The following is a 57,671-nucleotide window of genomic DNA, read 5'->3' on the forward strand; positions in this document are numbered from 1 at the left end:
ACAGGCGGAACTAACCCGTGCGCTTCATAATTGCGCAAGGCGCTTGTGCTCAGCTTCAGCTTACGTGCAAGATCAATGGGACGCATGGCAGCCAGCCTCCTTTCTGATTTTCTTCCAAAAAGATTAAACCTGAGTTGTAAAGTTACTTCAACCCGGACCTTCTTTATTCCTTTTATTTTAGAGAAACCTTAGAATTCGCACCAATGTTGTAAGATAAAATGTGACAAGTGGAAGGAGGCGCATTAACTCATGCACAAAGCTGAATTCGAAAGGCAACTGACAACGCTCATTCAAAAGGGCTATCCTGAAATGGCTGGCATGACAGCTGATGAATTTACGAAAAATCTGGCCCCGCTGCAATCACTAGCAGAAGCTCTCCCCATTCAAGAAGACGACCAGCAAGAGGGTTTCGTACCCTTTGTTCTCGTTGTGAAAGGCGATTGGTTCGATGGAGAAAAAGCAATGCAAGCAATCCAGCGGCAAAAGAAAGCTGGCTTCAGTGTCATGGATACGGAAGAAATCAGGCGGTTTACACCCATCGAGGGCATCGAGATTCCTACTGGAATGGCTTACCTGATGACCGAAATTGATACGGGAAAAGAGACGCTAAACGTCACTCCGAATGATGCGATGCCCATCCTCTTGGAGCAACAGCGTTCTCCGCTCACGCTGGAGGAAGGGATTGCCCTGATCACCCACTTCCCTGATCTGTTAAAGAAAAACAATGGCTTTTCTCTGCTCGGCTCTCGTTGTGGCGACCGACGCGTAACGGCCATGTGGATCAGCGAAAATAAACCGAAGCTCGGCTGGTGCTGGGCTGGCAATCCACATACGTGGCTCGGTTCGGCTTCCTGCCAAGCTCGTTTGGACGAAAAAAAACCTTGATTTCACATTCAATATACATAAGCAGGATTAGACAATAAAATTAAAAGCCTGTATCTACTTTTACCAAGTAATTGTAGATACAGGCTCTTTTCTAGGCATTTATCACGTGAGAAGTGATTTAAGGGATTCAAATTTGCATTTCATCCAAAAGCTATCTATATAAAGTCTATAGGTTGTATCATGTTTATGATAGAACTTTAAAATAAAGGTAATGGAACGAGGGTACATCATTTATGTATAGAGTGGCTATTTGCGATGATGAGGAGAAACATAGAGAGTTTGTTAAAAGCATTCTAATTACATTGTCGATAAAGACAAATATTGAATTTGCAATCGAATTATTCGACTCGGGAGAGCAGTTGGCATCTTATTATGAGCGCCATGAAATTCCATTCCATATTTTAATTTTGGACATTGAAATGGGTGGAATGAACGGAATTCAAACAGCCCGAACAATAAGAGGGTTAAATAACCTGGATGAACAAATTATTTTTCTGACAAGTTACCCCCAATATATGGTGGAAAGTTTTGACGTCATGACATTCCAGTACTTGATAAAGCCTATTGCACCTTCGATCTTGGAGGAGAAAATCATCAAGCTACACCAATACTTTCAAGCACTTGATAAAAAGTATATGGTCATCAAGTCAGGCTATGAAGAAGTCGTATTAAAATATGATGAACTTATTAGTATTGAAGCTGCCAAAAGCTTAACCATAAAAAGCAAGCTTCATTTTACGACCACGAATCAAACCTATGAAAGCAAAGGCATCATTTCTGATTATGCTCTGGCCTTAAAGGATTGTAACTTCATACAAATCCATCGTTCCATTATTATTAATCTGCTACATGTGAAGAAATTTGCTAGCGGAGTGGTTCTCATGTCCAATGGGAAGGAATTGCCTATAGGCCGTTCTAAAATGAAAGAGGTAAAAGATACTTACACCAAATTTATGATTATGAAGGTCGATTGATATGATTCAAAATAATTTTCCGATTGTCTTTTGCATTATACTTCTGATGGGTTTGCAAGTTAATTTTTTCTTCAATTCGGTTTTTGACAAATCAGCTAAAAAACAAAACCGATTCATTTACTTCATTATCTTTGGGCTGCTCGATTACCTATATTTGGTTATACCAGCCTCTCTTATTTTATCTTCGATTCTTTCTTTTCTTGTGATATTTAGTTTTGCGCAATCTTATACAGTAGAATTTAAAACGAAGTTTACTTTTTCTATACTTTACTGTGTTTTAGTATCTCTCTCTTATTTTATATCGCTCTATTTATTTTATTCCCTAGATTCAGTTGACTTTAGCTTTAACCCTATAAATGAACAAGATCAAATAGCCAATACGAAAGCTATTTTACTCGGTTCCATGATCATGTTTGCGATCATTCAGATCATACGACTACTTGCAAAACGTAGAAGTTTCTCTTTGGATAATCGTTACTACGTATTATTCTTGGTTATTCCTGTCGTAAGTATATACCAGCTGAGTATTCTAACTTATAAGGACGTTTATTCTTTCATTTCCGTCATTGGATTTCTTCTCTTAAATATTATCATTTTCTATATTTTTGATAATATCGTTGATAAATTTCAATTTATGCATGAGAATTCGCAATTGCAAAATCAAATGGACTATCAAGATGCGAATTACGAAAAAACAGTTCACAGCTTCAAATCGATTAAACGAATCATTCATGATACGAACCAACAGCTTTTGTATATCGAAGAATGTATTAAGCGAAATGAGTTAGAAGCGGCAATGGAACATATCAAGACTACTTTAAATAAAGTCGAAGGAGCCTATCATCGTGTTAATACGGGGAATCTGGCTATAGATGCCCTTGTCACAAATACACTTAATATCGGACAAGCCAATGGTATAAGAATAGATACGAAGATTAACCTATATTCCCAGGAAGTAAATATTGACCGTTATGACTTATGTGTAGCCCTAGGAAATATGCTAGATAACGCAATTGAAGCATCTAAACGAGTAAAAATTGCAGAAGATAGGTACATTCTAATCAAAATATATTCTACCGAGTCTACCCTTCTCATTCACATCTTGAATCATATGGAGAATGAAGTTGCCTATTTGCACAGTCAAAAATCAAACGCGGAATTTCATGGTATTGGATTAACAAACATAGCTAGAATCTGTGACAAGTACGGTGGTCATATGACCATAGAAACGAAACATAAAGAATTTAACAATATGGTCCTGCTTCCATATTAAAGCAACAATCCTTAGACAACATGTTGTTTAGGGATTGTTTTTTTCGTTTCAGGGTCATTTTTATTCTAGCAGACCTTTTCCTCGTATGATCATTTCAGCAAGTACAATACAGCAAGAATTACGAGGAGGAATGAATAATGAAGAAGGTGGTTTCTGTATTCATGAGCGCTATTCTTATGGCAATACCGGTCACCCCTGCTTTTGCTCTAACGAATCCTGATACTGTAGAAGAAAAGGCACAGGAGCAGGCTTCAAAGATCGTATCCGAATATGGTGCAAGTGGATTGCAATATGCAATTAGGGATCATGGATCCATTGTCTTATCAGGCAGTGCTGGTGTATACGATAAAGCGACCAAAAGTCCGATCACCGAAGACACGATGTTTGGAATCGGCTCGGTAAGTAAAATGTACGTGACTGCTGCAACGATGATGCTGGCTGATTCTAAAAAAATTGATATTGATAAGCCGCTAACCACGTATATCAAGGACTTTAAAATGGCAGATAAACGATATGAACAGATTACGCCACGTATGTTGATGAATCATTCTTCAGGAATTTACGGTAGTCAATATGGGAATAGTTTTTTATTTGATGATAATGATACGAAAAATCATGATGAATTATTGGTAAGATTACAATCCGAAAGCTTAAAGTCAACCCCCGGCGAGTTTTCGGTATATTGCAATGATGGTTTTCAGCTGCTTGAAATATTGATTGAACGAGTGAGCGGTTTAAGTTATAGCGAATTTCTTGAAACCTATATTTCTGATCCTCTTCAATTGACCTCTACCAAAACACCACTTGATTCTTTTGATAGAGACAGGCTCATAAAAACTTATTTTCCTGGGTTGGATCAAGCTTTACCCGTTGAGAATATCAATATCATAGGGACAGGTGGTCTTTACTCCACGGCTGAAGAAGTAACTGAATTCGGTGAAGTATTAATCGGGAATCGAACGGATATTTTATCTGAGAAGTCAGCAAAGGCTATGCAAAGTCATGAGTATAGAAAAGGTGTGTGGGTTCCTGAAGAGACGAACTCGATTAACTATGGTCTTGGCTGGGATGCTGTCCGTTTAGCACCGTTTAGTGATTACGGAATAACAGCATTATTTAAAGGTGGAGATACGATTATGTATCACGCTGCTTTGGTTACCTTACCCGAACATGATATTACGATTGCTGTGCTTTCATCGGGAGGCAGTGGTACCTATAATAGTTCATTTGCATCGAATATTTTATTGGAATATCTAAGAGCCAAAGGCATCATTAAAAAAATTCTACCTGAAAAAACATTTGAACCTCCAGTGAAAGTGGACATGCCATCCGATATGCTTGCATACTCTGGGTTATACGGTAGTGTAGGTAAAACGGTAAAACTAGAGATAAAGAACGGAGAGATTCATTTACCTGATCTAGCATATGGAGGGGTACCGCCTCAAAAATATGTATATACCGGCAATGGACAGTTCAAAAACAACGATGGGAATGCAACGATAAGCTTTGACCGAGCGAAGAATGGAAAAACCTATTTAAAACTTAACGCATATATAAATACTCCAGGATTAGGTCAATCGTTTTCGGTAACCTATGAATTTCAAAAGTTAGCTTCCAATCCACTAAAAAATTCAATAAAAACGGTATGGGAACATAGAAATGGAAAAAAATACTACGCTTTAGATGAAAAGATCACTTCAGTGTTGTATCTAAACAATGCGCTTGTGACCAAAGATATATCAGTTGATATCAGCCATGGATACGCTTCAGGCACTAAAATTGTTGACAAGAATAAAGCAGTAAATGTAATTCAAATCCCTGTTGCAAACGGAAGAGACGCTTTTGATTTGAATTTCTATCACAAGAACCAAAAAGAGTATGTAAAGATCAATGGATTATCCTATATCAGTGAAGATGCTATTCCAACCTTTAATGATGGGAAAGATTCATTATGCGTCATACCATCAGATGGTAAGGCTAGATGGTATAAAATCGATGCAAAATCAGCCAACCGAGTTATGAACGTTGAGACTCCGGTAAGCGGCGGATTCGCCGTTTATGACAAGAATGGAATGACTGTGAACTTTTCAAAGGCAAGTAACAATCATTCGGTAGTACTGCCTGAAAGTGGGATGATCGTTTTTGGTGGGAATGCGGGTGATGTATTTAAAATTAAATTTGATTAATAGATAGATGTAAGCATAAAGTCCGCATTACCAGTGAGCTTTTTGATTTTGTCCAATGTTCGATTCCCTAGATAAAAAAAGATAGTAGGGATATTCAATCCTTACTATCTTTTTTATGAGTTGTAAAGCTCCTTCAAGGTTTTTTCTTTCTTATTCTTTATCATTCAACGTAACGCCGTTTATTTTCAAATGAGCGCGAAACATTTCCAGCATCGAAGGCATCGCCTCTTTTTCTGGCCATGAATCCGTTTTCCACAAGCCTGCTTGTTTAAATGCGCGCGGGCAATGGAGGAAGCATTCCTCTACCTTCACAATCACGCCCATGCCGCTTGTTTTGCCCTTCCATTCTTGTGCAGCGAGCAGCTCTGCATCTTTCGTAATGCGGGCTGATCCGTTAATACGCAACACTTCTTCCAGACCAGGAATCAGGAAAATCATCCCCACCTGTGGATTGGCAATGATATTCAGCAAAGAGTCGACTCGTCTGTTCCCCATTCGCTCTGGAAAAATAATATGGTGATCATCCAGTACTTTAACGAAGCCCGGCTCGTCGCCTCTCGGGGAAACGTCACATCTGCCTGAAGCATCTGCTGTAGACAAGAAAAACAAGGGTGACATGGACACGTAATGGATCACATGCGACTCAACCTGCGCGATGCTTTTTTTCACAACCGCCTCGTGCGGTTCTCCTACCAGGCTTTTTAGTTCTTCTGCACTGGTGATGAGATCTTTCACTTCTAACGGATTCCACATAGGTTCTACTCTCCTCTCTCTATGTATATCCTTGCCTTCCATCATAAGTCCCTTGTGATCGCAAAATCAATACGAGAAAAAAGAGGATGCCTGAATCGCATCCCCTTGTTTTGCCTTACACCATAACTTTGCAAATGTCGTTCGTAAACTCTACCGGGTCTTGAATCGGCAAGCCTTCGATCAAGAGAGCCTGATTGTACAGGAGGGCCGTATACAGATTGACCTTTTCCTTGTCCGTGTCAAATGCACCCTTCAACGACTGGAACACCGCGTGGTTCACATTGATCTCCAGTACCTTGTCTGCCTTCACATTCGGATTGTTCGGCATCGCATTCAAGATTTTTTCCATTTCGATCGTGACTTCACCCTCTGTCGACAAGCAGACAGGGTGTGACTTCAAGCGCTTGGAGGCTTTGACAGCTTTGACTTTTCCTTCGAGCAGCGATGCCATATAGTCGAACAGTTCTTTGTTGTTTTCGTTTTCTGCTTCGGCTGCTTTTTCTTCTTCACCCGGTTCGATTCCCAAATCACCGCTCGATACAGATTTGAATTCCTTTTCCTTGTAATTCATCATCATTTTGATCGCGAACTCATCGACGTCATCTGTGAAGTACAGGATTTCGTAACCTTTCTCGGATACGAGCTCTGTTTGCGGCAGCTTTTCAATTCGCTCGATCGACTCCCCGGATGCGTAGTAGATGTACTTCTGATCTTCTGGCATTCTCTCTACGTACTCTTCTAGCGTCACCAGCTTTTTCTCTTTGGAAGAGTAGAACATCAACAGGTCTTGCAGTGTTTCTTTATGTGTTCCGTAGTCGCTGTACATGCCGTATTTCAGCTGTCTGCCAAATGACTTGTAGAACAGCTCGTATTTCTCACGCTCTGTTTTCAGCAAGCTTTGCAGCTGGCTTTTGATTTTGCTCGTGATGTTTTTCGCAATCAGCTTCAATTGACGGTCATGCTGCAGCATCTCACGGGAAATGTTGAGCGACAGGCTCTCGGAGTCAACCATCCCTTTCACAAAGCTGAAGTAGTCTGGAAGCAGGTCCGCGCATTTGTTCATGATCAGTACACCGTTCGCATACAGCTCCAGACCTTTTTCGTACTCCTTCGAGTAGTAATCAAACGGCATGCTCTCCGGGATGTACAAAATCGCCTGATAAACAACGGCTCCATCTGCACTGATGTGGATGTGCTTAAGCGGCTTGTCGAAGCCGTAATGCTTGCTCGCATAAAACTGTTCGTAATCCTCAGTCGTCAGCTCGCTTTTATTTTTTCGCCAAATCGGAACCATGCTGTTCACGATTTGTTCTTCCGTCACTTGTTCGTACTCGTTTTCGCTGCCCTCTTTTGGCTTATGCTGCGTAACGTCCATTTTGATTGGGTAACGAATGAAGTCAGAGTACTTTTTGATGATCGCTTTTAAACGGTACTCCTCCAAAAACTCGTCGTAGTTCTCTTCTTCTGTATTCTCCTTGATTTCGAGAATAATCTCGGTCCCGACGAAATCTTTTGGATAAGGCTCAATCGTGTAGCCATCCGCACCGCTGGATTCCCATTTGTACCCAGTGTCGCTGCCCAGTGCTTTACTGATGACTGTAACCTTGTCGGCAACCATGAAAGCCGAGTAGAAACCTACCCCGAATTGACCGATGATGTTATAGCCATCCTTTGCGTCGTTTTCTTTCTTGAACGCCAAAGACCCGCTTTTCGCGATGACACCCAGATTATTTTCCAACTCATCCTGCGTCATGCCGATCCCGGTATCTGTCAGGGTCAGTGTTCTGGTGTCTTTGTTAACGGCTACTTTGATGTAATAGTTCTCTTTATCAAACACCAATTGATCATCGACGAGCGATTTGTAGTAAATTTTGTCAATCGCGTCACTCGAGTTGGAAATCAGCTCGCGCAAAAAGATTTCCTTTTGTGTGTAAATAGAATGGATCATCATTTCCAAGAGGCGTGTAGATTCTGCTTGAAACTGCTTTTTTTCCATGAAATACCCACCTTTCCGGACTTCTTATGTATTCCTTTTTCGATGTTAGCACTCTCACCTCGCGAGTGCTATTCACTATTTTTATAACAGTCCTAGATTTTTCTGTCAATATAAACCAGCCATAAAGAATAATCCGCTAAAAAAAGTGAACAAGCCAGTCTGTGTGTCCATCTGTGACAAGGCAATGCCGCTCCCTCCTACCGTTACGAACCACAAGAGCGAAGAAGAAACCCTCGGGGCCATCGCCCAAGGGTCTCCATTTGCTTGCTTCTTATTATTTCACCGGAATATAGCCCGTTTTTTCTACCAATTCTTGTCCCTGCGGAGACAAAATCCATTCGATCAGTTTCTCTGCATTCGGATTGTCCGTTCCAGCCGTCACTGCGTAAAACTCGGCCGCAAACGGATACGCTCTGTTTTTTATCGTTTCCTTATTAGGCGATACCCCATCAATCGCGAGCAAACGAATGTTACCGTTTCGCACCATCTCAGTGGCATAAAACAAGAACGAGTAACCGATGGCATTCGAATAATTTTTGTAGTTGGCTGTTTGCTCGATGATTCCACCCATCCCCGTTACCACGTCCTCTTGTGGCGCGGTCATGAGCTCTTTATCTCCCATGATCTTCTGCAGCATCGTCTGACTCCCGCTATTTTCTGGACGCTGAAAGGCACGGATGAGCTCATAGCCGCCCCCGACTTCATCCCAGGAAATGACGTCTCCCGCATAGATGTCGCGAATCTGCTGGGTAGTGAGTCCTTGAACAGGATTCTCTGTATTGACAAAAAAGACAAAGGCTTCCCTACCGATTGGTGTCAGCTTAAGCTCCACGCCTTTTTCTTTTGCTGCTAGGAGCTGTTCCTCGGAAGGACCTGCTGCAAAGATGACATCGACTTTGCCATCCAGTAAGTTTTCGTACGCTTTTGGCGTCTTGCTTACCATGACTTCGCTGTCGTAAAGGTCGTAATCTTTCTCGGGATAAACAGCCTGCACAAAGGAAGCGTAAAGAGGATACAAAGCGGTCGCCCCATCTATTTTGGGCAAATCAGACTGCAACGACATTGTCGCAGGTTGATCAAGTTTATGAACCTTGGAGTTTGTGCCGAACGGTTTATATTGTTCCAGATCGACCTCTGCCTCACTGACCACAGGAATGCTGTTATGGTAATAGCTGCTGATCTCATATCCCGCAACTGGCAGCGTACAAAAGAGAAAATAGACAAAGAGGGCTCGGTTCCATAACCGACTCTTTTGCGGGGCGAACATTTGGCCGATGATGTAGATGATAAAAACGAACGTCGTGACAGCAACGAGAAGGCAATAAACTCTTCCCTGGGCGTTCAGAGCAGTCATCACCATCGCCACGACTCCGATCACCGTGATGATCGCACCCAAAACAATACAGCCGAAGATTTTTCCTACCAATTCTTTGTTCATTCTTTCTCCTCCCAATTCTCCTACCGCTATTATAAATGATTGGAAGAGATTAGGAAGGAGAAGCATACCAAACGAGCCAATTTACTCGACACCTAACCATTCCTTGTATTCTTTTGCCCATTTTTGCAAGTCATTGAAAAACAGGCTGGCGTGATATCCATCACAAACCGCATGATGGACTTGCAAAGAAACAGGCAATAACGTTTTGCCTTCTTGCTCGAAATACTTTCCACTTGTAATGATTGGCAGCAAATACCGCCCATCTCCCGAAATATTCAGATTAAATCCACTGAAGCTAACCCAGGGAATACACGAGACAGGGAAAGTATAAGGCGGTTCCGGTTCTTTCGCCACAAGACCTTTATTGTCCCCGTACTTTTTCATATCCGCTACGTAATTTTGATAAAACACAGGGAACTCGTCAGCGAATTCCGTCCACATCGTAGAAAAAGTTTGATCGTCCTGGTGAAAAAAAGTATAGCTGGGTATCATGCTCTCCCAATAGCCCAACTCGCCGTCTGCATGAAAGGAAGTCCGAAATTCGCGATGCGCATTGACAACGTTTGTCACCATATACAGAAAAGCCGGGTACAGCTTCATCCCCTTTTGCCGTAGGGCAGGGAGCAATTCCGTTATATCAATGTTGGCCGTCATACTGAAGGTGCAATTTACTCGGTTCAGATAATGCTCGAAATAAGACTTTCTGCTCCAATTATCTAGATCAATTCGCTGAAATTTCATTGGATATCCCTCCTAAAATCTAAAGCTACTGATTTTAGGAGGTGATTTTGCGTGTCCTTTTCATAACACCATCCCCTTCTCCAATCCTGCCTTACCCCTCCAGCATACCACTTGCTTCTCTTTCTGACATCAGCCTGTGTATAGCTGCCATGTTTAAACAGAAATAGGGAAGGGAACGACCGTCGTGACAGCCATAAGAAGAGTACCGCTTATTCAAGAGGCAAAGTTATTTTAAATAGAGTCGTATACCGTTGATTCCTTTCCAAATGAATGGTCCCCTGATGTAACGTTATAATTTTTCTACAAATGGCTAGACCGAGTCCGGTGCTATCTTTCACAGGATTACTCCCTTTTATGAACTCTTCAAAAATGTGTTCCCTAACATTCTCTTGAACACCTGTACCGTTGTCACCTAACCACAGAACAACGCCAGCTTCTATTTTCTCGCATGAAACGAATAGCTGCGTTCCCGGCGGATTATGTTTTAGTGAGTTACCGATCAAATTCGTAATAACGCGGTTCATATGCATTTTGTCGAACACGACAAACAGCGGCTCCTCTGGAATTTTCACTTCCAACTGAAATCCCCTATCTTCTATTTCCGGATAAAATTCCGCAACAAGCTGCATAAACCACTTACTAATATTCACCTTTTCTTTATCCAGTCTCACATGCTGGTCTTCCAGCTTTGCCAGTTCGAACAAATTTTGAATCAAATGGGCCATATAAGACGATTTGTCGTTAATATATTGAACATACTGACGCCTTTGCTCTTCTTCTAGCTCCGGCCTATCCAGCAACAACTGAGAATACCCGAATACAGAGGTGATCGGTGTTTTCAGATCATGAGACAAATGCAGCAGCATGTTTCTTTTGTTGTTCGCTACCGCTTCTTTCTCTGCAGAGGTCTGCTGTAGTCGTTCTGCCATTCCGTTAAACGCTTCCCGGATTTCTGCAAATTCCATCTCAGCCGAAAATCTAAGTCTCTTTTGATAATTGAAGCCTTCCATTTCTTTAATGCCCTCTACAATTTGCCGGAGAGGCTTCTTCATCTGCAAGACGGAGTACCGGGTGTAGAAATAAAGGGCGATGAACAACAGAACGGCAAACAACGCTATAAAGATTCCAAGCGCCACTGATATATTTTCCAACCGCTGAGGAATTTTCCATAACAGAACATAGTTCTCACCCTCTGGCCCTTGCGCTTGATAGGCATGGTAGAAAGTTGAATCATCATTTCGCAGTATGTCCACTTTAGCGTACAGCGTTCCATCGCTATATGTCATGATATTGTCTTCCTTGTTGCCTTTTACATAGATGACTTTCCCAGATTCATTCACGATCTCGAACCAGCCGCCGTACTCGTCTAACAACCGACCATCAATCTTTTCAAATGGGTACTGGTATATTTTACTGCCATCCACTTGGGTCAAATCGGGCGTTTTATCAAAATAGTTGTCCATCAACAGGTCTGTCCCCAAAAGAGCAATCATAATCGTACATAACAACAAACCGCTTATCACAACATAATGCCGAAAAAACAGTTGTTTTAACGGCCGCTTGTCGGGGATGCTCTCATTTTTTTTCAAAACGGTAGCCTAACCCCCTGATCGTAATAAGATGAACTGGCTTTCTTGGGTTATCCTCAATCTTCTCCCTGAGTTTGCTGATATAGACCATGATCAGGTTTTCATCCCCTATGTATTCCTGCCCCCAAACATGCTCGTAAATAGACGCTTTTGTAAAAACTCTCCCCGCATGCTTCATCAGTAAAGACAAAATCTTGAACTCGTACGATGTCACTTCTTTCTGCTGTCCATTTTTGTACAGCTTACAGCTCTTCAAATCGAGCATGACATCGCCAAATTGTATGATTTCATGGTTCTGCTTTTCACCTTTGGAAAATACATCCATTCTTCTGAATAACGCTTGAACTCTGCTGACGACTTCTATGGGGTTAAAAGGCTTCCCCACATAGTCGTCAGCGCCAAGCTGCAGTCCAATAATTTTATCCATATCGTCCGATTTCGCGGACAGAAACAAAAACGGAACCTCGGAAATATGTCGCATCTTTTTTAATAACTCGTATCCATCCATCATCGGCATCATAATATCAGCAATAACCAGATCAATTTGCACGTTTGAGAATACAGTCAGCGCATCCACTCCATTACCTGCTTCATAAGTAGCAAACCCGTAATTTTTCAAATAAATACTGAGTAGTTCACGAATTTGTGCTTCATCGTCGATGATCAGTATCGTTTTGATTGTATTTCCCTCCATCGCCTCATGTCGCAACGAAGCACAAACAAGAAGTCACGGCTTGTTGTACACTAAAATAATTGGTCTGCGAACCGAGATAGTAACGCAGCCGCTTCTTTCCTTACCATCAGTTGCTCTGATTTATAGTCGAAACTGCCATCTCTGCCTTTCACCACTTCTGGTCCGTATAATCCTTTTGCCACTACGAAATGGACTCCCTCTAAAGCCCAAGCATCTGTCCTACCACTCAACTTGGCTTTTTTCGGCTCTGCATGAAGATAGCCAAATGCCATGCGCCATACGATGGTTGCTGCTTCTTGACGCGTCAATGGCTCGTTCGGATAAAATTTGCCATCAGCAGATGCTTTTAGTAAACCTAACTCGTAAGCTGCTTGAATTTCCCGCGCATACTTGTTGCCTGAAAGATCCGTGTAAATCGGTTTATGCTTTGAAGGGGCAATGCCACTCCACTTGATGAACCAGCCAACAAACTCTCCTTTTGTTATCTGTTGTTCGGGCGAAAAGCGATTGTCTCCTTCCCTATCAGCAAAGACACCGATCTGGCTCAGGTGATAGATATAGGACGCATATGGATGGTCATTCTCCACATCCTGATAACGTTGCGGCTCAGGCATTTTTTCTGCCCAACTATCTGATTTTAAATCGTAATAGAAAGCCTGCACATCTCCGTGATCGTTCAGCTTAAAAGCAGCTTTAATACCTTGTTCATCCTGGAATAAGAGTGGCTCCACCTCATATAGGACATGTTCTCCCAGCGGGTCTTTTACAATGAGTTTGCCGCCTTCAGCACGTATACGAGTCGTCCACATCCGGTTTCGCAAATCGCTGTATGTCCCTTCAAACTTCGTGAGTTCTTGTTTCGCTAACGCAAACGCTCCCCTTTTCTGCTCATTTTTCGGGTAGTAATGATCCATAAACGCTTCAATCAAAGGCTTACGAATTTCGAAGTCCTTATTGACTGTAACAAATACTCCCACTTTTTCTTCCGGGATCAACCACATCCCGGTATGGTATCCTTGTAAATCCCCTGCTTTTTCAATAACATAATGTCCATTGTAATTTTGCTGGTTGGCATATTCGAAACCAAGCGCCATGTTATTCAGCTTTGGATGCACGGAAAGATGAGGTCTCTGCATTTCTGCCGCCGTTTCTTCTTCCATAATCGTCGCATTCCCAAGTTTTCCTTTATTGAGATGAGCAATCATGAATGCAGCCATATCAGAACCAGTTGAGAGCATTCCACCATCAGGAAGCTCAGTTGGTACCGTTGCATAAGTCGGGATCGGCTGTCCGATAAGATTATAAGGTACAGCCAACTCTTTGACTATTGATGGTGTAAGTCGAAAATCACTATTTTCCATGCCAAGCGGCTTAAAGATGCGTTCCTGCACGTATTCTCCAAATGGTTTTCCTGCTACTTGTTCTACAACATAACCTTGAATGGTGAAGCCGAGGTTGTCATATCTGTAAAACTCTCCTGGCTTGCGAATGACATTTGGGAGATTGTCCATAACGTATTTCTTTAAAGAAACCTCCCGTTTCAAGTCGGTTGTTGAAGAGTCAGAAGTGTCTCCATAGTCAAATCCAGTGGCGTTCATTAACAGATGTTCCATTGTTAGAGGAGTGCCTGTCTTATTCGGAATCCGGGCACCCCCCATATATGCGGATACATCTTTGTTCAAATCTATTTTCCCTTGCTCCGCCAACTGCATAACGGCTGTAGCTGTAATAACCTTGGATACTGACGCTACACGGAATACGGTGCGATCAGGATCGACCGGAATCTTCTTCTCTACATCCGCATATCCATACCCTTTTTTAAAAAGGACCTTGTCTCCTTTTACAACGACAAACGCAGCTCCTGCCATGGTGTTCTTAATTTCAGACCGGTTAAAAAATTCATCTGCAAATTGCTCTACCTCTCTCGGATCATCCGGCCCAGATACAGAAGATGCGAACACTTTGGTTGGAGAAACAACTCCGCTTACAAGGCTGACGCTCATAGTAGTTACAAGTACAGTCGCCATTAATGTCTGTAACTTCGAAAACATTTTCATAAGATTGCTCCTCTCCATTCCCCTTATTTCCTTCTCTAGAAGAGTAAACGACCAATCTTAATCGCATTTCTATACAACCTTAATAGAACATGAATTTTTTGCTTGTTCATGCAAAAACCCCTGATTTCTCAGGGGCACGATTCTCTATTCTGTCGATATCTGTCTCCTATCCATATACAGCACATTCCACCGATGACCATCCAAATCAGCGAAGCCCGCCCCGTACATCCCCGGACCATGCTCCCGAGGCTCACTGAAAACAGTGCCCCCAGCGTCTACCACCTTACCCACCAATTCATCCACTTCTTCTCTGCTCTCGGCATCGATCGAAAACAATACTTCCGTTCCGCGCTTCGTATCTGCCAGCTCATTTTGCGTAAACGATTGGAAGGCTGCCTCCGGGAAAAGCAGCACCAGGAGGTTTTTCTCACCAATCAACAGGCCCGCTACATCCTTGCTGTTCTCATGGCGAGGATGAAAAGAGAATCCAAGTGCGGCAAAAAACGATTTGGACTTTTCGAGGTCTTTGACGGGCAAATTGATCCAAAGCTCTTTTGTCACGGGAAGTTCTCCTTTGCGTTTTGGGTGGATGATACTCTTGCTATTTTTCCTTAAACTATCCATTCATATTATTGCGATATTGACACTCGGAATTAGAACCGATAAAGTATTGGATAAACTTGGTTGTACAAGCGCGAAAATTCAAAAAATAGTAACGAGGTGGGCACATGGCAAATGACTTGATTCAAGCAATTACCCTGTTAAAACAAAAAGAATGGGTAGATCTCACGCACACATTCGGTCCGGAGTCTCCACACTTCCACGCCTTTGACGCCGCCGAATTCCAGACGCTGTTCACACATGACGACGGCTTCTTTGCCCAGCGCTTCTCTTTTCCTGGACAGTACGGTACGCACTTGGATGCACCGATTCACTTTGTGCGCAACAAGCGTTATCTGGACGAGATCGAACTGAAAGAACTCGTATTGCCGCTTGTCGTCATCGACAAATCAAAAGAGGCTGAAGCCAACAACGACTATTCGCTAACCGTGGAAGACATCTTGCATTTTGAAACCGAGCATGGTCAAATCGAGAGCGGCTCCTTCGTCGCCTTGCGCACAGATTGGAGCAAGCGCTGGCCAGATGTGGAAGCCTTCAACAACAAGGATGCAGATGGCAACAACCACGCTCCTGGCTGGTCATTGGAGGCTTTGAAATTTTTGTTCGAGGAAAGACAAATCAAAGCAGTCGGTCACGAAACCTTCGATACGGATGCGACGATCGATTACCGAAAAAATGGAGCGCTTTTGGGTGAATATTACGTACTCGATCAAGACACCTATCAAGTAGAGCTGCTCAAAAATCTCGATAAGCTCCCGGCAAAAGGTGCTGTCATTGTAAACATTACGCCAAAGCCTGAAAAAGCCTCCGGGTTTCCTGTTCGTTCGTTTGCCATATTGCCTTAAAGCCAAAGCCGAGTAAACGCCAGGCATCATCACCGATCACCTGGCTTTCACTCGGCTTTTCATCTGAAAATGCTCTACGTATCCAATGAGGATTTACGGATAACCGCCACACTGGACTCCCTTACAATCAGCCGCGGCTCGAACTGTACGCGCTCGTACGCTCCTGCCCCCTGCTCTCGAATCCGTTTCAGCAAAAGCTCAGTCGCCAGCCGCGCCACCTCTTCCCCCATGATCGAAACAGAACTGATCTGCGGAGTCGTAATCGTCGTCCACACATTGTTGTCAATTCCTACGACCGCGACATCTTCTGGCACGCGAACGCCGAGCTCCTTGAACCGATTCACGATCCCGATTGCCACCATGTCATTGACCGCATAGATGGCGTCCGGCATGTTTTTTAGGCTAAAAAAGTAATCCGCAGCACGAAGGCCCGTCTCAAACGAGAAGTCCTCGCCAAAATACACCAGCGAAGGATCGACGTGCTGAAGCGACGCCTCATAGGCAAAATACCGCTCCTCGATCTTGTCCTTCGGCGCACCTGCATAAGCGATTCGCGTGCGGCCAATTTTGATCAGATGCTCCATGACGAGCCGGCCTTCCTGACGGGCCATGCTGACTACATCTGCTTTCACATTGTCTTCGAGCTTTTTCCCATAGTTAATAATCGAAACTGGAACACTCGCTTTGTTAATCATCTGGACCAACGTCTTCGGATAGGCGAGCGGCATGATAATCAGCCCGTCTACATGCAGCTTTTTGACCTCACGCACAGTCTCAAGCTCCATTCGGGCATTTCCTGCTGTATTAATTTGTACGACGCGGTAGCCATGCTGCTTGGCCGCTTGCTCGACCGACCAGGCGATATCCGGAATGATCGCATTGCGAATGTCAGGGACAGCCAGTGCGATTTGATAGGTTTGGCGCACCTTTAGACTTTGCGCAGAAGTGTTCGGAATAAAGCCCAACTCGTCGATCACCTGTAAAATCAACGCTTTTGTCTTCGGACTGATTCCCCCGCTGTCATTGATGGCCCTCGATACCGTTGCGATTCCTACGCCCGCCTTCTTCGCTACGTCTTCTATTGTCACTTTATTTTTTGTATCCAACGCCTTGCTTTCCTTTCCATATCGGAATCGTTTTCTATGTTTCCGAGCTAAAATATGTTTTCCTACCGCTATTATAGCATACACAAAACCAATGGTAACGAGGCGTGAGCAAAACATGGCAGGCAACTTCGCACCTGTTGCACAACACGGATACATCTTCTCAACGTAGCTAGAATCAACATCCTCTCCTCAACCGATTGCACACCACCCCCAACTCTTGCCTAGGAAATCAAATTGACAAGATGCCAAACTTATGAAATATTATTTTTCGGAAACGTTTCCTATTTTACTTGCTGAATTTCATATAGAAACCAAATCGAACGAGGAGATGGCAGATATGAAAGCGTTACGTTGGCACGGTTTGAAAGACCTCCGATTGGAAACCATTTCGGAACCGATTGCGTCCAAAGGTAAAGTGAAAATCAGAGTCGAGTGGTGCGGGATTTGCGGAAGCGACTTGCACGAATACGTTGCTGGCCCGATCTTCATCCCACAGGGAGCTGAACATCCGCTTACAGGCGAAAAAGCCCCGATCGTAATGGGGCATGAATTTTCCGGACAAGTGGTGGAAATCGGGGAAGGCGTAACCACTATCAAGGTTGGCGATCGCGTCGTCGTCGAGCCGGTTTTCGCTTGCGGAACCTGCGCTGCGTGCAGACAAGGCAAATACAATCTTTGTGAAAAAATGGGCTTCCTCGGTCTGGCCGGCGGTGGCGGCGGCTTCTCGGAATACGTGGCTTGCGATGAACACATGGTCCACAAAATCCCAGACAGTCTCTCTTATGAGCAAGGGGCTCTTGTGGAGCCATCTGCCGTAGCCCTTTATGCAGTCCGTTCAAGTCAGTTGAAAGCTGGCGACAAAGCTGTCGTATTCGGTGCCGGTCCTATCGGCTTGCTTGTCATTGAAGCACTGAAAGCAGCAGGTGCTGCTGAGATTTATGCTGTGGAGCTGTCCCCCGAACGCAAAAACAAGGCAGCTGAGCTGGGCGCCATCGTCATCGATCCGAAAGAATACGACGTCGTCCAGGAAATTCACAAACGGACAAATGGCGGCGCAGATATCGCCTTTGAAGTCACAGGCGTGCCTCCTGTCCTCACGCAAGCCATCGAATCTACCAAAATCGCTGGACAAATCATGATCGTCAGCATCTTCGAAAGAGAAGCACCAATCAAGCCAAATCACATCGTCATGAAAGAGCGCAACATGACAGGCATCATCGGCTACCGCGACGTATTCCCTGCCGTCATCAGCCTGATGGAAAAGGGCTTCTTCCCGGCAGACAAGCTGGTCACCCAACGCATCAAGCTCGACGAGATCGTGGAGCATGGTTTTGAAGCACTGCTGAAAGAGAAAAACCAAGTGAAAATTCTCGTTAGCCCGAGAGCATAACCGAAAACGATTCCATATTGATTGTGGCTGTTTCCCCACAAAAGGAACTACGCCATTCCCGCTACAAAAAACGGAGGGAAAGCAGGAGTGATTCCTGTTTTCCGCTCCGTCTTTTTTCTACTAATTAACCTTGCTGCCTGGGTGGAGCCAACGCGATCTCGCGAATGTTAAGGCCACTCGCTCATCCGCTTGCTCTGCGAAGAGAAGGAAGTGTAATTACGCTTCCTTTTCTTGTGTATGCTTCAAAATCGCTTCGATGACGACCTCCCAATCCCCATGAGAAAGCTCATGCCCTGTCCCTTCCAACGTGAGCAAGACTGCTCCCGGAATGGTGTTCGCAAGATGTAATGCATGCGCGAAAGGGATAAGCAAGTCTTCTGTACCGTGAATCACGAGAGCTGGCACAGCGATTTCCGCTGTCCGCAACAAGTACGGTTCACTGGCCGTCACAAAGGCGTGGTTGAACTTACTTGCATAATGGTTACTTCTGGCGATATCGATTTGGGCCAATTCACGGACGCGCTGCTCGTCAAAAGGATGCTTGGAACCACTGAGAACTTTCCAACTCGCAACCGCCGCCCCTAACGCCTCCTGCTCATCCTCCCAGTTGATCTCCCCCATCTTGCTGAAAAACTCCATCAGCTTCTCATCGATTGGCGGTAGGCCGGGAGCAAAATTCGAGGATGCGTGCAATGTGATCGTTCGAACTCTTTCGGGATGTCGCAAGGCGATGATTTGCGTCAACATTCCGCCCATTGACATCCCGGCGATATGCGCCTGCTGTACGCCGTATGCATCCAGGACATGAATGGCATCATCCGCCATATCTTCAAACGTGTATCCCGGACGGCCAACCTCATAAGTCGTGGAGCGTCCAACATCCCGATTATCAAAACGAATGACAAAGCGTCCAGCGTCGGCTATTCGCTGACAAAATTCTTCCTCCCACCAAAGCATGGACGTTTGAGCTCCCATAATCAGCAAAATCGCCGGATCTGTAGGCTTCCCAAAGCTTTCCGCACATATTTCCACACCGTTCACTTTTAAGATCTGTTCTGCCATTGTATGTTTTCCTCCTCAACGAACTGAAATAAAAAAACACAGGCTAGGCTGCCTGTGCTTACGTCATCGAAAAAGGAAGAAGAAACGAAAACCAAGAACATCAGATACCAGTATCTGATCGTACAGGATTGGTTCCATTCTCTTCGCAGATCATGCAAATAGAGGAGGTCGTCACGCTTGCCTTCCTCACTCTCATTTGCCCATGATTCAATTGGGTTACCGTAGCGGCAATCCATTTTTCGATTCGTATGCACACAACATAGCCTTTTCTCACTATTTCATCGATTGTGTTGTGCGAATAAAGTATCGAAAAATTAATTTGCCACACGTAACCCTCCGTCCCTGATAAGTTGTGACCATCCTACCACATGCTTTTTCATCTGTCAACGATTGGCAGTTTCAATCGTTGTTCGTATCCCTGGCTCCGCAAAAATCGTCTCCACATCTCGGGTATGCCTCAGCTCAACCACTTGATCACATGCCAGCTTGGAAAGAATCTGGTCATGCGTAATAATGACGACCGTTTTGCCTGCCTCGGCCAGCTTTTTCACCCATGCGGCTACCTTTAGCACTCCATCGCCGTCAAGTCCGCTTGTCGGTTCATCCAGCACGATCAGTTCTGCCTCGGAGCAATAAGCGGCTGCCATCGTGACCCGCTGCTTCTCTCCACCGGATAATGACGCAGGATGCCGATCGCGAAGCTCACGCAAACCGAAAGCATCCATCGCTTCATACGCCTTTTCGCGGAGCTCTTCATTCAAAATTTTTCCCAACACGATTTCGTTCCCGACACTGTCTGTGTAGAGCTGGTAGTCCGCATCCTGCATCACCAAATAGCTCACAGCTCGTCTTTTGCTGGCGGACAATTTACGACCTTGGCGGACAATCGTTCCTTTTCGCTCACGAAGAAGACCGCATAAAATTTTGCATAGTGTCGTCTTGCCCGTACCGTTCTCTCCAGTCAACGCTGTTACGCTCCCCTGTGGAAGCGAGATGTTGATATCGGTGATTCCGTCGTTTTTCTTTTTATAAAAATAGCTAAGCCCTCTTCCTTCTACCATGGATTCGGACATCTCTGGCTGCTCACGTTTCTTCGCTGTCTCGGGAAGCGTCATGTCAGGATGACGCAGACCGTACACACGCACGTCATCATGAGACAGCTGGCAAAACTCGTCCTTCGTCCACGTCCGTGCGATTTTGCCATTTTCCATGCAGACAAACAAATCGACAACGGGTAGAAAGGGAGCTAGCCGATGCTCGCTGATGAGCAGAGTGGTACCATTTTGCTTGAGCTTGCTTAAGATTTCAATCAGGTTTTGTGTAGAGGAAGCGTCCAGATTCGCAGTAGGCTCATCCAGCAAGAGAAGTGGCGGTGTCAAAACGGATGCGGCCGCTATAGCCACTCGTTGCTTTTGCCCGCTGGACAGCTTATGTAAAGAGGTATCGAGCAAGTGGGAAATCCCGAGCTGGCTGGCCTGCCTATCCATCCGGTTTCGAATCTCGTCTGGTGCCATGCCGATGTTTTCTGCGGAAAACGCCAGCTCATCCCGGACGGTTTCCATAAAAAATTGGCTGCGGGGGTCTTGAAATACGACACCCATAAGCCGGGTACGTTCCTCGGGCAGCATGCTCGCAGGACTTTTTCCGCCCACGCTTACTTCACCCGTGAGACGTCCGGCATAAAAATTGGGTGCGAGACCATTGACCAGCCTCATAATCGTACTCTTGCCGCAGCCGGACCGCCCACATAGCACGACACACTGTCCAGCTTTTACAGATAAGCTGATATTTTTCACGCCTGTCTCCGTGTCATGTCCTCCCTCTTCCTGACCATAATGAAACGTGACATCGTTCAGCTCAATCACGAAATCATCCCTCCCGTCCAGTAAATTGCCGAGCCGATCAGCGCATACACCCCGACGACGATGCCATCCATGGTCTTGAAGCCAACTGGATAGATAGAGGTCCGCGCGTTTGTGCACTCAATACCGCGGAGCTCAGCAGACGACGCCAGTTCTGACGACAGCTTCAGGCAGCGGACGACCAACGGCATAAAAAAACATTCGTAGGCCATGGCCGGATGCTTATATACACTGTACCAATGCGGAAAAATCCCTCTGCCGCGGATACCGTCACGAATCGCTTTCATTTCCAAAATGACTACAGGGAAAAAACGGATCAAAATACAAATCATCACCAAAATCGGTTTGGGGACATACATCTTCTCAAAGGCACTCATGATACTGCCAGGAGGCGTATAGATCAGAACCGTGCCGATCATGATGACAGGCATCATTCTCACCATCGTGTAGACAATGAGCTTCATCGTTCCTAATGCCAACGCATTCGGCATGAAAAACACAAAAGCCATGCACACGCAATAGAACACGACCAGTTGAAACGCCTTTCTGGACAGGTGATTCCATACCAAGTACACTACACTTAGTGCCACCAGTAAATGCACCTGCATATCATCACGAACGGTCATGGCCAAGATACTCGCTATTACCAGCACCAACAGATGCGTTCTAGGACCGAGACGTCTCGTACGAGCTGTTTCTTTTTTATATGCTTCTTCCTTCATTCGATAGACACCCCTACAACCAAGATCACACACAACCTTATTAAGAGGACAAAGAGCACATAGCATTCCCCCTTACAAATCGTAATGATAATGATGATCATAATCTCTAGCAATACGACAGGTAGACATACGTCTTTTCGTGGTATGTTTTCGTCCGATCACGGCATGGGTGGTGACTATAATGAAAGATATTTTGACGGAACTACATACGCCGTGTTTAATGCAATGCGGCTTTTATCCTGACGACGACCACGGTCCATACAATCGCGAGGGGGTTTGCTTTTCTGTTTTGCCAGAGAAAGGGCAGGGGAGCTACTGGACTTATACGCGCGACAACCTGTTTTCGATTTCGATCCAAGATTTCGTCTTTTACGAGGATTTGTTTCTGGAGTTCCAGCAACCCAAGTACCTGAGCTTCAATTATTACGATTCCGTCTCTGGAGAAGAATTCAACCCGTATAAACGCTTGGCAAGCGGCTGCATCCGCGTCCATATCGGCTATAACAATATGTATCGGGCCAGGTATCGCAAAAACATTCCCATTCGCTCGACGGCTATTGAAATCATGCCGGAGTATTACGAGGATTATTTGAAAAGCAAATATCCAGTAGAGTATAAGGACCTGCGCTCGTCCTTTATTGCAGTAGATGGGATGACGAATTTCGCGGAGCTTGTTTTCTTGCTCAGACAGATACGGAATTTTCGGGGAACGGGAATTGCCGCAAAGCTGTACTACGAGGGGAAAGTCGCAGAAGCAGTATCACTGATCGTGGAAAAGGCCAAAGCACACAAAAAAACGCATCCAACCAAAAGCATATCTCGGCAGGATTTGGACGGCCTGACAGCTGTGACCGCCTACATTGACGATCACTTCGCCTCCGAAATACACTTGGAGCACCTCGCCCGGATTGCCTGCATGGGACTCACCAAGCTGAAATACACCTTTAAGCAAGTGAACCAATGCACCATTACCGAATATATTCAAAACAAGCGAATGAATCACGCCGAGCAACTGCTTACGAACACCGATTTACACATCAATCAGATTGCGTATATCGTGGGCTACCACAACTCCAGTCGCTTCTCCCAGCTGTTTCGCAAGAGCACCGGGCTGTTGCCCAACGAATACCGGAGATTCACGGTTACAACCAAATAGGATCATGGAAAAAGCTGTAGCCGGAAAGTGGCTACAGCTTCTTTTTGAGTAGTTGTTGATCACGGGGTTCCATCAATAATGAAGTCCGCTCTCTTATGCGGTTCGTGTTGCTCTCGGTACAAATCTTCTGCCACCATCCATTGATTTTCCCATAGATCACGGGCTGCTTCCCCGTCTCGCTCAAGCCCTCTCAACAGCCTCGTGCTTCTTGGTGTCTCGATCCAAATCGTCAGATCGTAATGCGTGGCCAGTTCCCGTCGAATCGCGTATACTCCTTCCACGATTACAATTCCTCCGACCGGAACGGCGTGCCACTCGGCTAATGTGTCCGTCTCCCAATCATACCGTTGATAGCGTCCCGTTTTTTCCTGGAGGAGCGGTTCCAGCACTTGCCTAGCCAGACGCTCCCAATCAAAATCCGCCCCTATCGGTTTGTTAGCGGGCTTTGTGTCGATTCGTTGCGAAGACGGCAAGTAGAAATCATCCATGTGAACAATCGTCACGTCATCGCAAGCCACTTTTATTTTTTCAGCCAAGGTACTTTTCCCAGCGCCTCCACCACCATCGATCCCAATGAGCAGTGTAGCGCTCTTCTTCGAGCTTTGTGCGATTGCGTCTAACAGTTGCTCGAACATCATTTTTCCTCTTTTGCTACAAACAACAGTTTTCGCACACGCTCATCCCGCAGCCACAATCCGCCCCACATCAAAATCGCGAGGTAGACAGCAAACAGCGTATGGGAAAAGAGTGGCGCATCTACACGGATCTGGGTAGCAATGACTCCACCGAAAAATCCAGTCAACAGAAGTGCACCTAAAACTGCTGTCCGTGGTATTGCATACAACACCGTTGATACAAGGGCGAGAATGCCAATCACGCCAATGTGATGCTCCGCATAGCCAAGTACGAGGGTTCCCTCTACAACAGGAGCAGGCTGGATGAGTTTGAATACACCGTCAAAAAGCATAAAAAGAATGACAAGTCCGCTCATAATCCGTGCAATCCACAGACGTGTTTTGGAAATTTGACTCCGCATGGGGGTCCCACCTTTCATTTTTTTCCTAAACAGATCGTAGCACAATCAAAGCGGAGACATTTCTTCTGTATTGCTCATTTGAGGGTCTGTCTTTTTCTAAAAACGAAAAAAACCTTCTCAAATGAGAAGGTTCTGAATTCGTATCAAAGATTAAACAGGAAGTGTAACTCTGTAACCTGGTTGGTTCTTTGGATGGTTTTGATTCACGAACACACCACGGTCATTTTTCAACACGATTACTTCAAAGAATGGACGGAAACGATCTTCCGAAATACCAAACGCAGTCAAGAACTTGCCAAACAGCTCTTGCTCTTCACGCTCAGGTTGGCCATCTGCCAGGGAGGAATCGATCAGGTTAACCAGGATGCACATTTTTTGAGCATCTGTGAGCAATGGCGTTACTTCGCTCAGGAATTTCTCGATAGAGTTATTGCGTGTATATTTCATTGCGTTATCGAGCAACTGTCTGTTATTCGCACCTACACCAATCACGCCATTGCTTTCTTCACCGCCCAATACAGCGAGCAATTGACCGATTTCCTCGTGGTCCATTTCTCCATCCGATTTCATCATATAGAGCAAGGAACATGCGAATCCAAAATGAGGGGTCATTTCTTCCCCTTTGTCCGTCTTAAACATATCAAACAAGCCCACGCAAAATACCTCCTATGTATGCCAAGATAGTATAATTTTACTATCAACTGGAGAATGTTAGCAACAGTTGCCCGGGTAAGCATTTTTTCGGTTAACAAAAAAGAAGTGCCAGCCCGCGCCGACACTTCCTATTCTAGCTCTTATTGCAATTGTTGGACGTTATAGCCCTTGGCTTTCAAATGATCGATAACCATGCCCTTCATTGAAAAGTGGGCTGCACCTACTACGACAAAAGAAGTAGTTTCCCCTTCTTTCTCCAACACCTCTGCCAGTTTAATAGCCATGTTTTTGTCCCGCTCACCGAGCAGACGCTGATTCACTTCGCCTTCACCGAAATCGCCATGCGTCGTCATGATCTTAGTAAAGCCATTCAGATCGCCTTCTACCCACTCTGTCTGCATGTCTTTTAATAGCTTTGTGCTTTCCTCCAGCCCTTTTTCGGCCATAGCGCTATCTAAAATGATGTTCAATTCTTTCTCCTGCTGTTCTGCCGGAACACCTGACAGCAAGTCCGCTTGCAGCTTAATGCCTTCCAGCTCGTTGATCGGCTTCTCATCCAGCATCGCCTTTGTCAGGAAGTACCTGTCGATGCCGGATAGCATCGCGAACTGAACATCCGTATCGCTGTCGACGTAGCCAAGCGTTGGCACAGACAACGAAACAGCAAATGGCTTGTAGGCGTCAAAAGAATTGGCTGGCAGTTGCAGCTTGGCAAGCAATTTTTGCACCTTTTGGTACGTCTCAGCAGATACATGATCCTTCAGTGTCGTGCCATCCGTGTAAACCATCTTTTGTGTTAAATAGTCACTGTCACCGTTGATAATATCGGCTTCCACCCACAGTTCATCCGACTCTTCATACGCTTCCCGGATGTCTTTTTGCATCGGGTACATATCTGCGATCCCCATGTGAATCGAGCCAAGCAAGTACATGGTATTTTTGCCGTTGGTCACTTTCCACATGAGACCTTCGGCACCGCCGCCCACTGTATCGAATGCGAACTCGACCAGTCGGCTCGCCAGCACCGTCGCTTGTTCAACCGTACTTGGCTGATTCAGCTCGAGACCTGCGCTTGTCCCTTTGACCAAGCCTTTTTTCTTCATGTAGTCAATCGGGTTGTCCCCGGTCATTTCGAATGCTGCTGGCAGTTCGTAGTTCGCCAGGAGTTTGTACAAAGAAGTAATGACTGCTTCTCTCGTAATGACCTTATCAGTTTGAAAGGACAAGGAAGCGTTCTTTTTCTTCAGTCCCAGAAGATCCAGCTTTTTCGCTGTTCCTTCCATCAAGGTGATAAACTTGTCAGCAGGAATCGATTGCTGAAAAGAACTCTCTTGATACCACTCCAACGGAAAAATTCCGTATTTCTCCCCTTCATTCAACGTTGTTACCGACCAAGGGCTGATTGCGGGAGCTACGGGAGTCTGCCCATGAACAGGGAACACATACCCTAGCAAAAGCGCCAAACTGAGTGCACCCGTACCCGCCCAGCGAGTCAGTTTGCTCCAACATTTGTTTAGTTTCATGAAACTTTCCCCTCTCGATTCTAAGCTGAATGATTTTTACTATTCTATCTTAGTGGTAGATTATACCACAACTTTCTGGAAGAGATAACCGAATGATAGAAAAGAATAGAAAATACGACCATTTTCACTATAAATAAAAAGCATCGACATTGATCGTCGATGCTTTCCCTATGAATCCTTGAAGTTATCGATTTGGTTTGGTCAAATACAGACGCATCGTCAACGGAGCAAATATGACAATCAGCAGCAGACATAATCCGATCCCGACCATCACATCAGAAACATTTGCTGTTCCCCCCATCAATCCTCGAACCGTCCCTACCGCAATACTGATCGGGTTAAGATTGACGATCGTCCCCATCCATTTGGGCATGGTGGAAGAATCTACGAAGATCGTGCTGGCAAAAAGCAACGGGTACACAAAAAACATACTTGAACCCGATACTGTCTCCGGTCGCTTTGCCAAAATACCGATCATGGAAAAAATCCAGCTCACACTAAAGGCGAAGAAAATGATAAACAAAATAGCAAGTGTCGCACCGACTATGCCGCCTTCTGGGCGAAACCCAAGCAGCATTCCTGTCCCAAAGGCGACGAGTATGGCAATCGTATAACGCAAGCCATCTGTCAGCAATGGGCCGATGACAGACGCTGGCTGCCAAAAGGGCATGGTACGAAAACGGTTATACACACCCTTCGCTATATCCTGGCAGATCGTCGTCCCGCTATAGACCGTCATCGGAATGATCGTCAACACAAGAACACCTGGCAGAAAAAACTGGAGATACGCTGCGGTAGAACCAGCGATGGCTCCACCGAACAAATAAGTAAAAATAAGCAACGTAATCACAGGTGAAAGGATAGCGTCCATACAAAATGTGAAAAGGTTGTTCTGTGTGTTCTGCCATGTGCGCCACATAAAGATGCGGATCGCCGCAAAGGTACTGAGCGTATGAGTTGCGTTCATGAGATGGCCTCCTTCTTTTCGCCATGCGTCAGGGCCAAAAACACCTCTTCCAGACTCGGGTCACTCAGGGAAAAATGCTCGATGAAAACATCATTAGCCAGAAGCATCCCGATTGCTTGATTTGCCAGACTCGCTTCTTTTACCGGGACTCTAAAACAATGCGGGTCATCTTGATCTGGATAAATCGGCAACCGAAGATCTTCTTCCAAAAGACGGCTTATCTGTTCCTTGTTCAGATGTTCGGTCAATCGAATCGTCAACGTCTTTCCTCCCACCGAGGCTTTTAACTGCTCAGGTGTCCCTTCTGCAATCATCGTTCCTTTATCGATCACCGCAATCCGGATAATCCTTCATCCAGGGCAGCAAACTGTCCTGTCAGGCTTATTTTCTTGCGCACAGCCTGCGCGTTTTTCACGATATCGCATCCGGCTACCAACGCCGTTCCTCCGTCTGGCGCAAGGAGCGTGGAAAGCATATGGATGGTGGTCGTTTTTCCAGCGCCATTCGGGCCGAGCAAAGCGAACAGCTCCCCTTTTTTTACATGTAGGTCAATTCCTTTGACTACCGCATGATCCCCGAACGATTTCCTGAGATTCGTCACTTCAATGGCATATGACATGACAGCCACTCCTTATCCAAAATAGCTTTTATGTTCGGATGCCCATTCGGCAAACGTTCTTGCAGGCTTTCCGGTCACTTGCTCCACCGTGGACAAGACCGTGTAGCCCACTTCAGGTGGATTTTTGCCCATGGCTACGAAAAATTCGATATCTCCCTCTCCGTAACCCTGATCTCTCCAATTCTGTCGCGCCTGTTCCTCCGTAAGCTCTTCAAATCGTATTTCTCTCTCCAAAATTTTCGAAATGATCTGAACTGATTCAATACGTGTAATCGCCTCTGGGCCGGTTAGATAATAGCTTTGCCCATGGTGGCCCGATTCCAGCAATGCCACCACAGAAACACTCGCGATATCTGCTTCGTGTACTTTAGCGCTTAAGGCATTGCCAAAAGGCTCTCGCACGACTCCCTCCAAACGAATCGATTCCTGCCAATCGACAATCGCATTGGACATGAATTCCACAGGCTTCAGGAGCGTCCATTCCATCCCGCTGTTTGCCAGTGCTTCTTCCACAGGCCCTTCGGTGTCGCTCACCAATACGGACACGCGCTTCACGTCTGCTCTTTCCGCCATTTCGACTACCTTCGGATCGGTTTGAAAAGTGTAGCTCGAAGCAATTAAGTGCATAGCCGTTACACCTTGCAGTGCCGCTTCCAAGCTTTCCGGGATAGCAAGGTCCCCTGCCACAACCTCTACTCCTGCCGGCAGGTCGGCTTTTTCCGGATTTCGCGAAATGGCACGCACCTTGACTCCTTTTTTCAAAAGCTGATCCACCACATGTCTCCCTACCGTACCTGTTGCACCCGTTACTAAAATCGTCATTTTGTGCATCCTCCTCGAATTATTGGTAGCGTTGCTGAATCTCTTTAATCTCTTTTAAGACGTCTTCCTTTAAGTCGTCAGGGGAAATAATCTCCACCTTTGATCCATAACTTAATACGACTGAAACCGCGTAGTCTCGTTTATAAAAAACTTTGTGCAAATCGATATGCGTACCGTGATGCGTGCATTCTCCCGGGAACTGCTCCAGCACACGCAGCCCTACGGACGGATCAAAACGCAGATGTGCAAGTGTCCCTTCAAAGTCTTTCGTTTCTTCTTCGTCCTGGCTTGTCTGGTCTTTTCTTGGTTGAAAACTGACTTCTGTCACCTCAAGCGCGGTAATCCTGGAAAGGCGAAAAATTCGATTGGCCTTACGCAACAAGCAATACGCCTGAAGATACCACGCTCCACGCTCCCAAAATAGGCGGAGCGGCTCTACTCGTCTTTCTGAGACCGTACCTGATGCACTCCTATATGAGAAAGTCGTGACTTGATTTTGGTGGATTGCCTCTGAAAGCGGGTGAATGGTGGCCTTCTCATCTTCTACCGTACTCAGGTTAAAAATGATCGATTCGTTATTTCCCTCATTCAGTAAAGCAGGTTGCAGACTCCCCAGCTTCTGAACCAGTGTCGTATATTTTCCTCCGATAGCTCCTTCCGTACTTTTTAAGAGATTGTATATGACCGAAAAGTCTTTCACAGAGAAGTGCTGCTTCGTTAGGAAGAAACCTTCCATGAGCTCGAATCCACCATCTGCTCCCGTAAATGAAACGACGGGAATGCCAGCTTGATTTATTAACTCAACATCACGATAAATCGTTCGAACAGAGACCTCAAATCTGGCTGCAAGCTCTGTTGCTGTCACCCGTTTTTTCGTCATCAACTCTATCGTGATGGCAAGTAATCGATCCAGCTTCATCTGTTTACACTCCTCATGTTCAGCACCTATTCGGTAACTGTCATCATCATAATGCACGAATCCTGACATCATGTGTGTCAGGATTAAAAAAACTCACCCTCTTATTTTACAGGAGGGTGAGTCCTTTTTCGAAATCGTTACTTCATGGATGCTTCTTCAATTTCTTTATACGCCCAATGACCAGGTACGACATCCGGCCATCTTTGCGGGCCAGCCTGGTTCTGCGGGACGCGATTCAGCACGCGATTGAGAATCGTTACGGCTTCGGCACGAGTCAGTGCTTTCTCTGGCTGGAAGGTGCCGTCCGGATAACCTGTCATGTAGCCTTTTGCAACAACCGCTGCAATGATTGGAGATGACCAGTGGTCTCCCCTCACATCAAAAAAGGCAGTGCCCCCTCCCGCACCTTGCAAGGCCTTGTACTTATAGATGACCGCGGCTATTTCCGCTCGGGTAATGTTGGCCGATGGACGGAATGTGCCATCTGGGTAGCCGCTCATCATACCCGCTGCACTTGCTTGATGAATCGGATTTACTGCCCAGTAGTTGTCGGCTACATCGAAGAACCTACCCTTATTCGCAGAAGACTGGCTCACCATTTCAGCGTTCAGTAAAATGGCAGCCATCTCCGCACGTGTCACCGTGCGATCCGGTTGAAACGTTCCGTCTGGATAGCCATTGATATAGCCACGTTGACTCTTACTTTTTATATTGGTTGCAGGGAGAACCACTTTCTTATCTGTAGGGCTACCGCCAGTGAAAAAGATGGTTGTCGGCGTGTTATAGGAACCCTTTCTACTGTCTTTATCCCGATCCCGGCCTCTGTCTCGATCATCATCCTCTAGATTTCTCCATGCTTTTCTCAAATCGTACAGAGCGTCATCTACTTCAGACTGCGTAGCATGTGGATCGTCAATGACATCCCACGCATGTTCAAGCGCGTCTTCCAATTTGCGCCAGCTCGATCTGGTGTAGTCGTCTTCATCCAAGTCTTTGTCCTCAATCTCTCTGGCTTTGGCCCTCAGCTCTCTTTTATAGACCGCGTCATCTTGGCTCTTCAAATCTTGTCTCGCTTTGATCAGTTTCTCAAGGGCAACATCTACGACAAGCTGACTCGCATGCGGGTCATCCAGCACAAAGTAAGCCTGCTCTAGTCTATTCTGCAGCTCTTTCCAGCTGGCCCTCGTGTAATCTTTTTCTTGCAGTTTTTCTACTGCAATTTCCTCTACTTTCGTTTGCAGTTTACTCTTGTCGACTGTACCTTCCTGCTTCTTCAGCCCTTCTCTTGCTATGACTAACACGGACAAGGCACTATCGATTTCTGCTTGGGTGACGTTTGGCTTCGTCAGTACGGCTTTTGCAGCATCCAACGCATATACAAGCTTGCTCCAGCTGTCGGGCGTATATTTTTCCTGGATTAAATTCTCGGCGTTAATTTCATTGACTTTTCCTTGTAAGTGACGAAAATCTACAGTGGATTCTACCGCGGCAGGTGTTTCCTCTGTACTTGCTGCTTGGCTCACAGGCACGAATATGGATGCTTGGAAGATCAAGCAAAAGAGGCTAAAGAAAACAAGACTCGTTACTGCTCTTCGAAAACGTCCCAATTCCCATCCTCCGTTCTTTACGATGACCCATCCGATCATCTTTTTTCCAATCATTGACATTATATGATGGAGACCGCTAAGAGGATTCATATTTTTAGAGGCCACGAACCAAACAAAAAACCAAGTAGCCGATTGAAACAGCTGCTTGGTTTTCGTTGTCTGATGCTATGCGGAAATAGGTTTTTCTGAAGGTTGCTTTGTCTTGCCGGAGAATGAAAGATTCGTCCATATACGCAATAGTCGTTCCACTGGGCCATAACGGAACCGTTTTAGATACAGCGGGCTTAAGAAAAGCTGTCCCGCATAAATCAATTTGCTAATCCGCAGCCAGCCAATACCCCGATCTGTCCGAACCAACCGAGTCCATAGCCATAGAAGATCGTCGTACAAATGACGGTTTGTAAAAGGTAATTTGTTAAGGAGAGTTTACCCACGGCCTGAAACCTTGGCAGCCATTTTGATTCCGTGCTTCTCGAAAAGAACCAAACAAAGGCGAAAATGTAACCGATGGCAAGGATGGTTCCCCCCGATATCTCACCGATGCCACTCCACCAGCTTTCTGGCAGATACACATGTAGTGCTTTTAACAAAAGCCCAGCTGGCAGGAAAATCAACATGTTTCGGAGATACGAGGTTCGTTCTTCCTCTGTCTTCTCGAACCACCTGCACTTCGCAGCATACATCCCAAAAAGGAACATGGGTGCACTCATAAGCGGCGTAATCAATAATAAGGTAAATATCATGTATTCTGGCAAACCAAGCGGATCTTCACTGCTTCTGTGATGCACAATCTCCTCGTATGTGCCCGTGCCATAGACAGTCATGGTTTTGACCACATAAGCTTCCATACGGACAGGATCGGTAATACTCGCAGGATCATTCGGATCATCTGGGACAAGCCCCATTAAGCTGATGAGGCAGAGTAAGATGATCCCCCAAATGAGCAGTGTTTTCGGTTTACGGTTCATGAACAGTAACAGAAAGAAGCCCATCATGCCATAAAACGCTAAGATATCCCCTTCCCAAAGGAAGTACGAATGAAGCAAACCAAGTCCGATCAGCATCAAAAACCTGCGGGCAAGGTAACGTTTTTGCCTCAAACCTTTGGCAGCCAAGCTTTGCTGCATCTTGATCATGCCAAAACCAAACATGAAGGTAAAAATCGGCATAAAGCTGCCTTCCACAAATATTTTCACAAGCTTATAAACAGTCATTTCATAATCGGGGAGGGCGTATAAATCCATTTCTTGGCTTCCCCAAATCCCATACTGGAAAATCAGCATATTCGCCAACAAAATTCCTACTAAACTAAATCCCCGCAAGCCATTGATGATGCGTACGCGATTCTGCTTTAGCTCCATGACTATCACCTCAAGCCTGATTGTAACGAGCTAAGCTTAATGGCTTCTAAATTGCACCTTATCGTTACCTTAATTTTACATCTACCTTTGCTTGGCTTGCGTATGGTGGACGATCAAGAGATTGTCTGCACCCAATATTGAACTCGTCTGCACCCGATATTGATTTCTCCATTCTATGATAGGGGTATCTTGCAAGAAGGAGTTATTGCGTATGAAAATGGTACAACGATGGGTACGTATTTTTCTGTCAGCGGCGATACTATCGACCCTCGTCGCCTGTGGTACGACCTACGACAAGGGGCAAACTCAGCTCGCTACGACACAGGCGCCTGCAGGCAGCGTCCAGGAATTGTTCGATAGCAGCTTGTTCGTAGGCGACTCCATTATCGGAGGACTGACGAACGATGACCTGCTGCCTGAAGCGAACGTTATGGGGGGATTGGGCGCAACGGTCCAATCTACGCTGGACAACGTCGAAGAGATCGCGAGCCGCAAGCCGTCGCATGTGTTCCTGTCAATGGGGCAGAACGATCTCGGGGAACCGTCTGAGGAAGGGAAGAATACGTTCGTACAGCAATACACTCGGCTGGTCGATCGTATAAGGGAACTGCTGCCGGCGGCCCGCGTTTACGTGCTGTCGATTACGGCTGTAGATGCCGCATCGCCGTTCGGTGCGTCCATGAACCCACAGATTGAAACATTCAACGCAGCCCTGCAAAAGATGGCGAAGGAGAAGGGAGTAGACTACATTGACCTTGCCCCCATTTTCCAGCAGAACAAGATTCAATACGATGAAGACGGCTCCCATTTCACGAACGCATTCTACCCAATCCTGCTGGGCTATTTGAAGGAGTGGACGGATATGGCCCATCAGCCGCGCGGTCCGGCGGTCACCGATACGAACGAAGCCTACAAAGCAGCGTTCAAGCACAGTGTTTTCCTCGGAGATTCCATCCTGGGGGCGTTGTCCTATCTGAACAAAGTGGATACGGCGAATGTCATCGCCCCGAGCGGCGCGACGCTCTCTCTCGCCCTCATGAATGTCGAGAAACTCGCCAGCCGGGCGCCGGAGCATGTATTCATTCTGCTGGGCAGCAATGACATTCGGTTGTCAGACAAGCAGGAATTCATCGAGAGCTATCGCCAGCTGATCGGCAGCATCCGGAACAAACTGCCGAATGCCAAGCTCCACATCCTGTCGATTCCGCCAGTCGCCAAGGACGCCCTGAAGCAAGTGCCACAGTATGCGAACATTACGGACTTCAACCAAGCGCTTGAACAGTTGGCCGATGAAGTCAAAGTCGATTACGTGGACTTGTCCCCCCTCTTCGCCGCCAACAAAATCCAATACGCAGACAACGGCGTTCACTTCAAACCGCATTTCTATCCGCTGCTCCTGGACTACTTGCAGGGGCTTGTAAAGTAGGGAAATGGCCGGTTAGTTGGCAAGCGTCAAACAGCCCCCACCTTTTAACTAGGGTAGGGGCTGTGTATTTTAACATTTGACAAAGTGGTTCCTGTATCCTTCCGTATTGATTTCCAACGCATTTAGTTGTCCACCAGAATAGCCACACCCGCCATCTATCCCTATTTTATCACCTTCTGTTGAATACCAAATTTGATTAGGTTCTGGATTCGATTTTATTCTAGAAGTCGGGGTATGTCCAAATATCACAACTTTGTCAATGCCTGTTGGACTTTCTATAAAATCCTCACCTATCCAGACAAAATCAGAAGGTGTTGTTTCTCGCCAATTCCTTGGACGAACTCCTGCGTGTACATAAATATGGCCTTCATCTTCAAAGTAATAAGGTAAATGGTTTATAAAATCAATCTCTTCTTTGCGCTCTACTTTGAGTGTTCTTTTAACAAGCTCTATGTCGTTAAAAACTGAATCATCAACACCTTGAAGAAAACTTTCTATTGCGTTCATACCACCCATTTGATGGAGAAAAAACAAATCAAAGGAAGGGTTCCGAGAGTCTAAAAATTCAATCAAAGAATATTCATGATTCCCCATTAAAGCAATTGCATCTTCCTCCTCCACCATTCTTTTTATCACTGAAACAACTTTTAGAGATTCAGGTCCTCTACTTATATAATCACCAATAAAAATAACTTGGTCCTGCATAGGCTTATAATTTACTTTTTCCAGCAGCTGCTTAAGTACATGAAAATATCCATGGATATCCCCAATAATAAGTTTCCGTTTCATAGCTACCTCCTTCCTGCTTACTCTTATTATCTCATATTCAGATTCTTTTTCCGAAAACTAGCAACAATTCTGTCGATCAAACGTACAACTCTTATAAGATACATAATTTAACAATGTAATCGAGGTGTTAACAAGCATGGAAGCATCAATCTCAATTGTCACCTACCGCCCTGAGCTGGCCGCAGCGGTTGCAGATATGTGGAATGCCAGCCGAGATAGCTGGGGAGGCGGAAATTCGATTACGACAGCCGAACAAATACGACAAGAAGAAGCAGCCTCTGACGCTATCACTGTCTATCTCGCAATGGAAGGTGAAACAGTCGTTGGTTATTGCAGCCTGGCGGAATATCGGGAAGATACCGGTGCCCTCTACATCCCGTTGCTCAATGTACGTCCCGACTATCACGGGAAAAAAGTCGGTCGGATGCTGCTTTCATGCGCACTGGAGAAGACGATTGAGCTCGACTGGCCGCGACTTGATCTGTACACGTGGGCAGGAAACACGAAGGCTGTTCCATTGTATAAGAAGTTCGGCTTTTTCTGGGAAGACCGGGACGACGCCACCCATCTGATGAACATGATTCCTTCTGTGCTCCGTACCGAAGCGATCGCCCACTATTTTGAGGAGCTTGACTGGTATCAGGACTCCACGCGGGAGATCGTTGTAGAGCCAGATGGACGCAAGGAAAACGGCTTTGATTACTTCACCTACTCCTGGGCAAAAGGAGAAAAGAGTTTGCGTGTGGAGTTTGAACGGCGCGGTCGAGGCATGCGCCTCATCGAGACGGAAGATTATCTCGTGTCTGCCGAAGTGGAGAACCTGGAGCTGGTCTTTGGACGGGAGTATCAGATTCACTACCGGATCGTCAACAAATCAGGGAAGCCGTTACAGATTTCGTTAAACGGGCAACCGAGCGACACGATCCGCTTTGATTATCAGCACGAGCTGGCTGTGACAGGGGAAGCCACGCTGTCAGCAAGCTTTTTTGTCGATCCAATCACAGAAGAGCAAAGCATCTGGCGCACGCATCCGCGTGTCTGCACCCACCTGCTGATCAACGGCAAGGCAGCGCTGTTTGAGGTAGGAATCCTCCCCAAGTTTCCTGCTACTCTTTCCTTGCATGTACCTGGTCTCTCCTATCCGGGACAGACAAAGCTGTTTTATTTGGATGTGGAAAACAACTTTGCGGAAGCAGCGGAATTTTCATTCGAGCTGCCTGCTTGTTCATTTTTTGGCTTACAAGAGCAACGCCACACTTTGAAACTGTCTGGCAAAGAGCGCATTTCGCTTCCGCTTCACGCTGACCTGTATGAACACGGCTTTTACGAAGCCAACGTACAGGTGGAGGCGAAGCTCGCAGATGGCAGATCGGTTTCTTTTGCCAAAAAAATCGGAGCTGCCTTTACAGGGCTTGGTGCGATGGTGTCTGGGGAAACGGAACAGGCTTGGCAAGTTCATCATGGCCGCCATACGCTCTATTTGAACAAAGAAGATAATGAGATGACCGTTGCCAGTAGGACAGGTGGAGAGCCAACCAACCTCCTCTATCCCAAGCTCGGCAAACCGTTTTCCAGCGAGTTCTCGAAGAAACGTGCCGAGAAAGTTGAGTTTATCGCAGAAAAGGGAGCAATCGGCATCCGTGCGACGTATCGCTCCGGGGCATACCCGCAAATTGCGCTGGTTAGCAAAACGCTCCTGTTCGGAGATGGTACCGTAGAACACCAACTAGAGATAGAAAACAGCTCTGCTGACAAGCTGGCTACTGAGCTCTGGCTAAACCAAGGCTTTCATCACAGTTTTTATCGCCCCATTGTGCCGTATCAAGGCCGTTATGTTGAAACACCATCCTCCTACGGCAGCGATATGGATTATTGGGATGCTGAGTTAGTCAGTGAAAACTGGCTGTTTACACAGGATGAAACGGCCCCATGGGGAATGTGCTGGCCTCCTGAATACCGTTTTGACATTCAAGGCTGGTATGTCACACTTGAAACCAATCTCGGCATGCTTGCTCCACATGAAACAAAGTCGTTCGGCCCGATCCATTTCTCGCATGGAGGCTATGCCGACTGGAAAGAATTCCGCGCCTTTGCCCGTAAAGAACCACTGCCAGCAGACCTGAGCTTGACCTCTCACCTGGAGTTGAGTGCCAATGGGCAAAATCCGTTTGTGACAAGCAAGCAACTGGATGTACAGGTGAAAGAGTACAAGCAGCAGTATTTAGATGGAGAGTTGCTGGCTTCCCTTTTGAGCGAGTCAGCTTCCGAACAAACGCAGAGCTTTACGGAAGATGAGGAAGAGACGGAATCTGACTTCTCCTTCAAGACGCCGGAAAAACCATATGACCTTGTGCAAGTAGAGGGACGTTTTGCCACGCATGTGTCTCATTTGCAGAGCGCGATTTTCCCAATCGGTCAAGGCAAGGTCATCCAGGAACAAACAGTGGAAGAGGGACAGCAGGTCTATATCGCCGACAATGGACGATTGCGGATTAAAGCCGCTCCAGATTTTGCTCCGACTCTCTACTCGCTCACAAGCAATGGACAGGAGTGGCTGGACAGCTCCTTCCCTCTGCGGAAACCGAAATCTTGGTGGAATCCATGGACAGGTGGAATCGGCAACTATATCGAAGAGTTAAGCTCATTTTCACTGGTGAAAGAAGAGCGTACTGCTTCCTTTGTCGAGCTAATCGACAACAAGCAAAATGCGTGGCAGGGAATCAAGGTGAGCTACCAAGTGAAAAAGCAAGAGAAGTATCGCGGGTTGACTTGCCACCAGTATTACTTGCTGCTGCCAGGAGTACCTGTCCTCTGTCATACAGTAGAGATCGAGCAGAATACCGGAACGTACTTTGCTGCCAAGGAATTGACCACTGACATCTTTTTGCAGCCAGGAACCGAGGACGAGGCGGTATGGCTGAAAACCGTCGGTACGAATGGCGAGGAGCTCAACTACAAGCTCGCGCAAGGTGAATTGGATGTCCTTGAAGTTTCCGATTATGTCCTCGGGCGAGCTTCCAGCAAGGATCAGATGCATATCGTTACTGACCTCGATACAGCGGACCTCCAAGTATACGCAAACAAGGAAGTGGCCGTAGCTTCTGTCATTCGCGAACTGAATCTGCCAAACAACAGCACTGCCTTTACTCCCCCTGTCTTTTTCCTGTTTGCCGACAGCACGCTTCCATCCAATGCCTTATCTGACTTACGGGCGATACGCTTTGCCAAATAAGGGAGGGCTTCACAATGAAAATCATTGATGCGCACATGCATTTGTCCCATATCGAGGAATTCAAGCGGACAGCGGCAGAAAAGTCGTTTGTCGATTACTCCGTCGCTGGTCTCTTGCAAGAATATGCCGAGAATGGCGTGGTCCTTGGGATAGGCATGGGCTTGACAGAGACTGAGCCAGACGGCTTTCCCGATGTGGAAGCTGTCACTCCCATGGGACTAGACCTGACAGACGAGTTGCCGCCACAGTTCGTCTATTGTCTGGGAATCAACCCGTTCAAGCTGGATGAAGCGGCAGTGGCACGCTTGGAAGCTGACCTGCAAAAGCCCAACGTGGTCGGGTTGAAAATCTATTTGGGCTACTATCCCTTCTACGCCTACGATAGCGTCTACGATCCCGTCTATGCGCTCGCAGCCAAATACCAGGTGCCTGTCGTCTTTCACACCGGCGATACGTACTCGGAGCGTGGGCTCTTAAAATACTCCCATCCTCTCACACTGGACGAGGTGGCGGTGAAGCATCGAGACGTCCATTTCATGATGGCCCATTTTGGCGATCCGTGGGTACTCGATGGGGCAGAAGTCGTTTATAAAAACCGCAACATGTTTGCAGACCTCTCCGGCTTAATGGTCGGTGACGCAGCCAATTGCAAGCGACTCGCAGACTCCCCTCTCTTCTTCTCCCATCTGCGCCACGCGATCACCTATTGTGATCATTACGACAAGTTTTTGTTCGGAACAGACTGGCCGTTGGCACCAGTGAAGCCATATATCCAGTTTGTACAGGAGCTAATCCCAGCGGAGCATCACGAGGATGTGTTTTACAAGACAGCATTGAAGGTGTTTCCCAAAATCAAGCCGTTGGTTGAGTAGACGATACGAATCCCATGTCTCTTCCTCTCGAAGAAACATGGGATTTTTCATTTGTTCAATAAAACTTCTTCTATTTACGACAAAAAACGACAGTTTCCGTATTATGATAGTATATGCGAGTTTGCTTATACATCGTCAGCATCGGACAACCATGACCCACAGCTTTCGCTAGTAAAGAGATAGCAAGGTTTCTACTAAATTGGGGGAGGACATGTTTCCTTGAAGAAAAAAATTGCCTGGGTTACAGACAGTACCGCACTCATACCTGATCACGTCATGGAAGAGCATGACATCTACGTCGTTCCACTGGAGATTATCTTTGAAGATGGCACTTATGAAGACGGCATTGATTTAGCGCCTGAACAGCTGTATCAAAAAATTGTGCAGGCCAATTATGCTCCCAAAACGTCACAGCCTTCTATCGGAAAATTTGTAACGCTCTACGAACGATTAAAGGAAGAGTATGAATGCGCGATTGCTGTCCACCTCTCCTCTGATCTGAGTGGGACCTACAATACAAGTGCAACAGCAGCCAAACTGGTAGACTTCCCTGTCGAGTCGGTAGATTCCAAGCTGATGTCGTACCCGATTACCTCGATTATCCTAAACGGAATCGAGCAAGCCAGAGAAGGAAAAGGCTATCAAGAGATCGCGGCTTCCTTGCGCGAAGAATACAAATCTTTCGAGAACTACATCCTAGTCGGCAGTCTCGACCAGTTTTACAAGGGCGGCCGAATGACCGGTTTGCAATATTTCATCGGCAATCTGCTTCAGATCAAGCCGATTTTCCAAATTAAAGATGGGTTGTTTGAAGTTTATGAAAAGGTTCGTACCGAAGGGAAAGCGGTCAAGCGCATGCTGGAACAGCTAGAGAAAGCCAAGCAGAATTACTCCGTGAAGCACGTACAGATTTTGCATGGCAACGTCTTGGACAAAGCGCTGGAGCTGAAAGAGAAAATTCAGAGCAAGTACTCCGATGTCGAGGTGTTGGTTGGACCGATCAGTTCCACGATTGGGGCGCATGCCGGGATGGGGACGCTGGCGTTGGCTTGGCGGAATGAGTAAGAGTTAAATGGGGCAGTCTCACATGCCGATTTTTTTCGGCAAAGAGCTGCCCCCTTTGTCTTTCATTTTGGCACAATTTCATCATGTTCCAACCTTGATCACAACATTCCCCTTCTTCCGCTCTGTCTCCACATACTTATGAGCCTCCGGAACTTGTTCCAACGAATAACGTCTATCAATAACCGCTTTTATCTGCCCCGCCTCCACCAACTCTTTAAGAAAATCCAAATCCTCCGTCCGCACCTTTGCAATCCCTTGCCCATCGACTGTCAGGAATATCCCGTTCGGCGCCAGTGCTTTTACGCAATGGGACTTTGTTGCTTTCCCAACCGCATCAAATACAATGTCATACCGCTCTTCTTTTTTCATAAAATCTTCTCTCGTGTAATCGATGACGTTATCGGCTCCCAACGATTTCACCAAATCAACATTGGCAGAGCTACATACCGCTGTCACCTCAGCCCCAAAATACTTGGCAAGCTGTACCGCTGAGGTCCCTACCGATCCAGAAGCTCCGTAGATCAGCACTTTCTGTCCCTTTTGCAGCTTTCCTTTTCGAAAAAAATGCAAGGCGGTCGTTCCCCCAAAAGGAATCGCGGCGGCTTCTTCGTGTGTAACATTGGTCGGTTTTAACCCCACGATTGCATTTTCACGCAGACAGATATATTCCGCATGCGCACCGCATCGCATTCCACTTAATGCATAGACTTGGTCCCCTTTTTTAAATCGCTTTACATGCTTTCCGATCGCTTCGACTTCCCCAGATAGCTCTACACCGAGAATCGGATTTCTCGGTTTTGTGAGACCAAGCACGAGGCGCATGGGAATCCAGAACAAGAAGGGGCTTTTGAAGGCGCGTATTCTACAGTCTCCAGAAGTAACAGTGGTTGCATGAACTTTTATCAGGATTTCATTATCGTTAGGCATAGGCTTCTCTACTTCTCTTAGCTCCAAAACGTCTGGCGATCCGTATTTCGTGCATACCACGGCTCTCATTGACATCCTCCTATTCTGCACTTTGGCATGAGTATAACGGGAGCACGGTATTGGCATACATGTACCTGCAACTTGTCAAAGATATTCCGGTTATGCCCTTTCACCGTACTGAGTGCTAGGAACAACTGCTGGGCTTTTTCGATGAGCTGCATGAATAGTTTTCTGGTTATCATTGGCATCATCATACAGGAATTATAATAATCGCAATCTTACAGCGTCAATAAAGAGTCGGCGGACTCCCGCGTATCATCATACGTGGTTTTGTTGTTTTTTATTGAATTGTCAATCTGGCAAATTTCCAGATTTCGTCCCTACTGCATACGAAGGACGTACGTGGTCGTACATCAAATGCAAAACCATTCCTGTAGCAGCATGGTCCAAGTTATGGCAGTGGTCCATCCACATGCCTGGATTGTCTGCGACAAAAGCGACCTCGTAGGTTTCTCCTGGCAGCACGTTTACTGTATCAGTCAGCCATGGCGTCATAACTTGCTCGCCATTTTTCCTCAACACCGTCATATGGTGCCCATGGAGATGCATGGGGTGCTCGGCCAGACTTTTATTCACAAAGGTGGTTTTCACCCTTTCCCCTTGTTTGACCACGAACGTTGGGGTATGAGGGTAGACCTCTCCATTTATCGTCCAAAGAAAATGAAATTGGCCGTTGTAAAACCCCATCCTGTTGCCAAGTATCATCTTGAATTCACGATCAAATTCAGTTGCGGAGGTCACCTCATTTTGTGCTGGCTTCCCGTATTGTGACGGATCGAACATGTCTGATTCTGCTTGAAAGCTCGGGTTCGCAGGCGGAGCATCCGGATAAAAAATCATACTTGGCTTTTTATCATCCTGATAGTCGCCAATTTTAAACAAAACAGGTCTGTCCGGCATCGTAAAGGTGACATCGTATCTTCCACCTGATCCCAAACGGAATGCCGTTCGGTCCGATAATCGATCCGGGTCTTGAATCGGTACACCGTCAATGCTCGTGATTTGATAGTCAGTTCCTTGCAGCAGGTATTTTTGCGATTGATTATGCGTATTGATGATTCTCAGCCTTACTATTTTACCTGATTGAATTTGCTTCCACTGTGCTTGATCCTCGTACCCAAAAGCTGTCTTTTTGCCTTGGTCTGTCTCCCATCTATGATTCATGACCGTAAACTCTTCCTCATCAATCTCTGTTTTATTATGAGAGTCTACAATGAGTGAGCCAAAAAGGCCTTTTTCTACTTGCTCTGCAGCTAGCTGGTGAGAGTGGAACCAATACGTACCTGCTTGTTTGGCCTGGAATTTATACGTGAAGCTTTGCCCGGGTTTGACGACATTTTGGGTCATGCCCGGTACACCGTCCATTGCATTTGGGACATTGTAGCCATGCCAATGAATCGTGACTCCTTTGTCGATATCCTTATTCATCAATTTGACTTCCACAATATCTCCTTGCCTCACTCGCAGTTCAGGAGCGATTTCTCCATTGTAGGTCCAGGCATCGATTTTGGCCCCGGAAGCAAGGGTTACCTCTTTCTGCTGTGCAACCAGTTCAAACTTGCTATCTGCCGGAGCAGAAAGGTCTCCTGTGAGTGCTGCCACCTCTACCATATCGGAATGGTTCCCATGGTTTTGGTGATCGGAGAGCATGGTAGGGACTCCGCCGCCTTCGTCTATCCAATGATGGTTCATCATATCGGAGGCTTCCGGTAATTTGGACGACTGGATTCCTGCGAGGACATGTACGACCATGACCGTACTGACAACACTGGTGGTTGCGACACTCATCAGCCCAAATCGAAGCAGCTCCCTTCCTCTTTTTTGCTGGGCGAATTCAACTCGACGAACAGCCCTATATTTTCTTTTTAGGAAAAGGAACGGAACGAACAAAATCAACAAGAGCAGGAGAGGGAGTTGGACGAGTTCATACATGCTGGGCATAACCGGTTGGGCGAAGATGTGACTGGAGACATTCATGACAGATGTTATTGCTGCTGCATAGAACGGGATGACTATGGCAGGATGCGAGACCTTGGCGAGCGTGTCTACGGATATGCTCTCTTGCTGTGTTGGCGGGATGCTTCGCAGTTTAGGCAGAGCGTACATGGCGACAGGGAGATGACCGATCAGCATGACTGGGACGATCACTTTGATGATGCCTTCGACGAAAAGCCAGCCATACCGTACAAACTGACTCATGACCAAGAGGCACCAGATCAGATCGACTACAAAGGCAATACAGCTCACCCATACGAGCAAGGTTTTCCTGCTTTTCAGTCTTTGATTGTTTTTCGAAGTGGGGAGCATCGTCACGGTCAAGCTAGCCCATCCCCATAGCACCGTCATCACGAGAGTTACGATGATACTTGCAATCGTTTCAAACATAGCATCTATTGCTTTTCATTCCTTTCCCCTCGTTTTTTGATTTTACCGAACGGTTTGAGATAGGAGATGGCGGTCATAAAGACAAGTGCCGCGATATTTGCAATTGCACCCCCGAGCAAGGAATAGCTCGTCATGAGAAACCCTGTATTTTTGAGAGCGACGATTCTCATTTGATCCGCCCCTTGAATGAGCTCGGATAACCAGTTGCCCATGAACTTGATCCCAAACAAAATCAAGAAAACGGTCAAAATGAGCTTGATGACGATCCAGTAATGTTTGAAGAGCCCCCATTGTGTCCATACGGATAAGGCAATACCGGATACCAAAGCGACCAACGCCGTGTACCGAATCAAGACCACATCGATCAAATGCATATTGTCCAGTGTGTAATATAGCTGCTCTCCATTGCCAGACTTCAACATGTAAGAGCCGAGTACAAACATGCAAATGGCCCCGCCTAGCCAACATACAACCGACAGAACATGAATCGTAATGAGCCATTGCTTTTGTTTGATCGAGAATTTGTATTTCATTTTCCCATCCTCCCCTTTTGCTGTTGATGCTACCAGCAAAATGCTGCGAACTTATGGTGATGATCTGGAGAGGTTATGATCGCTCTATGTACGCTCCTTACCTGTTGTATAATAGGGAAAAATTGAAAAAGATAGGGGATTGAGAATGGGGATCAAGGTTTTGATCGTGGAAGATGAGGAGAAGATCTTGTCGCTGATGGAAACCTTCCTTCAATCGGAAGGTTACGATATCTTTACCGCACAGGACGGGAAAACTGCTGTACAGCTTTTCACCCAAATCAAGCCGGATATCGTCATCCTGGATTGGATGCTCCCCCATATGAATGGTCTGGATGTATGCCGCCACTTCAGACAGCTCGGTGAGCCGGGAATTATCATGGTCACAGCCAAAACGGAGGAAACAGATAAGATCGTCGGCTTGGAAATGGGAGCGGATGATTACTTAACGAAGCCTTTCAGCTTGCGGGAACTATCCGCTCGAATCCGCTCTTTGTTACGAAGAATGAACAAGGGTGGAAACAATCACGAACGGCCTTCCGTCCTCCGAAGAGGCGAACTAACCATTCACGAGGAAAGCTTGCAAGTATTTAAAGGCAATCAAGAACTGCGGTTAACCCCAACCGAATTCAAACTCCTTCATCTGCTGGCATCAAAGCCTGGTCGGGTATACAGTCGAATGCAATTGCTTCAGCATGCCTTCGAGGAAGAATTCGTCATCGACGAACGAACGGTTGATTCTCATATAAGCAAGCTGCGCAAGAAAATAGAGGACGATGCCGACCATAACGTGTACATCCAAACGGTTTACGGGTTTGGATACCGGTTCGGAGCAAACCATGAAAATTAGAACGAAGCTGATGCTGTCGATGAGCATTTTAATTGTCTTCATCATGCTCAGCCTACTCGCTATCACACACATTCAGTTTTACATTGATCGCGATCTTGTTTATTTGGAGGAAAAAGCACTTTTTGATTCGTTGCGAGATGAGTTCGAGCAATACTATGTGAATCACGGTGAATCCTGGGATGGGATTGGGGTTCAGGCCGGAGCATTCGAGCATAGCCGTGATTTTGTCGAAATTGGATTAGTGATAGAAGATAAGATGCTTTATCAGCAAGGGAGCTTGCATCTTCGTGACCTCCGCGACCAAGGCTATAAATTAACTCTATACGGCCACAACGAGCAAAAAATCGGTCGGCTATATGTCATGAATGACGCCCAATATAAAACATACGAATTCAAAGCGATGTGGTACAGCATTCTACCTGCCATCGCTCGAGTATCGATCCTCTTCACTTGCCTTGCCGCTTTGGTCACCATTTTCATTTTGTCGTGGAGGCTGACCAGGCCAATACGTGAGATTATCAAAGGAATCGATTTGATCAAAGGCGGGAAACAAGAGGTTTCCTTTCCCATCCATAGAAAGGATGAATTCGGGGCGATTTCGAGAGCTTTACAGGAGATGAACGATAGCCTTACAACCCTGGAACGATCCCGAAAACAGTTGCTATCGGATGTCACCCATGAATTGAAAACGCCGCTCATGATTATTCAGGGGGAGTTGGAGCTCGCCCAAGATACGGGGATTGCTCTTTCCATAGAAAAGCAATCGTCGCTTCTCGATGAAGTGTTACGGTTAACACGCATGGTGAATGAGGTCTTGGATCTATCCAAGCTGGAGGCTGGAGGCACGAAGCTGTATCCAAAAACCGAGAATATCGTCATGATTTTGAATCAATTGGTGGAGAAGACCCAATTCTTGGCGGAAGATAAGCACATCCGTCTCACCACCCATATCTCAGAGGAAGTCATTGAGGTGTCCGTAGAGAAGCAACGTATTCTTCAGGCTCTTTACAATCTCTTGATCAATGCCCTCCATTACACCAACCAAGAGGGCTATGTAAAGCTGCATGTTGACCGGGTGTACAGGCAAGACCGCCAGAATGAGTATGTCCGAATCGTGATAGAAGATAACGGAACGGGCATACCCGAAGAGGACCTGCCCCTTATCTTTAACCGCTTTTACAGAGCTGACCATTCCAGGGCTCGTCCAAGTGGCGGAACCGGCCTTGGGCTCGCGATCGCACAACAAAACATCTTCGTGCATCAGGGGTGGATTGAAGTACAAAGCACGGTGGGGAAAGGTACTGCGTTTTCAGTGTTTTTGCCATCACTTCCTGTTGTCAGTAAGTGAACCTGTTTCGACAAGCAAAAAACACGCCTTGAAGGCGTGTTTTTTACCTGGTAACGGAATGGAGGCGTTTGGCAATAGCTTCCACCAATTCTCTCGTCGTCTTGGGAAGATTGGATTTCAGAATGGAATTGATCATGGGGCCCTTCACACCATGGGCGGTGATATCGAGACAACCTGTCATTTTTGTCCGCGCCTCCCCCAATGCTTTTGCTTTGAAGTAGCCATGCCCGGTGAAATTCCCACTGATCCCCGTCAAGGTAAACCTCACCTCGGTCGGAGGCGTCCATTCGGTAATATCCACTTGCAGGCTGATCGTTTTCTTCATGATGCCGATATCGCCTGTAAACGTCCAAGCGACACGACGTTCATTGAGTACCTCGTGGCTGATGTAGCCAGGTACCAGTGGAACCCAATTCTCCACTATACTCACAAACTGCCATACCGCCCCGATGGGCAGGTTCAGCTCCACATCATGTATTCCTTGAGGCATGATTTGCTCATTCCTTCCCCCAGTGTTCTTTGATATCTTGTTATGTTTATTGTCGGAACACGGGAGATATTTCAGGAATATGGCGAGTTAATCCCACCAAAAATACCATACATCCTGTTTCATTAGGTAATCAGCGTAATGCCCTAATGAAGGAAACTCATCCAAGACATACTGACAAAAGATGAAATGCTCTTGTGCCAGCTTTAGGGCCTCTTGGTAGGTCTGCGGTCTTGAACCGGCTTGAAAAATCCAAGTATCCTCTGTAACAGCGAGAATCTTGATCCCATACGCCTCCTGCCAGTGCTTTACGATAACGGCCTGGTAAACGGGTAATGGGCATTCATTGTAGCCGCCCATTGGGACCCACAACGGTGCTTCATAACCAGATGCGAGCGGCAATTCCATGACAATCAAGGAATCATCCTGTAATCGATCCTGCACCCATTTTTCACTTATTTGAAAGGAGTTCGTCTCTGTTTCACTGAGTTGTTCATTGAGTAGCTCATCTCCTTCCCATATAAGGGAATATGCCTTATAGATGCCTTCAAAGTTCTTTCCTTCCAAACTTTTCAACTCGGATGCAATGTCTGTATACAAAAGGCGAGATTCCACAATTCGCCGAAAGGCATCCTCCACAGATAAGCGGTGAACTTCCTCTAGCTGGTTTTGTACATAGCCAGAGAGTGATCCCTCTTCGTCCACCGCTTCTTCTATCATCTCTAGTATATTATAGCTAGGCAGGACCAAGATGCTGTGCTTATCTACCTTTGTAGCAGGTGCCGAGAAGTCTTCCGCAGCAACCACTTCTATGTCACATTCCTTTAGGTAATTCGACAACTCTTCTACCATCGTCACACCTCTTTTTTCTGTTGTTTTGTTCAAAGCATAGGATTACTCATCTAGTTTACTTCAATTTCCAGATACAGTGAAAATGAACAAAAAGCAAAAAGAAAAATGCTTGGATTCCCAAGCATTTAAGATTTGGCAAGAAACTGTTCCGTAAAGATTTTCAGTAGATATTCGAGTGTGGTCGGATCACTGTAAGTGGAAGCTTCTTTGTCAATCTCAATGATACGATCTTGTTTGACAGCCGGAATGTTTTTCCATGTCGCAGATTGCAAGAAATCATTGGTACTACCATTTCTTCTGCTGAGGACGAGATAATCACCAGCGTATTCCGGAATTGCTTCCGTCGACAACTTATAGTAACCAGGACCGAGAACGTCCTTTTTTACTTTCTCCGGCATGGTTAAGCCCATCGCTTGATAGAGGATTTCCGTACCACGCGCCCAGTTATTTCCGAAAACATAAAAATCTTTCGTGTCATACTCGATGACAGATACTGTTGCGTTTTCACCGATTTTCGCTTTAATTTGTTCACCGGCTGTTTTTGCACGGTTCTTGAAATCATCAATCCACGTCTGGGCTTCCTTTTCCTTGTTCAACAACTTGCCGATCTCCAACTGCTGCGATAAGTAATCCAGTTTGCCCCACGTAAACACGACAGTCGGCGCAATTTTGCTAAGCTGATCAAGATTTTTCATTTCCGATCCCGCAACAATCAGATCAGGTTTCAGGGCAAGAATTTTTTCCAAATCTGCATCCGATACGACTTCCACGTCTTTTAATTTTTCTGTAAAAAGCGGATTTTGCTTCGTCCATTGATCTACCCCGACAAGTGTACCCTCCATCGATACAATGTTCGGGGCATTTGTAAGACCAATGATTCGTTTCGGTTGTGCCGGAACCTCGACAGGTCCTTTTTCAGATTGGTAAATTACGGTTCCCTCTCTCGTTTCGTTGCCTGCCGCTGGTGTCTCGGGCTGTGCAGGTTGAGCCTGTTGCGTCCCACAAGCGCCAAGCAAGAGCATGAACATGAGAATGACAGAGATGAATGCTTTTTTCATGGTAAGCGATCTCCTTACTCCTGATACTAATTTTATGATAGTGATTATCAATCCCAATTACTCACCTACTATAAGTAATTTCTCTTCTACTTGTCAATATTGGAAACTTCACGAGGTTTTGCCTTCGCTATTTTGCGCAGCACATGAAAAAAGAGATAGTTCATCCCTTTTGCTTGATACGTAGTCTGATTGAAGCTCCCGATCAGATATACCTCCAAGTTGGGAAAATAAAGCATGTAGCTGCCACTCGCCCCTAAGTGTCCCCACCCCGTATACTTTTGCGTAAACGGAAGAAAACGCATCCGCATGAGTCCATAGCCATAATCCATGCCGATCTGCATGTTGTTCCACTGCCGCATGATCTCGAGCGTTTCTTTTTTGATCATCTGATTGTGGACGAGTGCTTTCATGAAAAGCAGCTGATCTTCCATTGTACTTACGGTTTGCCCTCCCGCGTAAAAACTGCTGAAGCTGCGGTAGTTTTCTACGTTTATTTTTATCCCATCCAAATAGAGATGGGCCACCGGATGCTCGCTTTTGATGACGGGCTTGGAATACTGAGATAAATAAGAGTGATTCATTTGTAGGGGCTTAAAGATGTAGTCATGGAGAACTTCGTGGTAGGGCTTGGCAGTCACCTTTTCAATCACGAGCCCTAACAGATTGTACCCTGTGTCTGTATAATGAACGCGTTTCCCAGGCTCAAAGCGCGGCTGTAAGTGCTTTTTCGACCATTGTATGGTTTCTTGCGGCGTCCAATATCGTGAGGAATCCTCCAGAATCTCTTCTAGGAATCCTTTCCCCCGCTTCGGCTTTTCTTCAAAGAAATCTGGTAATCCAGAAGTATTGTTGAGTAGATGCTTGATCTGAATTTCGTTTGCGTAATCTTTTCCTTTCCAGATGTGGAGATCTTTTCGAATCTCTGTCGGTAAATAGTTGGCAATGGGGTCGTCAAACGTAACGAGCCCTTTTTCTGCTAGGATCGATACGATAACAGCTGTAAAAGCCTTGCCCACACTAGCCGTGTGATAGGGTTGATTCGGGTTGGCTGTCGCTCCATCTGTACTGCCAGCCGCTATTGGCCAGTGGATATCCAGCTTATCGGAATGGATTAACAGATAGACATTGTGCAGTTGTGGATCAGAAGCTACTTTTGCCTTCAGGTTGCTCTCTATTCCGCTCCTTATCATTTCAATGCTCATTCGTCTCCCCCCACTTCATTCACCTGCAAGGACTTATGCGCCCGCTACTGATAAGCTATGTGCAATCTCTTGCCCATTATGAACAGAGGAAGCTTTTAGAAGCAGGCGTGCGGAAAAACGGTAATGAAAAAGCTCGGTATCGAGTAAACAATACCGAGCTTTCAACTGCCACTTCTGTCAGGCTTATACATTTGTAGAGTTCTTTCAATAGGCTCTTTCCTTACTCTTGTTTTGTGCTATCCGCATAGGATTTCAGTTCCATCAATAATCGAGCTACATCTGCCTTTGTCATAATCTTAGTAGGCTGCCCGGTAGAGAATACTGACAGAGCTCCTTTCTTATCTCCACTCCCTTTTAGCAACCTGGAAATCATCTCGTTTGCTTCCACGTTTGTGAGATTGCGATCTGGACCGAATTGCTTATTGCTGGTTGTTGCTTGTATCAAGCCTCTTTCTATAGCATCTTGCACGGTTTCATAGAGTGGATGAGCTTTATCGATATCGGTAAAAAATTGCTTCTCTCCCGCCACTTCATATTCGTCTGGAAAGAAGTCGTACGACTGCTGGGCTTTGAGCAGAATGCGTAGAAACTCTCCACGGGTGACAGGCTGATCAGGATCTAGCTGGCTGTTTATGACAGGGAAATAACCGTCTTTCACAGCGTACAAAAGCTCCAAATAGTGAGGGTGAGCAGCAATATCCTCTGGAATTTTTGACTGCTTGTAAGCCGTATAGCTCACCCATTTTCCAGAATCCGCATCAACCACACCATCGTCTCCTACCATTCTGTAAACCAGCTTTGGCTCACGACTGACCAGATAGGTTCCGTTTCGCCATTCTGGATATGGCATGAAATAGGTGAGTCGAAGCTTCTTGTTTCCCTTTTCTACCTGCTTTGCTTTTTGTTCATCGATTCCAGCTTTTTGTCCCTGGATCATCTCGAGTGATTGATAGGCTGGAAAGGTGTACATCCCCTTTACCTCTCCATTGACAGGGTCTACGGTTACCCCCGTTTCGAGGTTTTGGACAGGTATTCCTTGCTTCAACCAGCCAAAAGTAATGTAGTAACCGCCATTTCGCTGAAACAGCCATTTCTTGCTTTCTTCTGTAGGAGGCAGATGGATCGCATACAGCTCTCCTTGTCGATCGGGATAGAACTTCTTTATAAAATCGGCCGCAATCGCTTGTGCTTTTTCGTAAGGAATCGGATTGGGATAGATTCGATTCTCTGTTTCTGAATGTTCTTCCTCCACTGAAAAACTCGTAACTTCCCCATAATCATCCATTCCTAAATGGAACCTCATTGCCTTTTCTTTTCCTTGGGCGGGACGAACATAATGGAAAGCCGTTGCACGACTGGAACTCCCCTCCCCAAATCCATCCCATGATACCGCAGCAATGCTCCCACTCGTTTGATGATCACGCTCGGCTTGGAACATCGTGCGTGCAATCTCGTCGGCCTTCTCGCTCTTTTCATAATCCGTCAGCTTTTTATGTTCCTTGCCCATCGTCCTGGTTGACGTTCCTATCGGGATCATTGGGGACTGCTGACTGATACTCTCTCCTAAAAACGTCATGGGTTGATTCGTCATCGCATCAATGAAAACCGGAGCTTTCTCATCGTAAGCATAAGCCAGGATCATTTTTTTCTGGGGCAACCCATATTTTCCGATCTGTTCCCCTGTATAAACATAATGAAGCGCTGGCTTCAACGACTCATCCCACCGTCTTCCTGCCTCCTCCGCTGATATGGCTGGAACAGGAGATGGCAGCTCTCCATCGTACCATTTGCGGCTGTAAGAACCGATTTCACCTTGTGAATCGACAATCACCTGAAGATAGTTCTCCAGAAATGGAATTTCATTTTCTACGCGAACAAAATGAAAAACGTGATTCATTACCTGTGGAGGAAGGGAATCGTCAACCTGATATTCATTTGCCTTGGAAATATGCCCTTGCACTTCAGGGGCAACTGCATTTATGAATGCTTCCGCCTTTTTCAAAGCCTCTTTCTCTGAAATGATACCAACAGCCGTTTCTTTGGGATTATCATCCATAAATCTTGTAAACTGGACCAATTTTCCTGTTGTTGCGTCCACATCTATGTATATTCTTTCATTCCCGCCTTTTTCTTTGACCCAATAGCTCGTCCAAACCGCTCCGTTTTGACCCAAAGCGATGGTCTCATCGAGATAGATATCTTCCACAGCGTAACCAGTCGTATCAATGAGTATCTTTTTCATGAGTGGGATAACCTGTTCCTCTGTAAGATAAGAAGACGGTCCCGCTGCAAGTGCAGTTGTAACTATACCTGTTTTTTCATTCATCATTGGTACGCTGGAAAAATAACACCCCATGATTGCTAGCATTGTTGCTGATTTTATGAAAAGAGACCGCTTCATGACCTCACCCTTATATTTTTTTCTTGATTATACCAATATATTGAAAAAATGTTTGTATTTTCATTGTGCGATCACAAAAAAAACTGCACCCCCTTGTGAAACGTAGAAACGGGAGGCGCAGTCTATTGGCGACGAGAACTCGTTCAATCGTTCATGGAGACATATTGCCTGATTTCATTCAGAACTTCTTCCCAATGAAGCTTCATTTGCTCCCTTGTGTTCATGTGATCCAAATTCTCTTGATGAAAACTAATTGTCGTTCGGTCAGGCTTATCGGATAGCAGCCGGATTTGCAAGGTGGACGGCTTTTCCCATTCCTTCATCGACCACTTTAAACGAAACTGCCGAAACGGCTTTACAACACGAAATTGACCCGATATTCCTTCGCTGGAAGTAAACGTCTCCCCCTCGCTAAAGGTAAGGTTCGATACATGTCCAAGCCATAATTTCATCCCTTCGGACGAGGTTAAAAACGCCCATGCCTGTTCCGGGGTAATGGGCATCGTCCTGCGAACGCCTACTTGGAAGCCTGTCGCTGCCGTTTGTCCAACGATTTTGCTTGATTCGGTTTTTTGATCCTTCATCGGAACACCTCACCAATCTAGTTTGATTTTACTCCGTACTTGGAACCAAACTTTTATTCTCGAATGTCTTCGAGAGCACAATTAAAGGTGTTGAAAATCCGTAAGCATGGCACGTATCCAGAAAGGCAGCCAGTGACTCGGTCGTCTCAGTCAGCACCTTCATCAAATAATTGTACTCCCCGCTGATTCTGTAGAGATCGACAATCTCAGGTGCTCGTTCGCAAAATGCGATGAAATCCTTACACACACTCGTTTTAAACAGGACAAATGCAGTGGTGTGCTTGCCTAGCTTCTGGGGAGAAAGCTCCGTCCGATAAGCAGTTATGACGCCTTGCTCCTCCAGCTTTCTCACTCTTTCCGTTACAGCTGGCTGCGACATCGCGATCATACGGCTCAACTCGGAAATGGGAATCCGGGCATGATCGTGAAGCACCGACAAAATTTTATGATCGATTTGGTCCATCCACACAGCACCTCATTTTTCGAAAGTGGAATACCTAAAACAAATAAAATTCTAAGGCATACGACTTGAAACCCCTTCAAAAACTTATGTAAATTGTATGCGATCTCCCATAAAATGTCACTCATAAACAGAAGAGGAGAATGAGAACATGACATTTACCGTAAACGCCCCCATAAACATTGGCAGCTTGCGCTTAAAAAACCGTCTTATCATGTCGCCCATGCAGCAGTATAGGGGGACTCCTGAAGGGTTTGCCACGGACCATCATATCGAATTTTACAGCCGAAGAGCCAAGCATGTATCCCTAGTGATTGTGGAATCGACCGCCGTATCAGCCAACGGCAGACTGTTTCACAACGACATCGGCATTTTTACCGACCAACATGTAGAGCCTTTACGCAAAATAACAGAAGCTGTTCACTCAGAGCACACCCCAATCTTCATCCAGTTGTCGCACGGCGGAAGGAAGGCTTCGCCTGAGGTTACAAAGCAATTGGTCGCTCCAAGTGCGATTGCGTACGATGATTCCTACGGAACGCCTAAGTCGCTGACTCTTGCCGAAATGAAAAGCATCGTCGAAGAATACCGTTTGGCGGCAAAGCGAAGCGTTGAAGCAGGCTTTGATGGCATTGAACTTCACGCGGCTCACGGCTTTTTGCTTCATCAATTTTTATCGCCTTTGTCCAATACGCGAACGGATGCCTATGGTGGTACTCCTGAGAACAGGGCACGATTTCTGAAAGACGTACTTCTGGCGATTCGAGCCGAAGTGGGACGGAATTATCCGGTTATCATCCGTGTTTCTGCCACAGATTTTGTCCAAGGCGGTCTAACCCCAGAAGACTGGGTGCAAATGCTAAAGCCGCTTGAGTCCGAATTGGATGCAATCGATGTCTCAACAGGGGGACTGCTCCCAATCCAGCCTAGTGACGTCTATCCGGCTTATCAGTTGCCTCACGCAGCTGCGATCAAACAACATTTCAGCATTCCGGTCATTGCCGTAGGAAAAATCTATAGCCGCAGTCTCGCCAATCGAATTCTCGAAGACCAACTCGTCGATAGTGTCGCGATTGGTCGCCCACTCTTGGAAGACCCTGATTATGCAGAACGTCTTTTATTTGCCTAACGGAGCAAAGGCTGGAATGGCATTCATCTAAAGGGAGACCATGCAGTAGCCGGCATTTTTCCATAAAAATCAATGATATCGACACAGGAATGACCCGAATTTGTTCACTTTCTTCATCAAAAAAAATGTTAGGATAGAGGCATCACTTCATAAAAAATGAGGAGAGTCACAAGTGCGGGTACATCCTATTTACTTTTTACGTCTTACAGGCCTATTCGATGGCCTTTCCTTATTAGTATTGATGGGCATCGCGATGCCCTTGAAATACGTGTGGGGCTTAGACAAAGCCGTAACCATCATCGGAAGTATTCACGGCGGGATATTTTGCTTGTACGCTCTGGCGATACTCTATGCGGCCACTCGCGTCAGATGGAGCCTACTCTGGTCTCTTGCTGCGTTACTCGCCGCTTTTGTACCGTTTGGGAACTTCTTTCTGGATCGCAGATTGAAAACGGCACAGGATTTGTATCCTCTGAAGCCGTTTAATAATGCCCTGCTCGTATATGGCATCATTTTTTTCTCGTTCTTTGATTTGTTCTCGCAGTTGCCGGTCATGAGTACATTTGCTGCTTCCGTAGGTGCCAGCTCATTTGTTATAGGCTTTGTCATCGGTCTGTATTCGTTATCCAATACCTTTGGCAATATTATCTCTGGCATGCTGACAGATAAGGTTGGTCCATCCAAACCACTGTTTATCGGATTGATTTTATCAAGCTGTGCCTTGCTGCTGTATCACATCGTCGACCAGCCGTTTCTGTTGATTATCGTGCGAATCATTCACGGATTTGTTGCCGGGTTGATCGTTCCTGCTGCCTTTACTTTCTCTGCGAATAACACGGCACATGAGCAGCAAGGACGAAAGGTTGCTTTCACCGGTACCTTTGTGGGACTCGCAGCGATTATCGGACCTGCATTCAGCGGCATTATGGCAAGCAAAACCTCCGTGCCTTTTGTCTTTACATGTGTAGCTGTTATGGGTTTTTTCCTAGCCATCCTGTCCGTCATTTTTCTGCAATCCACTCAGGCCTGCAAGAAAGAGAAGCTTAAGAAGGACGTTCCAACCTCAGCCTTGATCTTCAATGCTGGGATAATCAAGGCTTACGGCGGTGCCTTTTTGCTCATGTTTTCACAAGGTGTGATCGCTTACCTTTTGCCCTTGCATGTGCAATCGCTTGGATACGATTCGAAATTAAGCGGTACATTAATGAGCACTTTTGGGATGATTGCCGTCTTGCTTTTTGTGCTTCCGACCAACCAGATTTTTGATCGTGTGGCCTCTTCCAAAACGATGTCCATCGGAATTGGTTTCATGGGCGTGAGTCAGCTGCTTATTGGTCAATCCAACACAACATTGGCACTCTACTGCATGTTAGGACTATATGGGATAGGCTTTGCTCTCTTGTTTCCCTCTGTCAATACGATGCTCATTCAATCGACGTCGCAAGAATTGCGGGGGAAAGCACACGGTTACTTATACGCCTTCTTCTCTCTCGGTGTGGTTGTCGGCTCAGGCCTTTTAGGTTGGCTGCCCTTCTCCATTGAGGAAGGTTTTCTGTTCACAGGAAGCCTGCTGCTCGTGTTTGCCGCTTTCATTGCCATGCATAAGCAACGAGAGCGCTTGCTGAATCAATAAAATAATCGATAGCAGCCGTCGTTTGGAACAACAAAACCTCCTCAACCACTAAGCTAGTGGTGAAGGAGGTTTTGCTTCCCGTTGTTCAGAAGTGCTAATGCTTTCAACCGCGGAATCACTACGAATCAGGCATGCAGCCAACAGCCCAATGCCAAGTACGATTGCAAGCAGTACAAAAGTAAGTTCATAGCTGCCAACATTCATCAAACGGATGGACAATATCGGCCCAAGACTTGTTCCCGAAAACAGGATAAACGTATACACCGAAACCGCAATTCCCCGCGATTTGCCCCCTAGCTGTCCAATAAGCGTGATCAGGGAAGGAACGGATAACGCAATTCCAGCAACGAAAAGCACACTCGTACCGATCAAAAGAGACAAATTAGCTATCATACCGAGGGAAACCATACTGACCACTGCCAGACCTAACCCGCAGCGTAGCATGGTACGTAAGCCAAACCGTTTTGCCAGTCCGCCCGCCAGTGGAGAAATGAGCATGCCCACTACACCAATCGTTCGAACAAGTAGAATATCCTGGTTGCTAAGCCCAAAATCAGGTCCCGCCAAATAACTGCCCAATACCGTATACATATTAACGAATGACATAAGCAGTACAAGAGCGATTATGTAACTCAAGATGATATTTTTTTGTTTGAACAGGGAGGGAATTCGCTTAATCGGCTCCCAAATATTCACGGTTACAAGGGGACTCTCTTCTTTTGGCAGCCATCTCATCACCACGAGCAGCGTCACGAAATAGATAGCAGCAAGCAGATAGAATACGGCGTGCCAATTGTATTGTTGACTCATTACGCTACTGATCACTTGACCAATGATTCCTGCCGCCAAAAATCCTGTGCTGATAAATCCGATTGCCGTTACCCGTTTTGCCGGAGGGAACATTTCCACAGCATAGGCGAGCGCAATAGGCGAGAACGTAGCAGCGGCAGCACCTTGCAAGCTCCTGAGGACAATGATCCATGCGAAATCATTTGCACTACCAAGCAACAAAGAAATGAGAGTCAGGACAATCATCCCGATCACAATAACGTTCTTGCGGCCATACTTTTCGGACAACGGTCCATAAATCAGGCACCCAATGGCAAACCCAACCGAAAATGCGCTGCCTGCTGCTGCAGCCTGTGTCAACGTAATACTGAAAAGATCGGCAAATATGGTCATAAGGGGAATCGTAACGTATAAGCTCGACATGACGACGATTCCAGACCAGCATAGGATTGCCGTCATGAGTGAGTAGTTTCGCTGTGGCATCGCACACCTCTTTTTCAAATATGTACACACATTATAGTTAGATTATCTAATTATATTTACAAAAAAATATGATCTTATCTTCCCACCCCCAGTTTCTTTTCCATGCTGCTATTCAACTTCATCAAGATTTTTTCCAGCAGCATCCGTTCTTCCTCTTCTAATTCGCTCATAATGGAGGCGCAGGCAGACCAAAAAACTGGCAGTACTCTGGTTACTAAATCTCTGCCTTCCTGTGTTATTTTGACATGAAT

At 46.0% G+C, this 57,671-nt stretch carries 51 protein-coding genes and 1 pseudogene (2 of these 52 running past the window's edge); 15 read left to right on the forward strand and 37 right to left on the reverse strand.

All coding sequences use genetic code 11. The annotated features are described in order from the left end of the window. Positions 1–86, reverse strand: the beginning of a protein-coding gene (locus tag FB479_RS07855) for a MerR family DNA-binding transcriptional regulator (protein WP_142063922.1). 622 nt of this gene lie to the left of the window's left edge; only the first 86 of its 708 coding nucleotides appear in the window; it begins with the start codon at positions 84–86; its stop codon lies beyond the left edge, outside the window. Between the two features lie 163 nt (positions 87–249). Between FB479_RS07855 and FB479_RS07860 the strand changes: the two genes are divergently transcribed. From FB479_RS07860 to FB479_RS07875, 4 genes are all read left to right on the forward strand, one after another. Further along, positions 250–885, forward strand: a complete 636-nt coding sequence (locus FB479_RS07860; RefSeq protein ID WP_106654694.1) for a DUF5701 family protein — start codon at positions 250–252, stop codon at positions 883–885. Between the two features lie 233 nt (positions 886–1,118). Continuing rightward, positions 1,119–1,859, forward strand: coding sequence for a LytR/AlgR family response regulator transcription factor (locus FB479_RS07865; protein ID WP_142063925.1), 741 nt, complete (start codon positions 1,119–1,121; stop codon positions 1,857–1,859). A gap of 1 nt (position 1,860) precedes the next feature. Beyond that, positions 1,861–3,132 carry a sensor histidine kinase gene (locus FB479_RS07870; RefSeq protein WP_142063928.1) on the forward strand — a complete coding sequence of 424 codons (1,272 nt, stop codon included), beginning with the start codon at positions 1,861–1,863 and terminating at the stop codon, positions 3,130–3,132. 137 nt (positions 3,133–3,269) lie between these two features. Further along, positions 3,270–5,318 carry a serine hydrolase domain-containing protein gene (locus FB479_RS07875; protein WP_142063931.1) on the forward strand — a complete coding sequence of 683 codons (2,049 nt, stop codon included), beginning with the start codon at positions 3,270–3,272 and terminating at the stop codon, positions 5,316–5,318. A gap of 150 nt (positions 5,319–5,468) precedes the next feature. On the opposite strand, the gene FB479_RS07880 is transcribed toward FB479_RS07875, so the two are convergent. The 8 genes from FB479_RS07880 to FB479_RS07915 all read right to left on the reverse strand — a co-directional run bounded on the left by FB479_RS07880 (position 5,469) and on the right by FB479_RS07915 (position 15,147). After that, positions 5,469–6,071: an MSMEG_1061 family FMN-dependent PPOX-type flavoprotein gene (locus FB479_RS07880; protein WP_142063933.1), complete on the reverse strand. Its 603-nt coding sequence runs from the start codon at positions 6,069–6,071 to the stop codon at positions 5,469–5,471. A gap of 115 nt (positions 6,072–6,186) precedes the next feature. Continuing rightward, positions 6,187–8,067, reverse strand: coding sequence for a molecular chaperone HtpG (gene htpG, locus FB479_RS07885; protein WP_106654690.1), 1,881 nt, complete (start codon positions 8,065–8,067; stop codon positions 6,187–6,189). Positions 8,068–8,341: 274 nt separating this feature from the next. Continuing rightward, positions 8,342–9,505: a PstS family phosphate ABC transporter substrate-binding protein gene (locus FB479_RS07890; RefSeq protein WP_142063936.1), complete on the reverse strand. Its 1,164-nt coding sequence runs from the start codon at positions 9,503–9,505 to the stop codon at positions 8,342–8,344. 81 nt (positions 9,506–9,586) lie between these two features. Continuing rightward, a complete protein-coding gene (gene catA, locus FB479_RS07895; RefSeq protein ID WP_142063939.1) occupies positions 9,587–10,246 on the reverse strand; it encodes a type A chloramphenicol O-acetyltransferase in 660 nt (219 codons plus the stop codon). Between the two features lie 209 nt (positions 10,247–10,455). Beyond that, positions 10,456–11,835: a HAMP domain-containing sensor histidine kinase gene (locus FB479_RS07900; protein WP_142063942.1), complete on the reverse strand. Its 1,380-nt coding sequence runs from the start codon at positions 11,833–11,835 to the stop codon at positions 10,456–10,458. Beyond that, a complete protein-coding gene (locus FB479_RS07905; protein WP_174769456.1) occupies positions 11,822–12,529 on the reverse strand; it encodes a response regulator transcription factor in 708 nt (235 codons plus the stop codon). The genes FB479_RS07900 and FB479_RS07905 overlap by 14 nt, the downstream gene beginning before the upstream one ends. A gap of 50 nt (positions 12,530–12,579) precedes the next feature. Continuing rightward, positions 12,580–14,586: a serine hydrolase domain-containing protein gene (locus tag FB479_RS07910; protein WP_142063945.1), complete on the reverse strand. Its 2,007-nt coding sequence runs from the start codon at positions 14,584–14,586 to the stop codon at positions 12,580–12,582. 144 nt (positions 14,587–14,730) lie between these two features. Then, positions 14,731–15,147 (reverse strand): VOC family protein, encoded by a 417-nt coding sequence (locus FB479_RS07915; protein WP_142063948.1) that lies wholly within the window; start codon positions 15,145–15,147, stop codon positions 14,731–14,733. A gap of 167 nt (positions 15,148–15,314) precedes the next feature. On the opposite strand from FB479_RS07915, the gene FB479_RS07920 reads away from it, so the two are divergent. Then, positions 15,315–16,052, forward strand: a complete 738-nt coding sequence (locus FB479_RS07920) for a cyclase family protein (protein WP_106654683.1) — start codon at positions 15,315–15,317, stop codon at positions 16,050–16,052. A 74-nt stretch (positions 16,053–16,126) separates the two neighbouring features. Here FB479_RS07920 and FB479_RS07925 read toward each other — a convergent pair whose 3' ends face one another. Next, positions 16,127–17,158 carry a LacI family DNA-binding transcriptional regulator gene (locus FB479_RS07925; RefSeq protein ID WP_106654704.1) on the reverse strand — a complete coding sequence of 344 codons (1,032 nt, stop codon included), beginning with the start codon at positions 17,156–17,158 and terminating at the stop codon, positions 16,127–16,129. Positions 17,159–17,495: 337 nt separating this feature from the next. Here FB479_RS07925 and FB479_RS07930 point away from each other — a divergent pair, with 337 nt between their 5' ends. Then, on the forward strand, positions 17,496–18,548 hold the full coding sequence (locus tag FB479_RS07930) for a 2,3-butanediol dehydrogenase (protein ID WP_106654703.1): 1,053 nt from the start codon (positions 17,496–17,498) through the stop codon (positions 18,546–18,548). Between the two features lie 216 nt (positions 18,549–18,764). Here FB479_RS07930 and mleBRB read toward each other — a convergent pair whose 3' ends face one another. The 3 genes from mleBRB to FB479_RS07945 all read right to left on the reverse strand — a co-directional run bounded on the left by mleBRB (position 18,765) and on the right by FB479_RS07945 (position 22,194). After that, positions 18,765–19,610, reverse strand: a complete 846-nt coding sequence (gene mleBRB / locus FB479_RS07935) for a BRB family alpha/beta fold macrolide esterase (protein ID WP_142063950.1) — start codon at positions 19,608–19,610, stop codon at positions 18,765–18,767. A gap of 383 nt (positions 19,611–19,993) precedes the next feature. Continuing rightward, the gene (locus FB479_RS07940) at positions 19,994–21,475 is read right to left on the reverse strand and encodes an ABC transporter ATP-binding protein (protein WP_142063953.1); all 1,482 of its coding nucleotides are present in this window, start codon (positions 21,473–21,475) and stop codon (positions 19,994–19,996) included. Then, positions 21,472–22,194, reverse strand: coding sequence for an energy-coupling factor transporter transmembrane component T (locus tag FB479_RS07945; RefSeq protein ID WP_142063955.1), 723 nt, complete (start codon positions 22,192–22,194; stop codon positions 21,472–21,474). Before FB479_RS07945 ends, FB479_RS07940 begins: the two co-directional genes overlap by 4 nt. Positions 22,195–22,375: 181 nt before the next feature. Here FB479_RS07945 and FB479_RS07950 point away from each other — a divergent pair, with 181 nt between their 5' ends. Then, complete coding sequence (locus FB479_RS07950; protein ID WP_142063958.1) at positions 22,376–23,350, forward strand: helix-turn-helix domain-containing protein; 975 nt, start codon at positions 22,376–22,378, stop codon at positions 23,348–23,350. A 59-nt stretch (positions 23,351–23,409) separates the two neighbouring features. Here FB479_RS07950 and FB479_RS07955 read toward each other — a convergent pair whose 3' ends face one another. The 11 genes and pseudogenes from FB479_RS07955 to FB479_RS08000 all read right to left on the reverse strand — a co-directional run bounded on the left by FB479_RS07955 (position 23,410) and on the right by FB479_RS08000 (position 32,858). Beyond that, positions 23,410–23,988: a uridine kinase family protein gene (locus tag FB479_RS07955; protein WP_142063961.1), complete on the reverse strand. Its 579-nt coding sequence runs from the start codon at positions 23,986–23,988 to the stop codon at positions 23,410–23,412. After that, positions 23,985–24,386: a DoxX family protein gene (locus FB479_RS07960; RefSeq protein WP_142063964.1), complete on the reverse strand. Its 402-nt coding sequence runs from the start codon at positions 24,384–24,386 to the stop codon at positions 23,985–23,987. Before FB479_RS07960 ends, FB479_RS07955 begins: the two co-directional genes overlap by 4 nt. Before the next feature lie 150 nt (positions 24,387–24,536). Then, positions 24,537–25,040 carry a tellurite resistance TerB family protein gene (locus FB479_RS07965; RefSeq protein WP_048031763.1) on the reverse strand — a complete coding sequence of 168 codons (504 nt, stop codon included), beginning with the start codon at positions 25,038–25,040 and terminating at the stop codon, positions 24,537–24,539. Between the two features lie 140 nt (positions 25,041–25,180). Further along, complete coding sequence (locus FB479_RS07970) at positions 25,181–26,563, reverse strand: TraB/GumN family protein (RefSeq protein WP_142063967.1); 1,383 nt, start codon at positions 26,561–26,563, stop codon at positions 25,181–25,183. A 184-nt stretch (positions 26,564–26,747) separates the two neighbouring features. Next, the gene (locus FB479_RS07975; RefSeq protein ID WP_142063970.1) at positions 26,748–27,530 is read right to left on the reverse strand and encodes an ABC transporter permease; all 783 of its coding nucleotides are present in this window, start codon (positions 27,528–27,530) and stop codon (positions 26,748–26,750) included. Beyond that, positions 27,527–27,862: an ATP-binding protein DrrA1-3 family domain-containing protein gene (locus FB479_RS31245; protein ID WP_370511678.1), complete on the reverse strand. Its 336-nt coding sequence runs from the start codon at positions 27,860–27,862 to the stop codon at positions 27,527–27,529. Before FB479_RS31245 ends, FB479_RS07975 begins: the two co-directional genes overlap by 4 nt. Further along, positions 27,859–28,149, reverse strand: coding sequence for an ATP-binding cassette domain-containing protein (locus FB479_RS31250; RefSeq protein ID WP_370511679.1), 291 nt, complete (start codon positions 28,147–28,149; stop codon positions 27,859–27,861). Before FB479_RS31250 ends, FB479_RS31245 begins: the two co-directional genes overlap by 4 nt. 12 nt (positions 28,150–28,161) lie before the next feature. Continuing rightward, positions 28,162–28,971, reverse strand: a complete 810-nt coding sequence (locus FB479_RS07985) for an NAD(P)H-binding protein (RefSeq protein WP_142063973.1) — start codon at positions 28,969–28,971, stop codon at positions 28,162–28,164. A gap of 19 nt (positions 28,972–28,990) precedes the next feature. After that, positions 28,991–29,890 (reverse strand): helix-turn-helix transcriptional regulator, encoded by a 900-nt coding sequence (locus tag FB479_RS07990; protein ID WP_106654671.1) that lies wholly within the window; start codon positions 29,888–29,890, stop codon positions 28,991–28,993. 137 nt (positions 29,891–30,027) lie between these two features. After that, the gene (locus tag FB479_RS07995) at positions 30,028–31,497 is read right to left on the reverse strand and encodes an S-layer homology domain-containing protein (protein WP_255438317.1); all 1,470 of its coding nucleotides are present in this window, start codon (positions 31,495–31,497) and stop codon (positions 30,028–30,030) included. Between the two features lie 165 nt (positions 31,498–31,662). Next, positions 31,663–32,858, reverse strand: a pseudogene (locus FB479_RS08000) (DUF418 domain-containing protein). 211 nt (positions 32,859–33,069) lie between these two features. On the opposite strand from FB479_RS08000, the gene FB479_RS08005 reads away from it, so the two are divergent. Continuing rightward, a complete protein-coding gene (locus FB479_RS08005) occupies positions 33,070–34,284 on the forward strand; it encodes a GDSL-type esterase/lipase family protein (RefSeq protein ID WP_142064629.1) in 1,215 nt (404 codons plus the stop codon). Between the two features lie 69 nt (positions 34,285–34,353). On the opposite strand, the gene FB479_RS08010 is transcribed toward FB479_RS08005, so the two are convergent. Continuing rightward, entirely contained in the window at positions 34,354–35,073 is a 720-nt protein-coding gene (locus tag FB479_RS08010; RefSeq protein WP_142063976.1) for a metallophosphoesterase family protein, read from the reverse strand. 136 nt (positions 35,074–35,209) lie between these two features. Between FB479_RS08010 and FB479_RS08015 the strand changes: the two genes are divergently transcribed. The 3 genes from FB479_RS08015 to FB479_RS08025 all read left to right on the forward strand — a co-directional run bounded on the left by FB479_RS08015 (position 35,210) and on the right by FB479_RS08025 (position 40,242). Next, positions 35,210–38,305, forward strand: coding sequence for a GNAT family N-acetyltransferase (locus tag FB479_RS08015; protein ID WP_142063979.1), 3,096 nt, complete (start codon positions 35,210–35,212; stop codon positions 38,303–38,305). A gap of 14 nt (positions 38,306–38,319) precedes the next feature. After that, positions 38,320–39,177, forward strand: a complete 858-nt coding sequence (locus tag FB479_RS08020) for an amidohydrolase family protein (protein WP_142063982.1) — start codon at positions 38,320–38,322, stop codon at positions 39,175–39,177. Between the two features lie 219 nt (positions 39,178–39,396). Next, on the forward strand, positions 39,397–40,242 hold the full coding sequence (locus FB479_RS08025) for a DegV family protein (RefSeq protein WP_142063985.1): 846 nt from the start codon (positions 39,397–39,399) through the stop codon (positions 40,240–40,242). Positions 40,243–40,323: 81 nt separating this feature from the next. Here FB479_RS08025 and FB479_RS08030 read toward each other — a convergent pair whose 3' ends face one another. From FB479_RS08030 to FB479_RS08045, 3 genes are all read right to left on the reverse strand, one after another. Continuing rightward, on the reverse strand, positions 40,324–41,238 hold the full coding sequence (locus tag FB479_RS08030) for an NAD(P)-dependent alcohol dehydrogenase (protein WP_142063988.1): 915 nt from the start codon (positions 41,236–41,238) through the stop codon (positions 40,324–40,326). A 282-nt stretch (positions 41,239–41,520) separates the two neighbouring features. Continuing rightward, a complete protein-coding gene (locus tag FB479_RS08040; RefSeq protein ID WP_142063994.1) occupies positions 41,521–43,614 on the reverse strand; it encodes a multicopper oxidase family protein in 2,094 nt (697 codons plus the stop codon). Between the two features lie 5 nt (positions 43,615–43,619). Next, positions 43,620–44,147, reverse strand: coding sequence for a hypothetical protein (locus tag FB479_RS08045; protein ID WP_142063997.1), 528 nt, complete (start codon positions 44,145–44,147; stop codon positions 43,620–43,622). A 145-nt stretch (positions 44,148–44,292) separates the two neighbouring features. On the opposite strand from FB479_RS08045, the gene FB479_RS08050 reads away from it, so the two are divergent. Further along, the gene (locus FB479_RS08050; RefSeq protein WP_106654660.1) at positions 44,293–44,994 is read left to right on the forward strand and encodes a response regulator transcription factor; all 702 of its coding nucleotides are present in this window, start codon (positions 44,293–44,295) and stop codon (positions 44,992–44,994) included. After that, entirely contained in the window at positions 44,984–46,342 is a 1,359-nt protein-coding gene (locus FB479_RS08055; protein WP_142064000.1) for a sensor histidine kinase, read from the forward strand. Before FB479_RS08050 ends, FB479_RS08055 begins: the two co-directional genes overlap by 11 nt. Positions 46,343–46,385: 43 nt before the next feature. On the opposite strand, the gene FB479_RS08060 is transcribed toward FB479_RS08055, so the two are convergent. From FB479_RS08060 to FB479_RS08090, 7 genes are all read right to left on the reverse strand, one after another. Further along, positions 46,386–46,832: an SRPBCC family protein gene (locus FB479_RS08060; protein ID WP_106654658.1), complete on the reverse strand. Its 447-nt coding sequence runs from the start codon at positions 46,830–46,832 to the stop codon at positions 46,386–46,388. Positions 46,833–46,919: 87 nt separating this feature from the next. Continuing rightward, the gene (locus FB479_RS08065) at positions 46,920–47,681 is read right to left on the reverse strand and encodes a DUF4253 domain-containing protein (protein WP_142064003.1); all 762 of its coding nucleotides are present in this window, start codon (positions 47,679–47,681) and stop codon (positions 46,920–46,922) included. Positions 47,682–47,806: 125 nt separating this feature from the next. Continuing rightward, positions 47,807–48,739: an iron-hydroxamate ABC transporter substrate-binding protein gene (locus FB479_RS08070; protein WP_142064007.1), complete on the reverse strand. Its 933-nt coding sequence runs from the start codon at positions 48,737–48,739 to the stop codon at positions 47,807–47,809. A gap of 86 nt (positions 48,740–48,825) precedes the next feature. Then, entirely contained in the window at positions 48,826–49,941 is a 1,116-nt protein-coding gene (locus FB479_RS08075; RefSeq protein ID WP_142064010.1) for a serine hydrolase domain-containing protein, read from the reverse strand. A gap of 220 nt (positions 49,942–50,161) precedes the next feature. Beyond that, positions 50,162–52,183 (reverse strand): S-layer homology domain-containing protein, encoded by a 2,022-nt coding sequence (locus FB479_RS08080; RefSeq protein WP_185746342.1) that lies wholly within the window; start codon positions 52,181–52,183, stop codon positions 50,162–50,164. Between the two features lie 302 nt (positions 52,184–52,485). Beyond that, a complete protein-coding gene (locus FB479_RS08085) occupies positions 52,486–52,926 on the reverse strand; it encodes an SRPBCC family protein (RefSeq protein ID WP_106654654.1) in 441 nt (146 codons plus the stop codon). A gap of 28 nt (positions 52,927–52,954) precedes the next feature. After that, positions 52,955–53,389, reverse strand: coding sequence for an Lrp/AsnC family transcriptional regulator (locus FB479_RS08090; RefSeq protein ID WP_106654653.1), 435 nt, complete (start codon positions 53,387–53,389; stop codon positions 52,955–52,957). A 148-nt stretch (positions 53,390–53,537) separates the two neighbouring features. Between FB479_RS08090 and FB479_RS08095 the strand changes: the two genes are divergently transcribed. Further along, positions 53,538–54,515 (forward strand): oxidoreductase, encoded by a 978-nt coding sequence (locus tag FB479_RS08095; RefSeq protein WP_142064016.1) that lies wholly within the window; start codon positions 53,538–53,540, stop codon positions 54,513–54,515. A gap of 172 nt (positions 54,516–54,687) precedes the next feature. Then, positions 54,688–56,148, forward strand: a complete 1,461-nt coding sequence (locus tag FB479_RS08100; RefSeq protein ID WP_142064019.1) for an MFS transporter — start codon at positions 54,688–54,690, stop codon at positions 56,146–56,148. Between the two features lie 48 nt (positions 56,149–56,196). Here FB479_RS08100 and FB479_RS08105 read toward each other — a convergent pair whose 3' ends face one another. Both FB479_RS08105 and FB479_RS08110 read right to left on the reverse strand, forming a co-directional pair. Beyond that, on the reverse strand, positions 56,197–57,420 hold the full coding sequence (locus tag FB479_RS08105) for an MFS transporter (protein WP_142064022.1): 1,224 nt from the start codon (positions 57,418–57,420) through the stop codon (positions 56,197–56,199). 74 nt (positions 57,421–57,494) lie between these two features. Beyond that, positions 57,495–57,671, reverse strand: the 3' end of a protein-coding gene (locus FB479_RS08110) for a MarR family winged helix-turn-helix transcriptional regulator (RefSeq protein WP_142064025.1). 375 nt of this gene lie beyond the right edge of the window; the window shows 177 of its 552 coding nt (coding positions 376–552); the start codon falls outside the window, past its right edge — the gene reads right to left on this strand; it ends in the stop codon at positions 57,495–57,497.

The organism is Brevibacillus sp. AG162 (assembly GCF_006715575.1).
Classification (GTDB): Bacteria; Bacillota; Bacilli; order Brevibacillales; family Brevibacillaceae; genus Brevibacillus; species Brevibacillus brevis.

Bases quoted from the DNA above. Each gene is read 5' to 3' on its own strand.
- FB479_RS07880 (WP_142063933.1), bottom strand. From the start codon at position 6,071: ATGTGGAATCCGTTAGAAGTGAAAGATCTCATCACCAGTGCAGAAGAA.
- FB479_RS07950 (WP_142063958.1), top strand. From the start codon at position 22,376: ATGAAAGATATTTTGACGGAACTACATACGCCGTGTTTAATGCAATGC.
- FB479_RS08030 (WP_142063988.1), bottom strand. From the start codon at position 41,238: ATGAGAGCCGTGGTATGCACGAAATACGGATCGCCAGACGTTTTGGAG.
- FB479_RS08095 (WP_142064016.1), top strand. From the start codon at position 53,538: ATGACATTTACCGTAAACGCCCCCATAAACATTGGCAGCTTGCGCTTA.
- FB479_RS07970 (WP_142063967.1), bottom strand. From the start codon at position 26,563: ATGAAACTAAACAAATGTTGGAGCAAACTGACTCGCTGGGCGGGTACG.
- FB479_RS08065 (WP_142064003.1), bottom strand. From the start codon at position 47,681: ATGGTAGAAGAGTTGTCGAATTACCTAAAGGAATGTGACATAGAAGTG.
- FB479_RS08055 (WP_142064000.1), top strand. From the start codon at position 44,984: ATGAAAATTAGAACGAAGCTGATGCTGTCGATGAGCATTTTAATTGTC.
- htpG (WP_106654690.1), bottom strand. From the start codon at position 8,067: ATGGAAAAAAAGCAGTTTCAAGCAGAATCTACACGCCTCTTGGAAATG.
- FB479_RS08070 (WP_142064007.1), bottom strand. From the start codon at position 48,739: ATGAAAAAAGCATTCATCTCTGTCATTCTCATGTTCATGCTCTTGCTT.
- FB479_RS08005 (WP_142064629.1), top strand. From the start codon at position 33,070: ATGAAAATGGTACAACGATGGGTACGTATTTTTCTGTCAGCGGCGATA.
- FB479_RS08050 (WP_106654660.1), top strand. From the start codon at position 44,293: ATGGGGATCAAGGTTTTGATCGTGGAAGATGAGGAGAAGATCTTGTCG.
- FB479_RS07905 (WP_174769456.1), bottom strand. From the start codon at position 12,529: ATGGAGGGAAATACAATCAAAACGATACTGATCATCGACGATGAAGCA.
- mleBRB (WP_142063950.1), bottom strand. From the start codon at position 19,610: ATGGCAGAACAGATCTTAAAAGTGAACGGTGTGGAAATATGTGCGGAA.
- FB479_RS08090 (WP_106654653.1), bottom strand. From the start codon at position 53,389: ATGGACCAAATCGATCATAAAATTTTGTCGGTGCTTCACGATCATGCC.
- FB479_RS07865 (WP_142063925.1), top strand. From the start codon at position 1,119: ATGTATAGAGTGGCTATTTGCGATGATGAGGAGAAACATAGAGAGTTT.
- FB479_RS07985 (WP_142063973.1), bottom strand. From the start codon at position 28,971: ATGACGATTTTAGTAACGGGTGCAACAGGTACGGTAGGGAGACATGTG.
- FB479_RS08045 (WP_142063997.1), bottom strand. From the start codon at position 44,147: ATGAAATACAAATTCTCGATCAAACAAAAGCAATGGCTCATTACGATT.
- FB479_RS08040 (WP_142063994.1), bottom strand. From the start codon at position 43,614: ATGTTTGAAACGATTGCAAGTATCATCGTAACTCTCGTGATGACGGTG.
- FB479_RS08010 (WP_142063976.1), bottom strand. From the start codon at position 35,073: ATGAAACGGAAACTTATTATTGGGGATATCCATGGATATTTTCATGTA.
- FB479_RS07875 (WP_142063931.1), top strand. From the start codon at position 3,270: ATGAAGAAGGTGGTTTCTGTATTCATGAGCGCTATTCTTATGGCAATA.
- FB479_RS08105 (WP_142064022.1), bottom strand. From the start codon at position 57,420: ATGCCACAGCGAAACTACTCACTCATGACGGCAATCCTATGCTGGTCT.
- FB479_RS07955 (WP_142063961.1), bottom strand. From the start codon at position 23,988: ATGATGTTCGAGCAACTGTTAGACGCAATCGCACAAAGCTCGAAGAAG.
- FB479_RS08085 (WP_106654654.1), bottom strand. From the start codon at position 52,926: ATGAAGGATCAAAAAACCGAATCAAGCAAAATCGTTGGACAAACGGCA.
- FB479_RS07870 (WP_142063928.1), top strand. From the start codon at position 1,861: ATGATTCAAAATAATTTTCCGATTGTCTTTTGCATTATACTTCTGATG.
- FB479_RS08020 (WP_142063982.1), top strand. From the start codon at position 38,320: ATGAAAATCATTGATGCGCACATGCATTTGTCCCATATCGAGGAATTC.
- FB479_RS08080 (WP_185746342.1), bottom strand. From the start codon at position 52,183: ATGAAAAAGATACTCATTGATACGACTGGTTACGCTGTGGAAGATATC.
- FB479_RS08060 (WP_106654658.1), bottom strand. From the start codon at position 46,832: ATGCCTCAAGGAATACATGATGTGGAGCTGAACCTGCCCATCGGGGCG.
- FB479_RS08015 (WP_142063979.1), top strand. From the start codon at position 35,210: ATGGAAGCATCAATCTCAATTGTCACCTACCGCCCTGAGCTGGCCGCA.
- FB479_RS07990 (WP_106654671.1), bottom strand. From the start codon at position 29,890: ATGAAGCTGGATCGATTACTTGCCATCACGATAGAGTTGATGACGAAA.
- FB479_RS07890 (WP_142063936.1), bottom strand. From the start codon at position 9,505: ATGAACAAAGAATTGGTAGGAAAAATCTTCGGCTGTATTGTTTTGGGT.
- FB479_RS07975 (WP_142063970.1), bottom strand. From the start codon at position 27,530: ATGAACGCAACTCATACGCTCAGTACCTTTGCGGCGATCCGCATCTTT.
- catA (WP_142063939.1), bottom strand. From the start codon at position 10,246: ATGAAATTTCAGCGAATTGATCTAGATAATTGGAGCAGAAAGTCTTAT.
- FB479_RS07945 (WP_142063955.1), bottom strand. From the start codon at position 22,194: ATGAAGGAAGAAGCATATAAAAAAGAAACAGCTCGTACGAGACGTCTC.
- FB479_RS07910 (WP_142063945.1), bottom strand. From the start codon at position 14,586: ATGAAAATGTTTTCGAAGTTACAGACATTAATGGCGACTGTACTTGTA.
- FB479_RS07860 (WP_106654694.1), top strand. From the start codon at position 250: ATGCACAAAGCTGAATTCGAAAGGCAACTGACAACGCTCATTCAAAAG.
- FB479_RS07920 (WP_106654683.1), top strand. From the start codon at position 15,315: ATGGCAAATGACTTGATTCAAGCAATTACCCTGTTAAAACAAAAAGAA.
- FB479_RS07960 (WP_142063964.1), bottom strand. From the start codon at position 24,386: ATGCGGAGTCAAATTTCCAAAACACGTCTGTGGATTGCACGGATTATG.
- FB479_RS31250 (WP_370511679.1), bottom strand. From the start codon at position 28,149: ATGTCATATGCCATTGAAGTGACGAATCTCAGGAAATCGTTCGGGGAT.
- FB479_RS07930 (WP_106654703.1), top strand. From the start codon at position 17,496: ATGAAAGCGTTACGTTGGCACGGTTTGAAAGACCTCCGATTGGAAACC.
- FB479_RS08075 (WP_142064010.1), bottom strand. From the start codon at position 49,941: ATGAGCATTGAAATGATAAGGAGCGGAATAGAGAGCAACCTGAAGGCA.